This window comes from Symbiobacterium terraclitae (genome assembly GCF_017874315.1).
In the GTDB taxonomy this organism is placed as follows: domain Bacteria; phylum Bacillota; class Sulfobacillia; order Symbiobacteriales; family Symbiobacteriaceae; genus Symbiobacterium; species Symbiobacterium terraclitae.
In genome coordinates, this window is the sequence record NZ_JAGGLG010000004.1 from 113,049 (window position 1) to 167,644 (window position 54,596).

Below are 54,596 nucleotides of genomic sequence, written 5' to 3' on the forward strand. Positions count from 1 at the left end.
CCTTTCCGGTGGCGCTGCCGCCGTTCGGGCTATGGGCCGCGTTCTTCATCGCCGCCCTGCAGGTCGTGGTCATCGGCGGGCTCGGCCCCGTCTGGGCCTGGACTGCGGTCCGGGCCGCCCGGTTCGCCCGCCACCGCTGGCCGCCCAGGGAGGTGGGCGACCCCGAGATCAACGCCGACAAGGTGGTCCGCCTCAGGGCAATCCGCCGGGCGGACCGGCACCGCCGCAAGCCGGCCGATCGCCGCTGACCGGCAGGTCAGCCCACGGCGCCATCGACCGGCGATCCGGCACAGACCTCGTCACCACGCCCCCAACCAGCGCCGGCCCCGGAGACCCGGGGGCCGGCGCTCCGCGTCTCCCGGCCGGCCCGCGGTGCCCTCCGCCCAGACCCGGAACCCGTCCGACCAGAGCGTCACCGTGCCGTGCTGGTCGGTCCGCCACACCTCGGCGCCTGCCGCCCGCAGCCGCTCCAGCACCTCGCCGTGCGGGTGGCCGAAGGGGTTCCCCCGCCCGGCGGAGACCACCGCCACCCGGGGGGAGACGGCGCGCAGGAAGCGCTCGGTCGTCGAGAAGCGGGAGCCGTGGTGGGCGACCTTGAGCACATCGGCCGACAGGTCGTACCCCCGGTCCACCAACCGCGCCTCGGCATCTGCTTCCAGGTCGCAGGCCAGAAGGGCGGCAACACGGCGGTAGACGACCCGGACGGCCACGCAGTTCGCGTTGTCGTCGGACCTGCTGCCCGAGAGGGGCACCTCCGGCGGACCGAGCACCTGCAGCCACACGCCCTCCCCCAGCGGGAGCACGTCGCCCTCGCGCGCCTGACGGACCGGAACGCCCAGCTCCGCCGCGGCCGCCAGCGCCCTGGCGTAGGACGGCTCCGGGGCCGCGGCCGTGCTCACCCGCACCTGGCCCACGGGGACGCGGCGGAGCACGGCCTCCGCCCCGCCCACGTGGTCGACGTCCGGGTGCGTGAGTACGAGATACTCCAGCCGCCGTACCCCGGCCCGCCGCAGGTAAGGCACCACGACCTCGGCGCCCGCGTCGAACCCGCTGCCCGAACGCCCCTCGTACGCCACCCCTGCGTCCACCAGGGCGGCCGTTCCGTCCGGCCCCCGCACCAGAATGGCGTCGCCCTGCCCGACGTCCAGGAAGACCAGCTGGAGCCGGTCCGGGGGACCGGCCAGCGCCAGCCGCCAGGAGAGGCCGGCGCCCAGCGCCGCCAGCAGGGTGAGCGCGCCCGCCGCACAGACACCGGCGGGTGCCGCGCGGAGGCGCCGCCAGAGGGCCTCCAGCCGCCCGGTCAGGGCCCGGCGCAGCGCCGGCGACGCGGCCAGCAGCACCGCGCCGTACCAGAGCAGCACGCCGCCCGGCGGCAGGTGGCCAACGGCGACCTGGGCCAGCGGCAGGCTGCCGAGCGCCTTCACCCCGTAGACGAGCACGGCGAGGGCCCACCGGCCCACCAGCCCCAGCAGCCAGACCGCCGGCGGCAGGACCAGCCCCGCGGTCACGGCAGCCAGGCCGAAGGGGACCAGCAGGCCCACGAAGGGCACCACCAGCAGGTTGGCCAGCGGGGCCACAGGGGATATGACCCCGAAGGCGTGAAGGCTCAGGGGCTCCACCAGGGCCTGCGCAGCGAGGGTGACCGAGAGCCCTTCGGCCAGCAGGCGGGCGGGGCCCTCGGGCAACCCCCGCGCCAGGCGGAGCGCCAGCCAGCGCTGGATCGGCCCCGCGAGCAACAGAATGCCCAGCGTCGCGGCCACCGAGAGCTGGAAGCCCAGGTCGAAGAGGAGCCCGGGCAGCAGCACCAGGAGCAGCGCCGCGGCCGCGCCGAGGGTGTTGAGCGCATCCCGCTCGCGCCCGAGCACGTCGCCGGCCAGGACGAGGATGGCCATCAGGCCGGCGCGCAGCACGGACGGACTGGCGCCGGTGAGGAAGACGAAGAAGAGAACGGCGGGGATGACGAGCGCCGACGCCGCGGCCCGCCCCAGCCCGGCCCGCCGGAGCAGCCAGAGCAGCGGCACGACGAGCAGGGCGACGTTGCCGCCGCTCACCGCCAGCAGGTGGAAGACGCCGGTGGCCCGGAAGGCCGCCGAGACGTCGTCGGGCAGGTCGGACCGGCTGCCGAAGAGGAGGCCGGCCATCAGCGCCGCCTCCCGCTCGGGCAGCGCTTGACGCAGCACGCCCTCCAGGCGCAGCCGGACCGCCACCGCCGCGCGCCGGAAGGGATCCAGCGCCCCGGGGCCGAGGCGCTCAGGCGGGCCGCTCTCCATCACCAGGTAGACGGACTGACGGGCCAGGTAGGCCGCCTCATCGAAGCCGCCGGGGTGCCGCGGCCCCAGCGGCGGCGCGAGGCGGCCCGAGACGGCGATCCGCTCGCCAAAGGCGGGCTGCTGCCCATACCGCTGGGTGATGCGCACCCGCCCCCGGGCGGGGTGCCCGCCCACAGCCTCGGCCGCCACGACGTAGGCCGCGCCGCCGGACGGGCGCAGTTCGGGCTCGCTCACCACCGTGCCCACCAGGCTTACCTGCTGCCCCTCCCACGCGGACAGGTTGCCCCTGCCGGCGGTCTGGACGTACGCGCAACGCAGGGCACCGAACGCGGCAAGGGCAGCCAGCAGCAGTGCCGCGCTGCGGCGCCCGGCCAGCAACCCTCCCACCAGCGGGGCGAGCGCAGCGAGGCAGAGCGCGGGATGCGGGCGGAGCCATCCCGCCGCTGTGATGCCCACCGCGAGAGCCGCCGCGACCCACACCGCGGGACGAGACTGCACGGCCAGCCCCCCTTAACCAGTTTTTGTAAGTCTTCGCCACCTCTTCCAGGTTCCCTTCCGTCGGGCGGCGGTCCTACTCCCGCAGCAGGAGGGGCGGGTCCCGGGATCCCCCTCCGGTTGCGTGCCCGAATGAGGCGTTTGGTCCATGGTCGGGCAGCGGGCGCCACGGTAGAATGAAGCTGAAAGCAGTAGCTCGCCGGTCTTTGTTCGATATTTCACGAACTATGGTGGCGTGCTGCAGCAGCCGCACTGAAGCGCCGCACTCAACCGGTGCACCGGCGAGAGGAGGGGATGACATGCTCTTTCAGGTAACCCCCGAAACCCACGCCCTGATCTGCCTTCTCATCATGGCGGTCGCCTTCATCATCGCGCAGTACATCGGCCTGCCCGATCCGTCTCCCGCGCCGCGGCCGCAGCGTCGGCCGGAGCCGCGGCGGCGGGCGCGCAGCCGGGCCTGCCTCCGGGTCATCCACACGCACTAGCAGACGGTACCCCCGACAGTCAGCCACCCGACATAAATGGGTGGCTATTTATTTTTCGCGTTTGCGGCTCCACATTGAAGGAACATGCCCCCGGGGGTCGAATGAACATGGCTGGCGTGTGGTCTCTGCCCGCAGCCCGCGTGAGCAGAGAGAACACGCCCAAAATCTTGGAGAGAAAGGCGTGAGATCGCCACGAACAACATGGTTGAGTTTCGGGGCGTGTCGAAGACCTTCGATTCGACCGAAGCCCTCAACGACCTTAACCTGACGATTCGTCCGGGCGAGTTCCTTACGCTTCTCGGTCCCAGCGGCTGCGGGAAGACGACGACCCTCAGGCTGCTGGCGGGCTTCGAAGAGCCCACCTCCGGCGAGATCTGGCTGGCGGGCAGACCGGTACAGGGACTCCCGGCTTACAAAAGACCTGTTAACACGGTCTTTCAGCACTACGCGCTCTTTCCGCACATGACCGTGTTCGATAATGTTGCGTTCGGCCTGCGCATGCAGCGCCTTCCCGCGGCCGAGATCCGCCGGCGCGTCGCACAGGCGCTGGAGCTGGTGCGGCTGGGGGACCTCGGCAACCGCCGGCCCCAGGAGCTCTCCGGGGGTCAGCAGCAGCGGGTCGCCCTCGCGCGCGCCCTGGTGATGGAGCCGAAGGTGCTGCTGCTGGACGAGCCGCTCGGGGCCCTGGACCTGCAGCTCCGGCGGGCGATGCAGGTCGAGCTGCGCCAGCTCCAGCGCCGCCTCGGGGCCACCTTCCTCTACGTGACCCACGACCAGGAGGAGGCGCTGGCCATGTCCGACCGCATCGCCGTGATGCGGGGCGGCCGGGTGGAGCAGGTGGGGACGCCGGAGGAGGTCTACCTCCGCCCGGCCACCAGGTTCGTCGCCCAGTTCCTGGGCGAGGCCAACCTGCTGGAGGGCGAGGGTGCCGCCTCCGGCCGGCTTCGCTGGGGCGACTACCACCTGGCCGTGGACCGTCACCTGCAGCCCGGGCGCACGACCGTGGCGCTCCGACCTGAGCAGGTGCGGGTGCGCTGGCCGGGGTCGGCAGCCCCGGTCGGCCCTGCGGAGAACCGGCTGCACGGCATCGTGGCGGAGCGGCTCTTCGTCGGCACGGGAACGCGGCTCGTGGTGGAGGTGGCAGGACGGCGGCTCGCGGCGCTGCTGCCGGCGGGACCTGGTCCCGACCTCGGCGATCAGGTCGAACTCTGCTTCAGCGCCGAGCACTGCGTGGTGGTGGCGCCATGACCAGGCGGGGCGGATGGGCCGCGCTGGCCCCGACGGTGCTCTGGCTGACGGCCCTCGTGGCCGCGCCGCTGGCGCTCATGCTGATCTACAGCCTCGCCGCACGGATCGCGCCCGATTCCCCGTGGCCCCAGGGTATCACGCTTCAGCACTACGCACGCCTGGTCGACCCGCTCTACCTGCGTATCTTCATCCGCTCCATCCTCCAGGCGGCCCTGGCCACGTTCTTCTCGCTCCTGCTTGGGTACCCGCTGGCCTACTACATCGCCCGGAGCCCGCTGCAGAAGCGGGGCAGGCTGCTGCTCCTGGTCGTGATCCCCTTCTGGACGAACTTCCTGGTGCGCACCTACGCGCTCATGGTGCTGATGCGGGCGCAGGGCGTCATCAACTCCATCCTCACCGCCACCGGGCTCATCCGTGAACCCCTCTCCCTCCTCTACAACGAGGCGGCGGTGCAGGTGGGCCTGGTCTACACCCTGCTGCCCCTCCTCATCCTGCCGCTCTACGCCAACCTGGAGAAGCTGGACGAGCGGCTGCTCTCCGCAGCCCAGGACCTCGGGGCGAGCCCGTTCGCCGCGTTCTGGCACGTCACCTGGCCGCTGTCGCGCCCCGGCGTCCTCGTGGGCTGCATGATGGTCTTCATCTCCGCCTTCGGCATGTACCTCGTCCCCGACCTGATGGGCGGCGCCCGATCGGTCATGGTGGGCAACCTCATCCAGAACCAGTTCCTGCAGGCCCGTAACTGGCCCTTCGGCGCGGCGGTCGCCCTGGCCCTCACCGGGGTCGTCCTGGTGGTCGCGCTGCTGGTGCAGCGGGCCGGGCGGCTGGACGGCGGGGAGGTGAAGCGGTGAAGGGGAAGCGCGACTGGCTGAAGCTCCACGCATGGCTGGTCTACGGGTTTCTCTACCTGCCGATCTTCATCCTCATCGTCCTCTCCTTTAACAGCTCCCGCACGAGCGCCGTCTGGAAGGGCTTCACGCTGGACTGGTACGTGCGGCTCTTCCACAACCGCCTCCTCTGGGAGGCGGTGCAGAACAGCCTGATCATCGCCACCGCCACGGCGCTCATCTCCACCGCGCTGGGCACGGCCGCCGCCCTCTCCCTGCACCGGCGGCAGATCCGCGGCCGGCTCTGGGTGGAGGGGCTTCTCTACCTCCCCCTGGTACTCCCCGACATCGTGCTGGGCGTGGGGGCGCTCGTGCTCTTCACCGCCCTGGGCATCGGGCTCGGGCTGGGCACGATGCTGGCCGCCCATGTGGGCACGTCGATCTCCTACGTCGTTCTGGTGCTGCGGGCCCGGCTGGCCGACATGGACCAGCGCCTGGAGGAGGCCGCCTGCGACCTGGGCGCCACGCCGTGGCAGACGCTCTGGCACGTCACGCTGCCCCTGCTGGCGCCGGGCATCCTGGCCTCCGTGCTGCTCTCGTTCACGCTGTCTCTGGACGACTTCATCCTCTCCTTCTTCACCGCAGGCCCCGGGTCGACCACCCTGCCTCTGCGCGTGTACGGGATGATGAAGACCGGCCTGACACCCGAGGTCAACGCCCTGTCCACCGTGCTTGTGCTGGTGACGGGCATCGCGACCACCCTGTACCTGCGGCTGACACAGAACCGGATCTAACGTCAAAGTGGGAGGATGAGTGGAATGCGCAAGCGTGTGGGGCTTGCGGTCGCCGCTCTGATGCTGGTGACCGCAGCGCTGTCGGGGTGCTCCTCCGGAGGAGGCACCAGCATGGCCTCGGACCTGCCGAAGCCGGAGCGGGATCCGAGCGTGGACATGAGCCGGCTTTCGTCCGAGTTGAACGTCTTCACCTGGACCGAGTACCTGCCCCAGTCGGTGATCAGCGAGTTCGAGGATCTCTACGGCGTGCGGGTCAACTACGATGCGTACTCCAGCAACGAGGAGATGCACGCCAAGCTGAAGGCCGGAGCCTCGGGCTACGACATCATCATCCCCGAGATCTACATGGTGAAGGTCCTGCGGCGCGAGGGGCTGCTCGAGGAGATCGACCACGCCAACGTGCCGAACCTCAAGAACATCGATCCGCGCTTCCGGGGGCTCGAGCACGATCCGAACAACGACTACTCGGTGCCCTATGTGTGGGGGACGACGGGTATCGTCGTCAACAAGGAGCGCATCAGCCCCGACCAGATCCAGTCGTGGGATGACCTGTGGAACCCGGACTTCGCCGGCAAGCTGGTCGTGCCCGACGACGCCCGGGAGATGGTGGGCATCGCCCTCCGCACGATGGGCCACGGGCTGAACACCACCGACCCGGCGGCCCTCGAGGCGGCCAAGGAGAAGCTGAAGGCGCTGAAGCCCAACGTACGGGCCTTCAACAGCGACAGCCCCAAGGACCTTCTGCTGGGCGGCGAGGTCTGGGGCGGCGTGGTCTGGAGCGGCGAGGCGGCCCTGGTGATGCGGGAGAAAGAGGACTTCCAGTGGATCATCCCGCCCGAGGGTGTGACCATCTGGATCGACCACGTGGCGATCCCCAAGGACGCGCCGCACAAGTACACCGCCGAGGTCTTCATCAACTTCCTGCTCGACCCGCTGGTCAGCGCCCGCATCTCCGCGGAGTACCCCTACGGCAACCCCAACAAGGCGGCCATGCCGTACATCCCCGCGGAGGACCTCGCCAACACGGCCATCAACCCGCCGGCCGAGTGGCTGAAGAAGGCCGAGTCGCTGGACGACCTGGGCGACGAGATGAACCAGCTGTACGACCAGATCTGGACTGAAGTCAAGGGATAGCGCCCGACGGGGAGCGGATAGCCGCTCCCCGTCCTGCATTGCTGCCCCCAGGGGCCGTTTCCGGCCCTGCGACGAACGCCCAGGGCCGAAGGATGCGTCCTTCAAGTGGCAGGATCACGCCGGACGTGGTCCGAATGTAATTTAGATTGTTCAGTACTAGCGAGGAGGTCACGAAATGTCAACCCAGACACCGGCTGCGCCGGACGCCGTCCTGAAGCCCCGGGACCTGGGCCAGATCCTGGACCAGAACTTCAAGGTCTTCGGCCGGTCGTGGCGCTCGCTGCTGCCGGTGGGACTGATCGCCGCCATCCCGGGACTGCTGATGTCGATCCTCATGCTCTGGCTCTCCCCCGACCTCGCGGCGGGCTCCTTCGACAACCCCCTGATCCGCATGCTGGCTGCGGCCGAATGGGGGGACTACTCCGGCCTGATCGCGCTGGGCTGGGGGGTGGCGGTCTTCGTCATCGTGCTGCTGCTCCTCTTCCCGCTCTACCAGGGCGCGCTGATCGACGTGTCGGCGCGTGCCGTGCTCCACATGGAGCCGGTCCCCCTGAGCGAGTCGTTCCGGGTCGGGGCGGTCCGGTACTGGCCCATGCTGGGCGCCTACGTGCTCCTGGCCCTGCTCTGGATCGGCGCGATCCCCGCGCTGATCCTGGCCGGCCTGGTGGTGCTCTCCTGGATCACGCTGCCGCTGGGCCTGGTGGCGCTGGCGACGTTTACCGTCTTCACCGGTCACGCGGTGATCATCGAACAGCTGGGCCCTGCGGGCGCCCTCAAGCGGTCGTTCTCGCTGGTCAAGACGCGCTTCTGGCCGCTGCTCGGCACCGGCATCGTCTACTACCTGCTGAGCACGGTCGTTTCGTATATCGTGGCCTTTCCCTTCAGCTTCGTCGCGGGCATCGCGGCGGCGGCCACCGAGTCTTTCGTTCCCTTCGCGCTGACCAGCCTGATGGAGGGACTGGTAGGCGCCATCATCACCCCCTTCATGGCGGTCGGCCTCACGCTGGTCTACTTCGACACCCGGATCCGGACAGAGGGTTACGACCTGGAGGTCATGGCCGCGCAGCAGGCGGTGGCGGCCGATCCCGCCGAGTTCCGGCCATGAGGCGCGCCCTCGCCCTCCTCCTGCTCCTCCTCTCGCTCCCGGCAGCGCCGATCGCGGCGGCGGCAGTCCCGGCCACGGCATACCTGGAGCAGCTGCAGGCCGCCGAGGGGCTGCTCGGCGAGGCCGAGGCGTCGCTGGCCCGGGGGGACGAGGCCGCTGCCCGGATGGCGGTGCGCTCCGCCGGCCAACGGCTGACGGGCATCGATCAGGTGGTCAGCCCGGCCGGGGAGGTCCGGGCTGACCTCTCCGACCTGCAGGAGGCGCTGCGGGAGGCCGCGGCCGATCCCACGGCGCTGGGTAGCGCCAGGGAGGTGCTGGAGGCGCACCTGCGCGCGGCCGAGGAGCTCGTTGCAGCAGACGCAGTGGAGGCGCCGGGCGCCCGCGCCAGCCTGGACCGCGCCCTCGCCCAGGTCGCAAGCCAGTCGCTGCTGCAGCGGGCGCGCAACTGGTTCCTCAGACTGTTCCTGCGCGGGATCGACCGGGCCGAGCCCGCGTCCTTCCCGGTCTGGGCCTACTGGGTCGGCGGGGCAGTCGGCGCCCTCGCGCTCACCTGGGCGGGCATCGGCCTCTACCGTGCGCTCACCGGCCACGGCGCGGGCCGCGAGGGGGTGTGGGTCGGTGGGAGAGGGACCGCTTCCGCACGGCCGCCGCAGCCCGCCGAGCTGCTGCAGCAGGCGCAGGCCGCAGCCGGGCGGGGCGAGTACCTGGAGGGGATCCGGCTCGCCCACCTCGCCCTGCTGCTCCACCTCGACCACCTGGACCTCATCAGCTACCGGCCGGCCCAGACCAACCGGGAGCACGAACTGCAGCTCCGGAGCCGCGGACCCTCCCTGCTGCCGGCGCTGCGGCGCCTGCACGACCTGGTGGAGGAGTGCCTCTACGCCGGACACCCGGCGCGTGCTGCCGAGTACGGGCAGGCCGAGTCCCTGGTGATGCAGCTATGGCGAGAGGGGGATGCCGCATCAAGAAGCCAGGACGCGACGCCTGGCCGGTCATCGCCGGCCTCATCGCACTGATCTTCGTGGGCACGCTGCTGGGCGGCGGCAGCCAGGCCCGCTCGGCCATGGCTCCCGCCGGCTCCACCTACTCGCGGAGCCCTGACGGGCTTTCCGCCATCTACGCCGTCTTCGCCGACCAGCGCGCAGCCCTGCGCTGGAAACTGCCGCTGGACCGGTTGGACGACGACGTGGACCGGCTGGTGATCTGGAACGTGGAAGGCCTGAGGCCCGAAGAGGTGGAGGCGCTGGAGCGGTGGGTGGCGCGGGGACACGCTGCCCTGGTGGGGGGAGATCTGACCAACCCGCCGGCACCCTGGCCGGGCACGATCGACCCCGGAGTCCCCGGCAGCGCCCGGCCCGCAGCCGCCCACCCCGCCACCGCCGGCATCCGGGAGGTCTCGGTGGGGGGCGCCCACTTCCGGGGCGGGTCCGCGGATCAGCTGGTCCACCTGAAGGATGCGGGCGGGCGGCCGGTGCTGGTCTCCTGGCGGGTCGGGGAGGGCCGCCTCTTCTGGTCGGCCGACACCGCCTGGCTGAGCAACGCCCGCATCGGCGAGGCCCAGAACCTGGAGCTGGCGCTGCAGACCCTGATGCCCCGGGGCGGTGGCCAGGTGGCGTTCGACGAGTACCACCACGGCTACACCTCACCCACCCACTGGTGGCAGCTTCTGCGGGAGTCGCTGAGGGCCTTCGCACTGCTTATGGCCGCAGCCCTGACGCTCTTCTTCTGGTCCTTCGGCGTCCGCTTCGGCTCGCCGCTGCCCGCGCCCGTCCGGCCGCCCCGGGCGGCGGTGGAGTACGTACACTCCATGAGCCAGCTCTACCGGCGGGCAGGCGCCGGGGAGGTGGTGCTGCGGGCCCTCTACCGCTCGCTCCGGGCCCACCTCGGCCGGCTGACGGGCGGCGTGGCGGACCTCTCCCACGCCGAGATCGCGCGCCGGGCGGCCCCCCGCTGCGGGGCCGCCGAGGCGGAGATCGAGCGGCTGCTGAACCGGACGGCGGATTCGAACCTGAAACCCTCCGAGGCCGAGCTGATCGCCCTGGCCCGGGACGTGGAGAACCTGCAAAGGAGAATCGACCATGCCGGACACCGCGACCGTTGAGACCCTGCGGCGCATTGAGACCGAGCTGCGCAAGGTGATCGTCGGCCAGGAGCAGGTGATCGAGCAGATCCTGGTGGCCCTGCTCGCAGGGGGGCACGTGCTGATCGAGGGCGTCCCGGGCCTGGCCAAGACCCTGATGGTGCGCAGCCTCGCCCAGGTGCTGGGTATCGGCTTCAGGCGCATCCAGTTCACGCCCGACCTCATGCCCGCCGACGTGATCGGCACCACCGTCTTCAACCCGAAGGACCTGACCTTCGAGGTGAAGCGGGGCCCCGTCTTCACCAACCTGCTGCTGGCCGACGAGATCAACCGCACGCCGCCCAAGACGCAGTCCGCCCTGCTGGAGGCGATGGAGGAGCAGCAGGTGACCCTGGACGGGCAGCCCCACCCCCTGCCCCGGCCGTTCATGGTCATCGCCACGCAGAACCCCATCGAGTACGAGGGCACCTACCCGCTGCCCGAGGCGCAGCTGGACCGCTTCCTGATGAAGGTTCGCATCGACTACCCCGCTCAGGACGAGGAGCGGGCCATTCTGGAGAACCACTACCGGGGCTTCCGGGCGCAGGAGCTGGAGCAGGCGGGCATCGCGCAGGTGCTGGACGCAGAGGGGCTCCTCAACCTGCGCACCGCGCACCGCCGGGTCACGGTGGAGGCCGGCGTGCTGGACTACATCAACGCCGTCGTGCGGGCGACCCGCGAGTGGTCAAGCCTGTCGGTGGGCGCCAGCCCCCGGGGCGCGGTGGCCCTGCTCGTCAGCTCTCAGTCGCTGGCCCTGCTGCGGGGGCGTGACTACGTGGTGCCCGACGACGTGAAGGAGATGGCGCGGCCCGTCCTGCGCCACCGGGTCATCCTCCGGCCCGAGGCCGAGGTCGAGGGGGTGCAGGCCGACCAGGTGCTGGAGCAGATCCTCCAGTCCCTGCCGGTCCCGCGCTGATGGCAGCCCGGCGGGTCATACGCCGGTTCAGCCCGACGCCCCTCCTGCCCCTCCTCCTCGCCCTGACGGCGCTCCCCTCCCTGTTCCCGGGGATGCTCTGGCTCAGCCTGGTGCTGGCCGGCCTGCTGGCGGCGGCGGCGCTGGCCGACCTGGCCGCCTCGCGCCACCAGATCGAGGCGGAGCGCCGGGTCGACGGGCCGCTCTCGCTGGGGGAGGCGGGCGCCATTGGCCTGGCCTTCCGCTGCCTGGGCGCGCCGGTGCAGCTGGAGGTGCGGGACGACCTGCCCATTCGCCTGGAGCCGGCGGCGAAGTGGCCGACCGTCAAGCTGCAGCCCGGGGCCTGGACCGAGGCGACCTACCGGGTGAGGCCGCGGCGGCGCGGCCGGTACGCCATCGGTCCGCTGCACGGGCGCTACCGCTCCCCGCTGGGCCTTTGGCGTCAGACCATCACCTGGCCGCTGACGGACGAGGCGCGGGTCTACCCCAACCTGCGGGCCGTCAGGCAGTTCGAGGTCTCCATGCGCAAAGGAAGGCAGCTGGAGGGGCTGAAACGGGCCCGGCTTCGGGGGACGGGCACCGAGTTTGAGTCGCTCAGGGAATACCAGGAGGGGGACGAGTTCCGGGCGATCAACTGGCCGGCCTCCGCCCGGCGCGGCGGCCTGGTGACCAACCTCTACCAGGCCGACCGCTCGCAGCCCATCATGCTGCTCATCGACGCGGGCCGGCTGATGATCCCGCAGATCAAGGGCCTCTCCCGGCTGGACCACGCCCTGAACGCGGCGCTCCTGCTGGCGACGGTGGCCGCGGAGCGCGGCGACCAGGTGGGCCTGATGCTGTTTGGCGGCAAGGTGAAGACCTTCGTGCCGCCCCGCAAGGGCAGGGGCCACGTGATGGCCATGCTGGAGGCCATTTACGACGTTGCACCGGAGCAGGTGGAGCCCGACTACGGCCGGATGTTCGGCTGGTTCCGGGCCAGGCACCGCAGGCGGTCACTGGTGGTGCTCTTCACCGACCTGATGGACCCGGAGATCAACCAGGGGCTCATCGCCCACCTCTCGGCCATGGCCTCCCGCCACCTGGTCCTGGTGGTCACGCTGACCGACCCGGCGGTGCTCTCCCTCAGCCGCTGCCTGCCCGCCGATTCCCGTCAGGCATACGAGAAAGCCACCGCGCTGGAGGTGCTGGCACAACGGGCCGAGACCCGGGCCAGGCTGCAGCGCAGTGGCGTGATGGTGATCGACGTGCCGCCGGAGTCCTTCTCGACGGCGGTGGTCAACCGGTACCTGCAGATCAAGGAGCAGGGTCGCCTGTAAGGCCGGCGGCCTCCTGCGCGCGGCCCTCGCCCGGCTGCTCTGGGCGCCGCCCGGGCAGCAGCCAGTAGGCGATGCCCAGGGCGAAGGTCACCGCGGCCACGCCGTACTTGCCCCATTCCGGGAGGCTCGCCATGGGGGTGATGAAGCCCTCGACGGCCGCGGCCACCAGGAAGAAGGGCAGCGAGCTCAGCACCAGGATGGCTGCCCGCCGGGCGCCGGCCGCGAAGGCGGCCCCCCGGGTGAGGTCGCCGGGGGCGACGAGGGGCCAGCCCAGGCAGAACCCCGCCGCACCGGTGAGGAAGATCGCCATCAGCTCCAGGGCGCCGTGGGGCAGGATCAGCGCCCAGAAGGAGAAGGAGAGCCCGGCCTGGTGGAAGTGCGCGGCCAGAGCGCCGACGATCAGCCCGTTATAGGCGAGCACCAGTGCGGTGCCGACGCCGAGGGTGACGCCCAGGCCGAACGCCAGCAGGCCCACTCGTACGTTGTTGACCAGGATGTACGACCCGATCAGGGCGCGGGCCTCCACCGGCCAGATCTCGCCGCCGCGCGGCGCGGCCTCGTAGAAGCGCAGTTCCGGCGGCACCAGGGCGTCGGCCAGATTGGGGTCGTAGAGAATCGCGAGAAAGCCCACCAGCCCGCCCAGCGCCATGAGCCCCGCGGCGAGGAGCAGCGGCCGCCAGGCGCCGCGCACGGTGGCGGGGACGGTGTGGGCGAACAGCCGCCACAGGGAGCGCAGCCGCTGCGGCTCCTCCGCGTAGATGATGCTGTGCGCCTGCGTGACCAGCTGGTTCAGGTGGGCCTCGACCTGGCTGCCCGGAAAGTACGTGCGGGCGTAGGCGAGGTCGGACGCGGCGTGCCGGTACAGCCGGCCCAGCCGCTCCACCTGCTCCAGCGGAAGCCGCCTTGCACCCTGCTTCTGTACGGCGGCCAGAATCCCGGCCAGCTCCTTCCAGGCGTCCTGCCTGCGGGCCACAAACTGGTCCTGGTTCACTGAGAGACAGCCCTCCCGAGGTGATCACATGGATCCGATCCGCATCGACACGCCAGAGAGCGTCGACCTGTCCCTGGAGCCGGCGGGCCTCGGCAGCCGCTTTCTGGCGGCCCTGATCGACGCCCTGGTCCAGTACGGCGTGATCTTCGCGCTGATGTTGGTGACGCTGCCGTCGTTCTCCATCGCGGCCATCTTCGAAGAGGCGACCGCCTTTGCGACGATCAACTTTGTACTGGCTATTCTGCTCGTGGCCGTCGCACTCCTGTTCTTTCTGTACAAGCTGCTCCTTGAGGCCCTGTGGAACGGCCAGACGCTCGGCAAACGCGCCGTGGGCATCCGCGTGGTTCAGGCCAACGGCATGCCGGTCACCTTCCTGCAGGTGGTCATCCGCAACCTGCTGCGGATCATCGACTACCTGCCCGGCTACTACCTGATCGGTTCGATCTGCGTGCTCGCCACCCGCCGGCGGCAGCGCCTGGGCGACCTGGCCGCGGGCACGGTGGTGGTGCGCGACCGCCCGGCGGAGCTCCCCGTGGTGCCTGACAGGCTCTCCCACACGCCGGTGACGGACCTGACCCGGCTGCGGGAGCACGTGCTGCGGCTCAGGGAGGAGGATCTGCTGCCCGCCAGGGGCTACTGGCAGCGCCGGCTGCAGCTGGACGGCCCTTCCCGGGCCCGGGTGGCGGCCAAGGTCGCGGAGGGGCTGGCGGCCCGGATGAGCTGGACGGACCCGCTGCCGCCGTACCCGGACGATTTCATCGAGGAGGTCCTCTACGTGCGGGCGCACTGACCGTCGTCGCCTGTTTCCTGGAGGGCGCTGTTGACAGGTCCTCTGCGTGCGGGCAACGAAGGTTGTCGCCGGGTTGCCCGATGACGCAGCTCGCAGGTCCTCAACGCGTGCACATTGACCTGCCGCGACAGGCTCAGGGAGAGGTATACTAAACTTTGAGGTGAAGTCAGTTGAAGCTTGGCTGCCATATCAGCATCAGCAAGGGGTTCCCCCAGGCGGTGGAGAACGCCCACAAGCTGGGCTGCGAGTCGTTCCAGTTCTTTACGAAGAACCCGCGGGCGTTCCAGGGCAAGGCCGCCGATCCCGAGGCCGCGGCCCGAGGCCGCGCCCTGATGGCGGAGTACGGGCTGGTAGCGGTAGCCCACGCGCCTTACATCACCAACCTCTCCACGCCGGACCCGGAGCTGCAGGCGATCTCGATTGCCTCGCTGAAGCAGGACCTGGAGAACGCCGAGGCCTTCGGCGCCGTCGGCTGCGTCTGCCACATGGGCAAGCACGTGGGCGAGGGCGAGGCGTACGGCATGTCCCGCATGGTGGAGACGATCAACCGCCTGCTGGAGGCGTACACCGGCCCCTGCCTGCTCCTCCTGGAGAACACGGCGGGGCAGGGATCCGAGCTGGGCACCCACCTGGAGCAGCTCATGGAGGTGCGCAGCCGGGTGGAGCAGCCGGAGCGCATCGCCTTCTGCTTCGACACCTGCCACGCCTTTGCGGCGGGCGTCTACCTGCCAGAGGAGTGGGAGGCGTTCGTGGCGCACGCCCGGGAGATCGGCTACTGGGAGTTGCTCAAGGCGGTGCACCTGAACGATTCCAAGTTCGAGCACGGCAGCCGCAAGGACCGGCACGCCAACCTGGGCAAGGGCTTCATCGGCGAGGCCGGCATCGCGGCGCTCCTGCGCTCCGGGGCGTTCGACGGGCTGCCGGTGGTACTGGAGACGCCGGTCAAGGACGAGGCCGAGTACGGCCCGGAGATTGCGTACGCCCGGTCGCTGCTGCAGCGGGACGCATGATGCTGCCGGGAGCCCCGTTATGCCTCCCGGCCGGCGGCCCTCCTGCCGGCACGCAGGTGACCGCTGTCGCAGGAGTATGACAACCCCCACGGGGCATCCGCCCCGCGGGGGTTGTCTCGTTCTGCGCGGGAGCCATCCTGGGTGGCATCTGCCACCAAGTGGGGTTTCTCCGGTAGGATTTCTACACTTTAAAGTCTAATAGTAGAGGCTACAACGTCCCCTGGAGGTGTCCCGCAATGTCCGCTCCGCAAGTGCTGCCCAGCCTCCCGCCGGAGACGTTCCCCGCGGGCAGCAGGGCCGCGCTGCCGATCGTCCTCGGCTACCTGCCCATCGGTTTCGCCTTCGGCGTGCTGGCAAAAACCGCCGGCTTCTCAGTCGCCGAGGTGGGGCTGATGTCGCTGCTCGTCTACGCCGGGTCCTCCCAGTTCATCGGCGCCGAGATGTTCGCCGCCGGTGCGGCCTTCCCAGCCATCGTCTCCACGACCTTCCTGGTCAACCTGCGGCACCTCCTGCTCAGCACCGCGCTGCTGCCCTCGTTCCGGCAGAACCGCCCGGCGGTCAACGCCCTCCTCTCCTACGGCATCACCGACGAGACCTTCGCCGTGAACGCCTCCCTGCTGCGGGGCCGGCCCATCGGGCCCGCCTTCGTCGCCGGGCTGCACGTGACGTCCCAGGCCAGCTGGATCGCCGCCTCGATGGCGGGTGCGCTGGCCGGCGGGATCGCGACCAACCAGGAGGCCCTGGGGCTCGACTTCGCGCTCTCGGCCATGTTCATCGGCCTGCTGGTGCCCCACCTGCGGGGCGAGGGCGCCGGCAGCCGCCAGATCGCGGCCCTGGTGGCGGCGGTCATCGCGGTGGCGATGGGTCTCCTGGGCGAGCCCAGCTGGGGCGTGATCGTCGCGACGGTCGTCGCCGCCACGGTGGGGGTGATGATCCGGTGATGACGGTGCGCACCGAGGTGCTGCTGCTGTTTATGGGTATGGCCCTGGTCACCTACCTGCCCCGCATGCTGCCCATCGTGGTCCTGAGCCGGTTCAAGATGCCGCCTCTCCTGCTCCGGTGGCTGGAGTTCATCCCGGCGGCGGTTCTCTCGGCCCTGCTGGCGCAGGGCCTGCTGCTGGACGGCCAGCGACTGGCGCCGCCGCCCGCCAACCCCGCCCTGCTGGCTGCGCTGCCTGCGTTTGCGGTGGCGATCTGGACGCGGAGCCTCATGGGGACAGTGGTCGTCGGAATCGCCGCCATGGCGCTGCTGCGGTATCTGGCGTGAGCAGTGCGTCGGCGGCTGTGGGAAGTGTAAAGCCGGTGCCGGCTGGCCGCTGACGTGGTCGCAGACTTCCCGCCTCACACCGCCCCGGGCTCAGTTGGTCAGGTACGGCCGCAGCTTCTCCAGCGTCTTCTGGCCGATGCCCGACACGTTGATCAGGTCGTCCACCCGCCGGAAGGGCCCGTGCTCGGTGCGATAGGCGATGATCGCCCGCGCCGTCGCCGGACCGATGCCGGGCACGCTCTCCAGCTCGGCCTGGGAGGCGGTGTTGATGTTGACCAGCGCCTGGCCGCCCGCACCGCTCCCCTCGAGCGTCGTCGCCACGGGCTGGTAGGTGGCCCCCTGCGCCCGAGGCGGCGGCGGGGCGGCGGGCTCCAGGTCGGCCTGCCGGTAGACGTAGATCTTGGCCCCGTCCACCAGCGGTGCGGCGAGGTTGAGCACGCCGGGCACCGCGTCGGGCAGGGGGCCGCCGGCCGCGACGATCGCATCGTGCACCCGGGAACCCTCGGGCAGCGTGTAGACGCCGGGCGCGTTGACCCCGCCCTCCACGTGGACGACCACTTGGCGCGCCGGCGGCCCAACGGGCGGCGCCTCCGCTCCACCCGGTGCGGACGCGCCGTCGGGAGCTGCAAGCGCCCCGCTCTCCAGCTCCGCGAGGAAGGCCGCGGCCTTCAGGGCGCGCTGATCCGCCTGGTACAAGGTGTATCCCCGCCAGGCGAGCCCGGCGACGCAGAGCGCGAGGAGCGCGGCGATCGCCATCCGCATCGCCGGTGTGAACTGGATGATCGAACCCATCCCCTTCACCCCCGGTCAGGCACTTCGCCGGACACCCATAATTTTCCTGCCAATGGCTTACAGGCCCCTGCCGGTCGCGCTGACCGGCGGGGGTCTGTTGAAGCGCTACGCTAATGCACCTCGCGGTCCTCGGGCAGCATCTCGTCTTCCGTGACGAGCAGGGCCTCCACCTTCGCCGCGCCGCGGATGTCGTGCATCGCCGTCTTGATGCGGCTCCGGTCCTCCCGGGTGCGCACGATGCCCTTCACGTGGAGCACGCCGTCGGCGCAGTAGACCTGGAACCTGCCCGGGTCGTAGCCCATCCGCTCCAGGAGGCGGAGGGCAGCCCGGGAGACGTCCGCGTCGTCCTCCTCCTTGCCGACGCCCACCTTCACCCGCTCCGACCGGACCTCCCGCACCCCGGGGACCGACTCTGCCAGCCGGGCGGCCTTCTCCACGTCGCCGTAGCTGTCCGCCTCGCCCATCAGGGTGACGACGCCCTTCTCCACCCGGGCCCCGATGCGGCGGTACTCGGGCACCTCGGCCAGCCTGGCCGTGACGGCACCCTCCAGGTCCCGGTCGTCCCGGTCGCCGAGGGTCTCCTCGTGGGCGACGGTGATGTCGTTCGCGACCCGTCGGACGCCGGGGATCTTCCGCACGATCTCCTCCGCGGCGGTCTTATGCGAGAGGGCGTCGACCACGCCCGTGAGCCGCACCTCGCCGTCCGCGGCCGACACCTTGACGTCGATGCCCGCCGAGTCGGTCTGGGCCAGAAGGGCGTCCTTGATCTCCTTCACCAGGTACTCATCGTGGTTGAACGTGCGCTCAGGCATTCGCATTCTCCTCCCCAGGGACGCTCCTCCGCTAGTCTGCCCGCCTGCCGTCGGCCCTATGGGCTCAGTCGCCGGAGAGGCCCGCCTGCTGCGGCAGGTTTGGCCGCCGCGTCACCACGAACCAGCCGAAGGCGAGGCAGCCCACGGCGAAGATCGTGTCGCCGACGACCCGCAGCCAGCGCAGCCGGTTCATCAGGTCGGACTGCATGAACTCGGCCGAGCGGGCGTACCACATGCCGTGCTCCACGCTGGCCCAGGTCTGCAGGAGCCCCAGCGGCAAGAGGCTCAGGAGCACCATCAGGGCGAGGCCGACGTTGATCCACCAGAAGGCGAAGCTGAGGAGACGGTCGTTCCAGCGCTGCCCCAACGTCATCCCCCGCAGGCAGAAGAGCGTGAGCGCCATGCCCAGCAGACCGTAAACGCCGAACAGCGCCGTGTGGCCGTGCACGGGGGTGGTGTTCAGTCCCTGCATGTAGTAGAGGGCGATGGGCGGGTTGATGAAGAAGCCGAAGAGCCCCGCACCCACCAGGTTCCAGAAGGCGACGGCCACGAAGAAGTAGATCGGCCAGCGGTACTCCCGCACCCAGGGCTTCGACCGGCTCAGGGTGAGGTTCTCGTAGCCCTCGAACCCGATCAGCACCAGGGGCACCACCTCCAGGGCGCTGAAGACCGCCCCCAGGGCCATCACGGCCATCGACGTGCCGGTGAAGTAGAGGTGGTGGAACGTGCCGATGATACCCCCGGAGAGGAAGATGATCGTCGAGAAGAGCACCGTCGCGGTGGCGGTGGTCGTGCGGAGGAGCCCGAGGCGGGTGAACAGGAAGGCGATGACAACGGTCGCGAAGACCTCGAAGAAGCCTTCCACCCACAGGTGCACGACCCACCAGCGCCAGTACTCGATCATGGCGTAGTTGGTCTGCCGCCCGTACATCAGCCCGGCCCCGTAGAAGAGCGCAATGGCAAAGGAGGACAGGACGAACAGGAAGAGCAGGTTCCGCTGCTCGCCCGGCTTCCGCAGGGCAGGCAGCAGCGCCCGCAGCATCAGGGCGAGCCAGAGGAAGAGGCCGACGAAGAGAAACCACTGCCAGAACCGGCCAAGGTCCACGTACTCGAGCCCCTGGTGGCCGAACCAAAAGTTGGCCTCCAGGGAGAGGCCCTGCTGGACCGCGACCGCCTGCCCGGCCAGGGACCCGCCGACGATGATGACGAGGCAGACCAGCAGGAAGAGCACGCCGGCCCGCTGCAGCGGCGGCTCGTACCCTGAGACTGCCGGGGCGATGAAGAGTCCGGTCGCCAGCCACGAGGTCGCGATCCAGAAGATGCCCAGCTGCGTGTGCCACGTGCGGGCCAGCGAGTAGGGGATCCACCGGTCCAGGGGGATGCCGTAGAAGCCAGAGCCCTCCACGCCGTAGTGGGCGGTGATGACGCCCATCAGGATCTGGACCATCACCAGGGCCGCGACGATCCAGAAGTACGGCAGGGTGACCTTCATGGACGGGGTGACCTTCAGCCCGGAAAGCAGCGGATCGCTCGCCGGCGGCTCGTAGAGCTCACCCTCCGACCGGTGGCGCTCCGCGGCGTAGTACCAGACCAGGGCGCCCACCCCGGCCAGCAGCAGCACGAAGCTGACCACCGACCAGACCACGGCCTCGCCGGTGGGCCGGTTGCCCACCAGCTGCTCCGGCGGCCAGTTGTTGGTGTAGGTGACGTCCGACCCGGGCCGGTTGGTGGAGGCCGCCCACGACGACCAGAAGAAGAAGGCGCTCATCTGCGCCCGCCGGGCCGGGTCGGGCACCGTGTTGGCCCTGATGGCGTAGGCCTCCCGCAGGTCGGCAAGGGAGGGGTCGGCGCCGAAGAGGCTGTCGTAGTGGGCCGCCACCGCCCGGATGGCCTCCGCCCTGAGCGGCGAGACCACCAGGTCGCCGGTGGCGGGGTCGTAGGAGTTGGTGCGCAGCTCCTGCATCAGCCGGGCGCGCAAGGCGGCCTGCGCCTCGGGGTCGAGGTCCTCGTAGGCGGTGCCATACGCCTCATCGGCCCAGGCGTCCAGGATCCAGACCGCCTCGCGGTGCAGCCAGTCGGCCGTCCAGTCAGGCGCGACATAGGCGCCGTGGCCCCAGACGCTGCCGACCTCCTGGCCGCCCATCGACTGCCACACGTTCTGGCCGTCCCGGATGTCGTCGCCCGTGAAGAGCACGGCGCCATCGGTGGTCACCACCCGCTCGGGGATCGGTGGGGCCTTCCAGTAGGTGTCCCAGCCGTAGTAGCCAAGCACGGCAAACGAGGCGGCGATGACCAGCGCCAGCGCCAACCAGAGCCGAGTGTAGCGCACAGAGATGCCCTCCCATGCCAGATGCCGGAGTCGGTGTCCGGCCCTAGCATGCCCTGCGTGCATCCGGCCCGATTCGCCGGCCCCGTCACCCGCGCCGCCGGAAAGGATGGTTCAACCTGAAGCCGCCGTTGACGGGCGCAGCCGCTGCCCCTAGGATAAGAACTGTCACACTTCTGGCGACAAGGAGGCGTTGCGAGGTGCTGTACTTCAACCTCCCCCGGTTCTTCGACAAACGCTCACAATGAACTGAGCTGCGCGCGCGATCCCCTCCATACGCACGGGCCAGGTTCGTTTGTGAGCAGGTAGGATGCTATCCACCCGATCACAACCAACCGAAAGGGGCCTGTTTTTTATGTCTCTGAAAGGGGCGCTCCGCTTCCTCTGGACCTACCTGAAGCCCATGGGCGCCCGCCTCATCCTCCTCGTCTCGCTGATGATCGCGGCCACCGGCCTCCGACTCCTCTTCCCCCAGCTGCTCCGGTCGCTGGTCGACCGGACCCTGGCGGGGGCGCCGCTCCCCGCCCTCCTCCTCCCCGCCGGGCTCTTCCTGGCCGGGGCGCTGCTCATCCAGGCGCTCAGGATCACCGCCACCATGCTTTCGGAGCGCATCGCCTGGGGCGCCACCAACGCCCTCCGCCTGGACCTGGCCCGGCACGTGCTGGGCCTGGACATCGCCTTCCACAAGGAGCACACGCCGGGCGAGCTCATCGAGCGGATCGACGGCGACGTGACCACCCTGGCCGGCTTCTTCTCCCAGTTCGTCGCCCAGGTGGGCACCTCGCTGCTCCTCATCCTCGGCGTGCTCCTGTTCCTCTTCACCGAGGGCTGGCTGCCCGGCCTCGTGGGCCTGGGCTCCTTCGCCCTGAACGCGACGGCCGTGCTCAGCGTCTCCTCGATCACGGTCAAGGCCTGGTCTGGAATCCGGGCCTCCGCCACAGAGATGATGTCCTTCGTGGAGGAGCGGATCGCCGGGCGCGAGGAGGTGAAGGCGCTGGGCGCCGACGGCTACGTCGTGCGCGGGCTCGTCGCGATGTCAGCCAAGCACTGGCGGCTCCGCCGGCGCGCCCGCTTCCTGGAGTCGACAGCCTCCGGCGTCACCATCGGCGCGTGGGCGCTCAGCCTGTTCGCCATGTTGCTGCTCGCATTCTACCTCTACCGCGCCGGGTCCGTCACCCTGGGCACCGCCATGATGCTCTTCTTCTACGTCGACCTGCTCAACGAGCCCATCGCCACCATCCGGGAGCAGATGGACGAGATGCAGCGGGCCCGGGCGGCCCTGGGACGCCTCGTGCGGCTGAAGGCGGTTGAGCCCGCCATCACCGACGGCGCCGGGGCAGCCCTGCCCGACGGCCCCCTCTCCGTCACCCTGGACCGGGTCTCCTTCCAGTACGAGGAGGGGCGCCCGGTGCTGAGGGGCCTCTCCTTCCACCTGGAGCCCGGGCGGACGCTGGGCATCCTTGGGCGCACGGGCAGCGGCAAGTCGAGCCTGATCCGGCTGCTCTGCCGCTTCTACGACCCGCAGGAGGGCTGCGTCCGGCTCGGGGGCGTCGACATCCGGCAGGTGCCGCTGGACGCCTTGCGCAGCCGCATCGGCCTCATCACCCAGGAGGTGGGCCTCTTCGGCGGCACCCTGCGGGAGAACCTCGCGCTCTTCAACCCGGCCATCACCGACGAGCGCATCTGGGCGGCGGTGGCGGACCTCGGCCTGACCGAGTGGTTCGGGCGCTTCGAGGAGGGGCTCGACAGCCGCATCGGCCCGGCGGGCGGCGGCCTCTCGGCGGGCGAGGCGCAGCTGCTCGCGCTGGTGCGCCTCTCGCTCCGCGACCCGGGGCTGATCATCCTGGACGAGTTCACCGCCCGCATCGACCCCGTCACGGAAGCCCTGCTGCAGACGGCGGTGGACCGGCTGCTGGCCGGCCGAACTGCCATCATCATCGCCCACCGGCTCACGACGGTGGAGCGGGCCGACTACATTCTCGTGCTGGAGCAGGGCTCGGTCGTGGAGTGGGGCCCCCGGAGCCTGCTCGCCCGGGATCCGCACTCCCACTACAGCCAGCTGCGCTTTGTCGGCCGGGAGGAGGTGCTGGCCTGATGAGCGGATTCACCTTTGTGCGGCGGCTCTACGGCATGATGCTGCCGGCCGCCCTGCTGACGGCTTTCGGCTTCGGACTGGGGTCAGCGCTTGCCGCCCTGGCGGCGGTGATGACCTCCCGCTTCTTCGACGCCCTGCCCGGAACGACCCGCGAGCCGGTGCTCTACGCCGTCGCCTTCCTGGTGGCCGGCGTGGGTGAACAGCTCACCGCCTTCATCTGGCAGGTGGGCGTCACGCTCATGGACCGGTTCACCACCACCCTGCTCCGGGTCAACATGCTTCTGGGCATCTACCGGCGGCCGGGGGCCCTTCCCCTCCCCGTCACCCCGGGTGAAGCGATCACCCGGTTCCGCGACGACGTGCAGGAGTCCAGCTTCCAGATGAACCGGTTCCCCTTCGCCCTGGTGCACGTGGGCGCCGCGCTGGGCATCTTCGCCTACCTGTTCACCATCCAGCCGCTGCTGGCCGCCCTGGGCGCCGCCGGGATCGCCGGCATCTTCCTGGCCATGCGGCGGATCCACCAGAACATCGTCATCTACCGCGACCAAGTGATGGATCGGACCGAGGCCGTGACGGGCTACCTCGGCGAGATCCTGAGCGCCGTTGCGGTGCTGCAGGTGGCCGGCGCCGTGCCCGACGCCCTGCGCCGGTTCCAGGCAGTAAACCGCGACCGGGAGGACGCGAGCCTGAAGGAGCGGCTCCAGTGGGGCCTGCTCTTTGCCCTGTCGGAGAACGGCTTCTACGTTGGCCTCGGCCTGGTGATCCTCGCCGCCGCGCCCCTGCTGGCCACCGGGCAGTTCAGCCCGGGCCAGTTCGCCCTCTTCCAGTTGCTCCTCCAGCAGGTGGGCTGGCGGATGTGGGGCCTGTCGGAGTCGGTGGCCCAGCTCCAGGCGATGGGGGTCTACCAGGCCCGTATGGCCGAGCTGGCCGGCGGCGACGAGGAGCTGCTGACCCGGAGGAGGCTGGAGTTCACGGAGGAGCTGCGGCCCGACCCTGCCCCCGTGCTGCGCCCGGAGGACCGGCTGGAGCGGCTCACCGTGACCGGCCTGACCTATCGCCACCCGGAGACTGGGCGGGGAGTCGAGGACGTCTCCTTCACCATCCCCCGGGGCTCCTTCACGGTGATCACCGGCAAGATCGGCGCGGGGAAGACGACGCTGGTGCGTACGCTGCTGGGCCTGCTGCCGGCCGAGGCCGGCGAGGTGCGCTGGAACGGGAGGCCCGTCACGGATCCGATGGCCTTCTTCACCCCGCCTCGCATCGCCTATACGCCGCAGGTGCCCCGGATCTTCTCGGGCACGCTCCGGGCGAACATCCTGATGGGCCTGGAGGAGTCGGCCATCGACCTGAACGAGGCGGTGGAGGCGGCCGTGCTGGAGCCGGACCTGGCGCAGTTCCCCCAGGGGCTGGAGACCGAGGTGGGCTCCCGGGGCCTGAAGCTCTCCGGCGGCCAGGTGCAGCGCACCGCCGCGGCCCGGATGTTCGCCCGGCGGCCCGAACTGCTGGTGCTGGACGACATCTCCTCCGCCCTGGACAACGAGACGGAGGCGCTGCTCTGGCGCAGGCTCTTCGCGCAGGAGGGCGCAACGGTGCTCTGCGTCTCCAACCGGCGGGCGGCGCTGGAGCAGGCCGACCAGATCCTCCTGCTGGAGGAGGGCCGGCTGGTCGCCGCCGGCCCGCTGGCCGAACTGCTGCGCACCTCGCCGGCGATGCGGGAGCTGTGGGCGGCCGTGGCGCCCGAGTCCGCCGCGGTCGAGATGGTGGTGTAGCAGACGGGCTCTGAGGATGCAGAAGGGGCTGTGCTGTAGGCAGCGTAATCTGCCAGCAGCACAGCCCCTTGGACTTCGATCTGTGTCATGCGGACGCTCGGACGCCGGCGCAGACCACACCCGGCCAGCGAGGAGTCAAGCCCGCGTCAGCGAGCCGCTTGCCGTGCTGGAGCACGAGCACCTGAGTCGTGGCCGCAGGCAGGGCGAGCGAAGGCGCGTTGCTGGCGCCGGTTCAAAGCTCCGCAGGAGGCCGGCGCGAGCGCAGCGGAGCGAACACGCCGACGAGGAGAGCCTGCACCAGAGAGCCGCCTTGTTGTGCTGGAACACGAGCGCCCGAGCCGTGGACTCGGGCAGGGCGGGCGCAGGCGCGTTGCTGGCGCCGGTTCAAAGCTCCGCAGGAGGCCGGCGCGAGCGCAGCGGAGCGAACACGCCCGGCCGACGAGGAGCATTACCGCCAGTGCGCGCCAGCGGCGCCGAGCCGTCCTGCCCGAGGCACAAGCAGTCGTGCTCTACTCGCCCGCGACCAGCTCGTTCTCGAGCCGCCCCAGCCCGTCGATCTCAACGGTTACCCGGTCGCCGGGCTTCAGCCAGACCTTCTCCGGCAGGCCCATGATGACCCCCTCCGGCGTGCCGGTGGCGATGATGTCGCCGGGCTCCAGCGTCAGGTACTGGCTGGCGTAGGCGACGAGCTCGGCCACCGGAAAGATCATGCTGCGGGTGTTCGAACTCTGCCGCAGTTCGCCGTTGAGCCAGAGCCGGATGCCGAGGTTCTGCGGGTCGGGCACCTCGTCCCGGGTCACCAGGTAGGGCCCGATGGGCAGGAACCCGTCCAGCGTCTTGCCCAGCAGCCACTGGCTGGTGCGCATCTGCAGGTCGCGGGCGCTCAGGTCGTTGCCGTTGCAGTAGCCCAGCACGTAGTCGAGGGCTTCGCCGGCCGCCACGCGCCGCGCGCGGCGGCCGATCACCACCACGAGCTCGGCCTCGTAGTCGTACTGCTCAGCGGCGGCCGGCAGGCGGACCGGCTCGCCCGGCCCGGCGATGGCGTTGCCAAACTTGGAGAAGAGCACCGGATGCGCAGGCGCCGCCATGTTGATCTCCGCCGAGTGCGCCCGGTAGTTGAGGCCGACGCAGATGATCTTCCCCGGCCGGGGCACGGGCGGCCCCAAAACGAGCGTCGACTCGACCAGGAACAGGTCCGCGTGCTCCCGTGCGCGGTCCGCCAACCGTGCGAGCGGCTCCAGGGCGTCGAGCCCGGCGGCGAGGAACTGGTCCACGCCGTGCGGCACCTCCTCGCACCCGAGGCGTTGGCAAGCGGCGCCCACGTCCAGGATGCCCCGGGCGGTCCTGACACCCAGCGCCAGCCCGCCCGACGTCCGGTAGGTGACGAGGATCACGGTCGATCACTCCCCGTCAAAGGGGTTCTGGGTTACCAACTGCCGGCGGGGATTCGCCAGACGCCGGCGTGTTCGCTAACCCAGAGGTTGCCCGCCCGGTCGATCGCTACGGACTGGATGTTGGGCGCCCCGGGGGGGTGGCCGATGGATGCCCAGCTCTGGCCGCCGTCGTGGGTCACGAGCACCTGGATGCCCTGGTCCGTCTCCAGCAGGGCAACCCGGTGCTGCGGGTCGCCCGGGTGGAAGACGATCTCCCGCACCCGGTCTCCCTCCTGGAAGAAGGGCAGCGGCTCCCAGGTCTGCCCGCCGTCCCGGGTCACAAACCGGCCGGCGATGAGCTCGTCGGGCGCAGAGGCACCCCAGCTCAGGCGGAATGGCGGACCGGCCTCCGCGGGCGGCTGCGCGGCCAGCGGCTGCCACGTGGCGCCGTCGTCGGTCGAGGTCAGGCAGAACCTGCCGTCGGACCAGTCGCAGGCGTAGAGCGTGCCGGGGACGGCCGGGTTGGCGACGATGCTGGTGATGTGCCAGGGGGGAGCGCCCTCCGCCGACACCAGGGTCCGGAGGTCATCCGAGTAGTAGAGGTGGCTGCCGCCCAGGCCGTCGGTGTTGCCCATGACCCGGCCGGAGGGAAGGAACATGAGATTCCCCATCAGGGTCCGCAGGGTGGCCTCGCGTGCGATGTGGTGCCAGGTGGCCCCGTCGTCCCGCGTCACCCAGATGCCGTCCATCCGCTGGTACCCGTAGTGGCCGGACTCGGTCGGGTGGTGGAAGAACCCGGACCACCACCCCTCCACCGCGATGCCGGGAACCGGCGCCCAGGTGGCGCCGCCGTCGGCGGTGCGGTAGATGCCCTGGCTGCCCTCGGCTGACAGGAGGGCGTAGACGAACCCTTCCCGCTCCGGATCCAGCCAGATGCGGCCGGCCGACTCAAACGCGCCGGTCAGGTTACCGCCCCAGTCGATGGCCTTCGGGGCGAGCCGCGGCAGCGCCTTCGCCGCCTGCGGGATGCGCTGCGGGATGATCACCCCGCCGGCGGTGGTGGCGAGGAAGAGCCGCCCGTCGACCACGAGGGCGTCCCGCACCTGCGCGTCCGGCCAGTAGCCGGTGACCTTGAACCACTGGCCGCCGCCCGTGGGCGAGTAGAGCACGCCCCGGTCGCCGGTGAGCAGGAAGACCTCGCGCCCCACGCCGGGCACGAGCCGCATGTCAGGCCACTTCTCCGGGTTGACGGGCCAGGGGTCGGCGGCCTTCTGCCAGGTCTGCCCGCCGTCCTGGCTCACCATGACCGCCCCCTGCAGCAGGGCCCAGGCCCACGACGGATCGTCGGGGCTGGAGACCACCTGGTAGGCGCCGGGATAGGTCGCACCAGCCGGGTTCTGATCGGCCGCGACCAGCTCGGCCAGCCACTCGCCGTCGCCCTTCACGTCCAGCGGCTCCCAGGTGGCGCCCCGGTCGCTGCTTTGCCAGGCCGACGGGGAGGAGTCGCCGACGATCAGGTAGAGCCGCCCCTCCTCGTCCTGGCCGAGGCCGGTGAAGAGGGTGCCGGCCGGCCCGAAGGGCTCCACCTGGCTGTAGGGCGGCGGGGTGATCTCCACCTCCCGGGTGGCCGAGACCCACTCCACCCGCAGGCCCATGGCCCGGAACAGCTCCAGCGGGGCGTACATCTTCCCGTCCTTGACGTAGGGCGCAACGGGCAGGGCGAAGATCTGGTCGCCCACGGTAACCTGCTTCTCGCCGGGACGGAAGACGACGGGTTCGGTCAGGTATCCGCCCCAGACGGTCTTGGAGCCGTCCTCCGGCGACCAGTTGACCCAGAATCCCAGCGCCTCCAGCACCCTGCGCGAGTGCAGCACGGCGTAGTCGCCCACCATCTCCCCGAGCTCCCCGCCCGGGTAGTAGTTGCCGGCGATCCACACGGCGCTGATGGGCGGCGCCGACGCCCGGACCGGGGCGGTGCTGCCCATGAGCAGGGCGAGGGCCAGAAACAGCAGCCAGACGCGCGCGATCCGCATCGGTAATTCCCCCTTACCACCAGTTGGACGGGGGCATTCCATGCGAAGTTTCGTGGTACGAGCTATTGCGCTACCCGCGGGGTGACTCGCCGAAGCAGAAGTGGTGCGGCGGGTTCTCGTAGAGTACCGTCCGGATCTGCGCCACGTCGACACCCAGGATCTCGGCCGCCGTCCTGGCCAGCCCCACCATCAGGGCGCGCTTCAGCTCCAGTGAACGGCCGGCCATGAGTTCGACGCGGATCATGGGCAGGGCCCCGGCGACCTCGCCGTCGCCCCGGTAGATGTCCTCCGGGGAGAAGGCGCGGGTGAAGACGCGCACGTTTTCCGGCGGTGCGCCGATCGTGTCGACAACGGTCTGGGCAACGCGCTGCTGCAGCCGGCGGCGGACCTCCGGCTCCACACCTGCAAGGTGGTCCACGGTGACGAACGGCATCGGGAACTCGCTCCTTTCTCGCTGCGGACTCAGACCGGAGGATACCCTCCTGCAGTCGGAAGGTTACAGGGGAGGCCTCCGCCCCGTGCGGAGTCCTCCCCCATGAGATTCGACTGGCGTCAGGCGGCCACCTCCTCGTCGCCCCTGCGGATCAGCGCATACAGCAGGCCCCCGAGGCCGTAGACCACGGCGACGACGCTGCAGGCGAAGCGGATGAAGGGCAGCTCCGTCAGTGCGGTGGTGACGAGGGCTCCGGCCAGGAAGATCAGGGCCCAATGCTGGCCGCCCAGCCACCGCCAGCGGTCGGCCACCAGCCTGCCCACCGTCCACGAGAGCAGCACCTGCCCGGCGTAGATCGCCACCGGGTAGAGCAGGAGCGCGAGCAGCCCCAGCGGTGCACCGACGACCGTCGTCATCAGCAGGACCGCGACGGCGGGGACCGCCACGAGGGCGGCCAAGCCCAACAGCGGCGACTGCCAGGGGTGCCGCACGACGGCCCGGGGGAAGCGGGTGCGCATACCCGGCAGCAGGGCCAGCAGGATGAGGCCCACCACCAGGAAACCGGCGAACCGGACCGCCTGCCGGACCCCGGGGACCGCGGTGGCGGCCCTGCTGCTGCGGCTCTCCCGGGGGACGAACTTCACGGCGCCCGCCTGGGCCCCGGACTCGATGACGGCCTCCTGCTCGCTGTGGTACGTGACGGCCCCCTCGATGGCGGCGTTCCGGCCCAGGGTCAGGCGGCCGGCCCAGGCCTCCACGTCGCCGGACACCGTATTGCTGAGCCGCAGGTCCTGGGCGAAGGCCAGCACGCCGCGGCCGACGCTGCCCTTCGCGCGGAGCCCGTTGCCGAAGCCGATCCAGCTGCCACCCACCGCCGCGTCCCGGTCGATTTCGGTGTCCTGGCCGAAGCTCACGAGGCTGCCCTCCACCTGCCCTTTCACCTGCAGGCCCTGGGCCACGGCGTAGACGGATCCGCCCACCCGGCCGTTCACGTAGACCGCCTGGCCCATGGCCACCAGGTTGCCCTCGATGGTGCCGGCGACGTTGACGACCTGGGCAAAGGCGATGACGTCCCCCTTCACCGTGCCCTCGATGGAGACGACGACGCCGGTGAGGATCAGGTCGTCGTCCACGGTCTCGCCGGCGGCGACGGTGATCCGGTCGCCGTCCCGCCGGTCGAGCGCGAGGGCGGCGGGGACCAGGCCGAGAACGAGCAGAACGCCCACAAGCAGAACAGTGGCAACTCTACGCATACCGCTTTTCCTCCCCTTTCGTGAGCACGTACCCGAGTCCGATTGCGGCGCCGGCGACGAACAGGGGCCAGAGGGCGGCCAGCAGCCCGCCCTCTCCCAGCCAGAGCACCAGGCGCAGCGCCGCCGGACCGGCCGTGCGGACGAGGGCGATGAAGCTCCCGATGCCCGGCTCCGGCAGAAGATCCAGGAGATGGGTCCACAGGCTTCCGCCCAGGTAGCCGGCCAGGCTGAGGAGCGCGGCGACCAGCACCAGCACGGGGGTGGACCGGGGGGAGCAGGCGATCTGCGCCATCACGGGCTCCACCAGGTCCACGGACTCGACCCACGCCGCCTCGGCGGGATCGAGGCCCAGCGCGCCGGCCAGCGCTGCGTCCTCCGCCGCCAGCTCCGCCAGCGCCTGCGCGCACTCGCCGCAGCCGGCCAGATGGGCCTCCACGTCCCGCCGCTCAGCGGGGTCGAGGGCTCCGCTCAGGTACAGGTGAAGCCGCTCCGTCTCAGGGTGCATGGTGCACCGTCACCTCCCGCTCGCTCAGGATCCGCCTGAGCATCTGCTTCGCACGGTGCAGATGGGTGGCGATGGTGCCGGTGGGCAGGCCCGACCGCTCGGCCATCTGCTGGTAGCTGAGCCCCTCGAAGTAGTACTGGATGACTGCGGTCCGGTACGGCGGGGGCAGCGCCGTCACCGCCCTGCGCACCGCCTCCCGGTCCTCGGCCAGCTCCACCAGCGCGGGGGCGTCCGGTCCGGGAGCCGCCGCCCGCTCCAGCGCCGACTCATCGCCGGACTCCGGCTGGCGGCCTCGGCGACGAAGGAGTGCGATGCACTCGTTGGCGGCGATCTTCATGAGCCAGGGGCGGAAGGGCTGGGCGGGGTCGTACGTCTCCAGCCGGCGGTAGGCCTGGAGGAAGGCCTGCTGGGCGGCGTCGGCAGCGTCCTCGCGGCTTCCGGTCATGCGGAGGCAGAGGGCCAGGACGGCAGCCTGGTGCTCCCGGACCAGGTGCCCAAAGGCCTCCCGGTCGCCGCCGCGACACCGGCGGACGGCCTCTCGCTCCTCCAATCGCCTCGCCTCCCTTCCGCGCTACGCCTCCCCGCTGCGCATTCGGGCCCGGAAGACCGCCACGGCTGCGGCGAATGCGACGGCCCCGTAGCCCAGCACCCACCAGAGGTGCGGCAGGGCGGAGGTCACGTCGCCGGCCAGCGCAGCCCGGGTCAGGTCCACCGCGTGGGCGAACGGCAGTGCGTAGCTGATCGTCTTCAGCGTACCGCCCAGCATGTCCAAAGGGAACCAGGTTCCGCCCAGCAGCGTGGCCGCGTTCACCAGGATGGAGCTGAAGGGGGCCACCTGCTTCTCGCTGAACAGCGCCCCCATGAGGAGCCCCACCCCGGTGAACATGGCGCCCACCGGAACCAGGACGGCCAGCGCCACCAGCACGCCGGCGTTCACCGGCAGCCCGAGGAGAAACGCCACGGCGAAGCAGACGGCGCTCTGCGCGACGGCCAGCGGCAGGATGGGCGCCGCGTAGCCGAGGATGTAGTCGGCCGCGGTGAGGGGCGAGGCGAAGAGCCGCATGAGGAGGGAACTGCTCCGGTCCCGGGCGATGAGCATGCCGGCGAACAGCGCGATGAACGAGAGGCTGAAGACGGCCATGCCCGGCGCGAACAGCTCGATCCGGAAAGCCTCGTTGGGCACGCTCTTCTGCAGGGTCGAGATCAGGAGCAGCAGCGCCAGCGGGAAGCCCACCCCGAACAGCAGCGTCAGCGGGTCCCGCACCAGTTCCTTGTTGTTCCGAGCGGCGAAGGCCATGGCCCGCATCAGCTCACCCCCTCTCCCGTAAGTGCCAGGAACGCCTCTTCCAGGCTCTCCGTCCCGGTCTGCGCCTTCAGCTCGGCCACCGTGCCCAGGGCCTGCAGCCGCCCGCCGTGCATGATGCCGATCCGGTCGGCCAGCGCCTCGGCCTCCTCGAGGTAGTGCGTGGTGAGGATGATGGTGATCCTGCCCTTCAGCGCCCGCACGACGCTCCAGAGGTCCCGCCGGGCCCGCACGTCGAGCCCCAGCGTGGGCTCGTCCAGGAAGAGGATGTCCGGGTTGGAGATCAGCGCCATGGCGATGCTGAGCCGGCGCTGCATGCCGCCGGAGAGCGTTCTGGCCCTGTCGCCCGCCCGCTCCGCCAGCCCGAAGGCCTGCAGCATCTCCTCCGCCCGGGCGCGGGCAGCCCGGGAGTCGGCGCCATAAACCTGCGCCATCAGGACGAGGTTCTCGCGCACGGTGAGGTTGGGCGCAACGGCGGTCTCCTGAGGCGACACGTTCAGCTTCTGCTTGACGGCCGCGGGGATGGCGACGATGCTGTCGCCCAGCAGCACGGCGTCCCCGCTGGTCGGGCGCAGCAGACAGCAGAGCATCTTGATGGTCGTCGTCTTGCCCGCGCCGTTCTGCCCCAGCAGGGCGAAGAGCTCGCCCTTGCAGATGGTCAGGTTGAGGCCGTCGACCGCCGTCCGGTTGCCGAATCGCCTGGTGAGGTGGTGAACTGCGATTGCGGTCATGTATCCTCCTCCTCTGTGGGCACTTTCATCGGGTAGTACGCGCGCGGGCAGCCGTTTCTTTCACCCCTCGCCCATTTTGGGAAGAAAATCAGGAACGCCCCCTGCGACCGAAGTCGCAAGGGGCGCTTCGCGCTGGAGTGCGAACCGCTGAGACCCGGCCCCAGGCAGGGCGTGCGCCAGTTCGGGGCGCCAGCGGCGCCGAGCCGCCCTGCCCTCGAGTCGTCACCTGCCGCCCATCAGCTCCACCAGCTCAGCGGAACGGGCGGGGCGGTCGCCGATGACCACCGCGTCCTCCACCCACTCGCAGTGCAGCGGAGAGATCTCGGGCCAGCAGCGGTAGGCGCGCTCGATGGTCAGGGTGCTTCCATCCGGGTACGAGAGGACGATCATGGGCTTCCCTCTCGGAGGGGTGACCGGCAGCGGCCCCAGGTCGGCGTCGTCCAGCCACTCCACCTGGTCCAGCAGCGCCGTGATCTCCGCGATGGCGGCGCGGCCCTCCGGCGTGTCGCCGGAGAGCGTCAGGTCCTCCGCATCCGGGCTGTACTTGCTGTAGACGATGCGCACAGACTGCACCGCCGGCGTCTCCTGCTGGTCTCGGGTACGGGCACGGGCCCGGGCCAGCTCGACCTGCTCCGAAACGTAAGCCTTGTACCGCTCATTGTCGAGCCGCGCCTGCTGCAGGTACTCCTCCGGCGGCGGCTCCCCCACCAACAGCTCATACGCCAGCCGGCGCGTCTCGACCAGGTCCGCGGTGAAGTAGAAGACGCCGTTGAGCCACAGCTCCTCGGCCTTCAGCGTCTCCGCCTCGATGGGGCTGTTCAGCGCGTCCCGCCCCGCCGCGGCCAGGCGCACCATCTCGCCCACGGTCAGGTCCGTGCTCACCGCGCTGTACATCGCCGCGATCAGCTCCGGCGCCCGGGCGAGGATGGCGGGGCTGGCGGCCTTCTTGATGACCGCCCGGATGACCTCCTGCTGCCGCCGCATCCGCCCCAGGTCGCCCTCCTCGTCCGCCCGGAAGCGGGCGTACTCCAGCGCGGTGCGGCCATCCATGAGCTGCGGGCCGGGCTGGATGTCGATGACGAAGCCCTCGGGGCCGAAGCGGGTGTCGTCGGGGTCCACGAAGTAGAGCCGCTTCGGCGGGTTCAGCTCGATGCCGCCCAGGGCGTCGATGGTCTTCATGAATCCCTCGAGCGAGAAGGCGATCCAGTGGTCCAGGGAGAGGTCCAGCAGCCGCTCCACGGTCGCCACCGCCAGGTCGGGACCGCCGAAGCTGTGCGCGTGGTTGATCTTGTCGTAGCCGTAACCCGGGATCTCCACCATCAGGTCCCGGGGAATGGAGAGCATGGCGACGCGCCGCTGACGGGGGTCGTAGGAGGCCACGATGACCGTGTCGGACCTGCCGTACTCCCCCTCCCAGGCCTCCACGCCGAGCACCAGGAAGGTCTGGCGGTCGCCCGGCACCTCATCGGGTTCAGCGGGTGGGGTCGGGGCTTCCCGGCTGCCCGGCATGGCCTGCTGCACCTGTGCCGTGATGCCGGAGGCCGGAGGCGGTGCCGCGCGGTCGGACCTGTCCAGCGGGCGTGAGCCCCAGACGGCGGCCAGCGCCGCCGCCAGCGCCACGGCGAGTCCGCAGGCCGCGATGAGCCAGGGGCGCCACCTTCTCCAGGCCCACTTCACCCGGAACCACCGTCCTTTCCCGTCAGTCGGGCCGACCGTGCAGGTGCAGGCACATCTCGCACATCCGGGAGACGTGGCCCATCAGGTCGTCCTCGTACTCGCGGACGTACGCGAAACCCAGCGCCTCGTAGGCCCGCCGCCCGATCTGGTTCTCCGCCTCCACCTGCACGAAGAGCCGGGCGACATCCCCTCCCTCCTGCAGGGACTCCACGCAGGCCTTTAGCAGCTGCCGCCCGATGCCTTTCCGCTGGTGCTCCGGCAGCACGTAGAACCGCCAGAGTTCCGCATCGCCGGCCTGTTCCCGCCGCCCCGCCTGCGCGAAGCCGACCACCCGGCCATCCTCGCTCTCCGCGACGAAGAAAGCACCGGCGGGGTTGGCCGCGGCCCGGGCCAGCCGGTCCTCGGCGTACCAGAGCGGCAGGACCGCACGCTGGATCTCATCAGGAATGATGCCGCGATAGGTCTCAGCCCATGTAATGCGAGCCACCCCGTTGATGGCCGCCGCATCCTCGGGCACCGCACGGCGCACGCGGAAACGCATACTGCCTCTCCTCCTTTTTGTGTAAGACGGTTCAGCAGATTCTGGGGTTGCGGTGACGGCAGGCCGCCTGCCATCGCCGTTTCGCTGTCAGAGATATCGAGTCGGGGGTCCTTCCCCGCCTTCCTGTATTGCCTATAATCTGAGTTGTCCCACAAACCCGAGAAGGGAGAGGATCGAATGCGCAGGACCGCGCTCCGGTTGGTAGCTGTCTGCACGCTCCTGTTCGCCCTGTCCCGGATGGCCCCTGTCTCCGTCGCGGACGCCAAGATGTCCGCCACGCCCGAGGCCCCGCACGTGCCCGGCACCGTGCTGGTGAAGTTCCGGGCGGACGCGACCTCCGTCAAGCAGGAGGAGTTCCTGAAGGCGTACGGCCTCGAGGTCGCGGGGAAGGTGTACGGCGACGACGTCTACATCCTGAAGACGAAGGAGCAGAAGATCGCCGCCCTGGCCGAGACGCTCAGCAAGCACCCGGCCGTCGAGTACGCGGAGCCCGACTACATCGCCACCATCGACTGGACCCCCAACGACCAGTACTGGTCGCAGCAGTGGGGCCCCCAGAAGGTGTCCGCGCCCCAGGCCTGGGACGTCACCCGGGGCTCCTCCTCAATCATGATCGCGGTGGTGGACACCGGCGTGGACCTGGACCACCCGGACCTCCGCAACAAGGTGCGCACCGACATCGACTATGACTTCGTCAACAACGACAGCACCGCCCAGGACGACAACGGGCACGGCACCCACGTGGCCGGCATCGCCGCTGCCTCCACCAACAACACCACCGGCGTCGCCGGCATGTGCCCCAACTGCAGCATCCTGCCGGTGAAGGTCCTCAACGCCGCCGGCAGCGGCAGCTACAGCGCCATCGCCAGCGGCATCCGGTACGCCGCCGACAAGGGGGCCAAGGTGATCAACCTCTCGCTGGGCGGCTCCGCCGGCTCCTCCACCCTGGAGTCCGCCGTCAACTACGCCAACTCGAAGGGCTCGCTGCTGATCTGCGCCGCCGGCAACTCCAACACGTCCGCGCCCTCCTACCCGGCCTACTACAGCCCGTGCGTCGCGGTGGCGGCCACCGACCAGAGCGACCGGAAGGCCTCCTTCTCCAACTACGGCTCCTGGGTCGACACCTCCGCCCCGGGCGTCTCCATCTACGCCACCTACTACAACGACCGGTACGCCTCGCTGAGCGGCACCTCCATGGCCGCGCCGCACGCGGCCGGTCTGGCCGGCCTCCTCTTCTCGCAGGGGCGCAGCCAGAGCGCCGTCCGGACCCGCCTCACGTCGTCGTCCTACACCGATCCGGTGGGCTCCTCCAACATCCCGCGCCGCATCAACGCCTACAAGGCGGTCTCCAACTAGGCAAAAAGCCGGGCCGATCCCTGCAGGGATCGGCCCTCTCTCTACTTTACGCGGTTCTCATCAAATACGTTGTCCGTGTCGGCTGGCGGCAGCGCCTGGATGTCGGGGTTGTTCCCCTTCAGCTCGTTCCGCCGGATGGCGTTCTCTACCGCCAGCGGCTCGAGCCGGATACCCGCGGCGCCGTTCTCCTTGACCTCATTCTCATCGACCACGTTTCCGGTCGCCTCGGCGACCATTTCCATCCCGTGCTGGCCGTTCTCCTCCACCGCATTGCGGAGGAACCGGAAGGCCCCCACTGCCGCCAGGAACAGGCCCGGTCCGTAGTTGCACCGGACCTCGTTCTCCAGCACCACGGAGAAGGCGCCGAAGATCAGTTCGCCGCCGGCCCGCTGGTTTCGCACCATGGCGTTGGCGTACAGCAGGTCCCCTTCCCCGAGGAACCCCGCGCCGTTCCCGGTGAGGCTGTTGCCGGTGAGGACGACGGCGTTGGTGTTCACCCCGGCGAGGCCGGCGCTGTTTCCCCGTGAACGGTTTCCCATCGCCACATGCCTGAACCCGATGAGGTTCACCCCTTCGCCCCCGTTGTCGAAGAACTCGCCGTTCAGGACGTAGGCGTTCTGACCCGACGCGACGAGGCCTTCCCTGCCGTTGCCGCCGGCGGCGACGCCCAGGAAGAGGTTGCGGAGGGCCCGGTTGCCGGCAGAGATGCCCACCGACGTGCAGTTGCTGACGGTCACGTCGCGGATGACGTTGTCGCTGGTAGAGATCATGATCCCCTCGGCAAACCCCGTCACCGTGAAGCCGGCGATGGTGACGCCGCCGGAGCCCTCGATCAGGAAGCCGACCCCGCTGCCCGGCCCCTGCAGGATCGTGCTCCCCGGCCCAGCCCCGACGATCGCCAGCCGGTCCTTGCCGGCCTCGATGCGCACCGCCTCCGCATACACGCCCCCCGCCACGCGGATCGTGTCGCCTGGCGCGGCCCTCGCAACGGCCTCCCCGACGGTCCGAAAATCCGCCGGCACGCGGAGTACCGCCACGTCCGCTCCCCTCCCTTCGCGCGCCCCGGACTCAGTCGTCGCACGCGCAGAGCCCGTCAGGGACGCTGGTCTTGCATCGGTTCTCGTCGATGACGTTGTTCGTGTCCCCCGGCGGCCTGGTGGCGATGTCGGGGTTGTTGCGCTTCAACTGGTTGCGCCGCACGGCATTGCCGGTCGCGGTGCTGCCGGCGTCAATACCTGCACCGGCATTGTCCTTGACCACGTTGTCGTCCACGACGGAGCGCTCCGTGCCCACCACAATGCCGATCGTGCCGTTGTTCTCCACCTGGTTCTCCACCGCACGGAGGCCCTCGCTGATACTCAGGCGGTACCCCTGCCCCTGACTGCAGCTCACCTCGTTGCCCAACAGCAGTGCGTTGGTGACGGTGAGGATCGTGACGCTGTTCTCGCTGCTGCGGCTCAGGGCGTTGCGATAGACCAGGCCGCCGGTGGCGCCGGTCATCCCGAGCGCGCGCTGGTTGCCCACGAACCGGTTGCCGATCAGGACGCTGTTGTCGCCGAAGGTTGAAAGGCCGGTGTTGTTGCCCGTTGCAACGTTGCCGATGGCGACATTGTTCGGCCCGAGGAAGTCGATGCCGTCGTCGGTGTTGTTGTGAAACTCGCTGTTGATCACGTAGTTGCTTGAGCTCCTGATAACAATACCGTCCACGCGGTTGCTGTTGGACGCGATCTCGAAGAACAGGTTGCGGGTCCCGCCCTGGGGCACGTCGATGCCGGACGCCGCGCTGCCGGTCACCGTCACGTTCCGGATCACGTTGTCGCTGGTCTCGACCCGGATGCCCACCTCGAACCCGGTGACGGTGAAGCCCGCGATGGTCACCGACGAAGACCCGCTGATCGTGAAGCCAACCCCGGTGCCGTCCCCCTCGAGGATGGTGTCGCCCGCCCCGGAGCCGATGATGGCCAGGCGGGCCTTCTCCTCGCCGATCGTCACGGACTCCCTGTAGATGCCCCCCGCCACGCGGATCGTGTCGCCGGGGGCCGATTGGTTCACGGCCTCCTGAATGCTCCGAAAGTCGGCAGGCACGCGGCGCACGGTCACGCCCACATCCCTCCTTCAACAACAGAGCCTGGGCGGCTGGCTGCGCTTGCACCGGTTCTCGTCGAAGACGTTGCGCACATCGGCCGGCGGCTCGGCCTCCAGGTCCGGGCGGTTCCTGTTCAGCTCGTTCCGCCGGACGGCGTTGCCCGCCGCGCCACCGGCCAGCCGGATGCCCGCGGCGTCGTTCTCCTTGATCTCGTTGTCGTCGAAGAGGCTGAGCGACAGGCTGCCCGCCAGGTCGATCCCCTGGGCGCCGTTGTTCTCCACCTCGTTGCGGATGACCTTGAAGCCTCCACCCCCGTCGAAGCGGAGCCCCTGCCCCTGGTTGCAGTTCACCTCGTTGGCCAGCACCACGCCGCCGGCGGCGTTCACGAACTCGCCGCCGACCGTCCTGTTCCGGGAGATGAAGTTGCCCACGACCAGGCTCCCGCCGCCCGATACGGCGCGCATCCCCCGGCCGTTGCCCACAAAGCGGTTGCCCACCGCGAGGGTGTTGTTGCCAACGGTGTCAAGTCCGCTGCTGCCGTTGCCCGAAGCCTGGGTGGACACGACGAGGTTGCCCGAGGCGTTGATGTCGATGCCGTCGTCGCCGTTGCCCACGAACTCGCAGTCGATCACGTAGTTGACCACACCGGAGATCTCGATGCCGTCGGCGCCGTTGTTGGTGGCGGCCACGCGGAGGAACAGGTTCCGGGCCCCGGTCGGCGACACGAAGATGCCGTCGCCCCCGCAGCCGGTGACGGTCACGTCCCGGATGATGTTGTCGTCGGTATCCACCTGGATGCCCGTCGCAAAGCCGGTCACCGTGAGGCCGGCGATGGTCACGTGCCCGGAGCCGCTGATCGTGAGCCCGACCCCGGTGCCATCCCCCTGGAGGATGACGTTCTCCTGCCCGGATCCGATGATGGCCAGGCGGTCCCTATCAGCTGGGATCGTCACCGACTCCCCGTATACGCCCCCCGCCACCCGGATGGTGTCTCCGGGAGCGGACTGGTTGACAGCGTCCTGAATGGACGTGAACTCGGCAGGTACGTGGCGTACGGCCATGTCCCTATCCCTCCCTCAACAGCAGAATCCCGGCGGCTGGCTGGTCTCGCAGTCGTTCTCGTCGAGGACGTTGCCCGCGTCGGCCGGCGCCTCGTTCAGGAGGTCGGGGTTGTTTTCCTCGAGCTCGTTCCGCCGCACCACGTCGTCCCGCGCCGTGAGGGTGAGTCGGATGCCCCCGAGGCCGTTCCCCTTCACCTCGTTGTCATCCACCACGAGCGCCGTGGTGTTGCTGGACAGCTCGAACCCCTCGGTGCCGTTCTCCTCCGCCTTGTTGAGGATCACCCGGATCCGCGTGGCGCCGTTGAAGTGGATGCCCTCCTCGCCGTGGCAGCTGAACTCGTTGGCCAGCACCAGTGAGTCGGCGGCATCCTGGAAGAGCGCGCCGAGCTCGCTGTTCCGGCTCATGACGTTGCCGAAGACCAGGAGCCCTGCAGCGTCGGTGGATAGGCCCCACCGGTTGCCGACCAGGCGGTTGTTCACAGCGAGGTTCCTGTTGCCTTCCATGGTGATGCCGGCCGGGTTTTCTCCCCTGAAGTGGCCCGACGCACGGTTTTCGCTGGCGAGGTTGCCCTCCCCGTTGATGTCGATGCCGTCGTCGCCGTTGCTCTCGAACTCGCTGCCGATCACCCAGTTGGCCGCCCCGTTGATCTCGATGCCCTCTCCGCCGTTGTTGCGGGAGAGGACACGGATGAAGAGGTTCCGGGATGCATCTGGGAGGACGTCAAAACCCTCGTCGATGCAGTCGGCGGCAACCATGTCCCGGATCACGTTGTCGCTCGTGGCAACCTGAATGCCATTAAGGAAGCCGATCACCGTGAAGCCCGCAAGGGTCACGCGTGCCGAGCCGGTGATGGCAAACCCGGCCTCTTCCCCCTCGCCCTGCAGGATGACGTTGTCCGGCCCCGAGCCGATGACGGCCAGGCCGTCCCTGCCCGGGCCGATCGTCACGGTTCCGGTATAGACGCCCCCGGTAACACGGACCGTGTCGCCGGGGCCGGACGCGGCGACGGCCTCCTGGATCGTCCGATAGTCGGCAGGCACACGGCGCACGGCCACGGCCCCATCCCTCCCTCAGCAGCAGGGCCCGGTCGGCCGGCTGGTCTTGCAGTCGTTCTCGTCGAAGACGTTCGCGCCGGCCGGCGCCAGGTCCTCAATGTCCGGGCTGTTCCGCTTCAGCTTGTTGCGCCGGACCACGTTCCGGGCTGTGGCGCTGCCCGGGCGGATGCCCGCCAGGCCGTTCTCCTTGACCTCGTTGTCGTCCACCACCGCCTCGGAGGCGCCGGCCGAGAGTTCGATCCCGTCGTGGCCGTTGCTCTCCACCTTGTTGCGGATGACCCGGAACCCCGTGCCCCCGTTGAAGAACAGGCCCTCCTCCTGGTTGCAGGTCACCTCGTTCGCCAGGATGAGCGAGTTGTCGCTGTCCTGGAGCAGGATGCCCACCGTCTGGTTCCGGCTGACGAAGTTGTCGTAGATCAGGTGCTGCCCTGCGGTGGAGGCGATGCCGATCCGGTTGCCCACGACGCGGTTGCCGGCGATCAGCGCCGTGTCGCCCTGCACCTCGATGCCGCGGTCCCTGTTGCCGGAGATCAGGTTGTGGAGGGCCACGTTGGTCGGCCCGTTGAGGTCGAGGCCGTCGTCGCCGTTCTCCCTGAGTTCGCTCCGGATGACGTAGTTGCCCCCGCCGTTGATCTCGATGCCGTCCCCGCCGTTCTGGCTGGCGGTGACGCGGTAGAAGAGGCTCCGGAAGGAGGTCTCCGCGACCCCCGCGCCCTGCCGGGCGTTGCCGGTGAGGACCACGTCACGGATCACGTTGTCGTTGCTGGACACCTCGATGCCGAACTCGAAGCCGGTCACCGTGAAGCCTGCGATCGTCACGGTGCCCGAGCCGCCGATCAGGAACCCGGGCCCGATGCCGTTTCCCTGGAGGATGGCGTCGCCCGCCCCGGGGCCGATAATCGCCAGGCGGTCCCTGCCCTCGCGGATCGTCACCGCCTCCGCATACACGCCGCCCGCCACGCGGACGGTGTCACCGGGCCTGGCCGCGTTCACGGCTTCCTGGATGGTCCGATAGTCAGCGGGCACGCGGATTACGGCCATGTCCGCATCCCCCCCCTTGCCGCGGCGCCGATCAGTCGTCGCACCGGCAAAGGCCGCGCGGTTCGCTGGTGTCGCACTCGTTCTCGTCGAAGAGGCTGTTTTCACCGGCCGGCGGCTGCGCCGCGATGTCGGGATTGTTCCGCTTGAGCTTGTTGCGCCGGATGATGTGGCGTGCCGTATCGCTGAGGAGGCGGATGCCCGCCATGGCGTTCTCCTCGATCTCGTTGTCGTCGATCACGAAGGCCGTTGCGCCGCCGGTCAGCTCGATGCCGTCGGTGCCGTTGTTCTCCACCGTGTTGCCGATCACGGCGATGCCGGACGCCGCCAGGGCCTGCATCCCGGGCCCCAGGTTGCAGCTGACCTCGTTGGCCAGCACCAGCGATTCGGTGGCGTCCAGGAAGAGGATCCCGACCCTGCTGTTCCGGCTGATGAAGTTGTCGAATATGAGATTCCCTGCCGAGCGAATAACGATACCCTCTACGTTTCCCACAAACTGATTATCGAGGGCGAGGCAGTTGGCCCCCTGCAGAATGAGGCCGCTGTCGTTACCCGACGCCCGGTTGTGCAGCGCGAGGTTGAATGGCCCGTCGAAGTCGATGCCGTCGTCACCGTTGTCGTGGAACTGGCTGTCGATCACGTAGTTGTTGGCGCCGAAAATCTGAATGCCGTCCCCGCCGCTGCCCCGCACGGTCACACGCAGGAAGAGGTTGCGGGCGGCACCCTGGGACACGACGATGCCGTCGACCCCGCTGCCGGTGACCGTCACGTCCCGGATGGTGTTGTCGCTGGTGCCGACCTCCATGCCGGTGACGAAGCCGGCCACGGTGAGGCCCGTGACGGTCACCATGGTGGATCCGGTGATGGTGAGGCCGGCGCCGTCGCCCGGTCCCTCGATGATCACGTTCTCCGCCCCGGAACCGATGATGGCCAGGCGGTCCCTGCCCGGGCCGATCGTGACCGGCCCGGCGTAGATGCCCCCCGCCACGCGGATCGTGTCGCCGGGGCCGGATTCCTCGACCGCGGCCTGAATGGTCCGAAACTGAGCCGGTACATGCCGCACGGTCACGGAGCCATCCCTCCCCAGGACCTGGCATTTGAGGGCAGGTTATCCTATGCGCGGGTCAGAGATTATGTCAACTTGCGCCGCAAAAAAAGAGCCGACCCCTTCCGGGATCGGCCCTCGGCTCCTGTCAGTTACCCCTTCACCACGATGTTGACCAGCTTGCCGGGTACCGGGATGACCTTCACGATCTCCTTCCCGGCCACCAGCGCCTGCACCTTCTCGGAGGCCCGGGCCGCCGCTTCCATCTCGGCGGCGCTGATGCCGGCGGGCACCTCCATACGGTCGCGCACCCGGCCGTTGATCTGCACCACAATCTCGACCGTCTCGGCCCGGGCGACCTCCTCGTCGTAGGTCGGCCACGACTCCAGGTGGATGGACCGGGTGTGGCCCAGCTTCGCCCACAGCTCGTCGGCCAGGTGCGGGCAGAACGGGGCGATGATCAGCACCGCCTTCTGGATGGCCTCCGCCAGCACCAGGGCGCTGGTGTTCCAGTCCTCCGACTGCAGCTTCTCCCGGTAGGCGTAGATGGCGTTGGTCATCTCCATCAGGCCGGAGACGGCGGTGTTGAAGGCGAAGCGCTCGTGCAGGTCGGTGGTGATGCGCTTCACCGTGGCGTGGATCACCCGGCGCATCGCCCGGTCCTCGGCGCTCAGGTTCGGCGCCGCCTTGGCCAGCCCTTCGGCAATCTCCTTCTCGGAGAGCGCGCCCATCAGCGAGTCCGGGTCGGCCGGGTTGACCGGCAGGAGGCTTCGGGCGTGCTGGTAGGCGGGCAGCGCCGAGGTGACCATGCGATAGAACCGGTTGACGAACCGGTAGGCGCCCTCGATGCCGGCGTCGGACCAGTCCAGGTCACGCTCGGCCGGCGCGGCGAACATGATGAACAGGCGGCAGGCGTCGGCGCCGTACTTGGCCATCATCTCCTCCGGGGAGACGGTGTTGCCCTTGGACTTGGACATCTTGCTGCCGTCCTTCAGCACCATGCCCTGGGTCAGCAGCCGGGCGAAGGGCTCGTCGACCTTCACCAGGCCCATGTCCCGCAGGACCTTGGTGAAGAAGCGCGCGTAGAGCAGGTGGAGCACGGCGTGCTCAATGCCGCCCACGTACTGGTCCACCGGCATCCAGTAGTCCACGTCCTCCGTGTTCCAGGGCTTCTCGGCGTTGCTGGCGTCGGTGTAGCGCAGGAAGTACCAGGAGGAGCAGACGAAGGTGTCCATCGTGTCGGTCTCCCGCTTGGCGGGGCCGCCGCAGCACGGGCAGGTGGTGTTGACGAAGCCGGCGTGCCGGGCCAGCGGCGAGGCGCCCTGGCCGGTGAAGTCCAGGTCGTCGGGCAGCCGGACGGGCAGGTCGGACTCGGGCACGGGCACCGTGCCGCACTTCTCGCAGTAGACGATGGGGATCGGGGCGCCCCAGGCCCGCTGCCGGCTGATCAGCCAGTCGCGCAGCCGGTAGGTGACCGTCTTCTCGCCAAAGCCCTTCTCGGCCGCATACTCGGCCACCTTGGCGATGCCCTCCAGGTTCGGCGTGCCGTCGAAGGGGCCCGAGTTGACCATGATGCCGGGGTCGACGTAGGCCTCGGTCATCTCCTCGGCCCTCAGGCTCCGCTCGGGGTTCTGGATGACGACCTTGATCGGCAGCCCGTACTTCTGCGCGAACTCGAAGTCGCGCTGGTCGTGGGCCGGCACGCCCATCACCGCGCCGGTGCCGTACTCCATCAGGACGTAGTTGGCGATCCAGAGCTGCGCCTTCTCGCCGTTGAACGGGTTGATGACGTCCAGCCCGGTGTAGAGGCCCTCCTTCTCCGCCTCCGTGGAGGTGCGGGCGATCTCGTTCAGGGACTTCATCTTCTCCTGGAACGCCCGGATGGCCGCCACCCGGTCGGCGCCGACCAGGCCGGAGGTGCAGATCTTCTCCACGATCGGGTGCTCCGGGGCGACGACCATGAAGGTGACGCCGTAGATCGTGTCGGGCCGGGTGGTGAAGATGGGGATCTTGTCGCCCGTCGCCTCCAGCGTGAACTCGACCCGCGCACCCTCCGAGCGGCCGATCCAGTTCTGCTGCATGATGCGCACCTGGTCGGGCCAGCCGCCCTCCAGCTGCTTCAGGTCGGCCAGCAGTTCGTCGGCGTACTGGGTGATCCGGAAGAACCACTGGGAGAGGTCCTTCTTGGTTACCACGGAGTCGCAGCGCCAGCAGCGGCCGTCCTCCACCTGCTCGTTGGCCAGCACCGTCTGGCAGGAGGGGCACCAGTTGACAGGGGCGGTCTTCTTGTAGGCCAGGCCCTTCTTGTAGAACTGCAGGAAGAGCCACTGCGTCCACTTGTAGTAGTCCTCTCGGTAGGTGTAGACGGCCCGGGACCAGTCATAGGAGTAGCCCAGCTGCTTCAGCTGCTCCGTCATCTCGGCGATGTTCTGCCTCGTCCAGACCGCCGGGTTGGCGCCGTGCTGGATGGCAGCGTTCTCCGCCGGCATGCCGAAGGAGTCGAAGCCGATGGGGTGGAGCACGTTATAGCCCTTCATGCGCCGGTAGCGGGCGATGACGTCCACGATGGTGTAGTTGCGCACGTGGCCCATGTGCAGCTTGCCCGAGGGGTACGGGAACATCGCCAGGGCGTAGTACTTGGGCCTGGACGGGTCGCGCTCTACCTTGTAGATGCCCTCCTGCTCCCACCGCTGCTGCCAGCGCGGCTCGGCTTCACGAAAGTTGAAGCGGTCTTCTGCCATAACTCGGTTGGACCTCCTCTGCCCTGAAAGGGAGTGCAAAAAGATGACAAGGCTCTCGTCCCCAAGGGACGAGAGCCGTTGCTCCCGCGGTACCACCCTCATTGGCCTGACGCAGCAGGCCCTGCTCTTCCGGCTGTAACGGGCCGTTCCCGGAATGGGCTGTCCCGCCGGGCACCCGCCCGGGGGTTCACCCACACAGCTCAGGGGCGAGATTCGTCACCCACGCGCTGCCGCCTCGCACCGGACCGGCGGCTCTCTGGAAGCGGTGTGCGGACGACCGGCTCCCCGTCATCGCCCTATCCAATCGTGATTGCGAATTATACCTGATTATGCCGCGGCGACCTGAGAAAGTCAAGAGCGTAGCCATACCTCAAAGCGTCGCCGGAACCGGTCTGCCCGGTTCCGGCGACACTGCGCAAACATCGTGTCTCAATGCTTCTTCTTCTCGGCCCGCATCGCCGTCGTGATGAAGAAGGCAAGTCCTCCCCACAGCAGGACGGCACCGAAGATGAGCATGGCGATGGAACCCGGCAGAAGTCCGGTCTGCGGCATGGCTACACGACCTCCTTGTTGATCCCGTCAAGCTGCTGCGAGCGCCACTGCATGAGGAGCGACGAGCCGAACATGGCGATGGCCACGGTCCAGCCGAAGAAGACCAGGGCGGTGCCCGGGTAGCCGCCGTAGGGCTGCGTGAACTCGCTGACGAGGCTGGAGATGATGTTGTAGCCCAGCAGCACGGGGGTGACGTACTTCACCAGCACGTCCCACCACATGCCGACGCGGATGTCGGAGGTGAGGTTGACGTGCTCGCGGATCTTGGCGGAACCCATGAAGTAGCCCAGCACGATGGCCTCTACCAGGCCCAGCACGGCGATGCCGTAGCTGCCCACGAAGTGGTCGACGATGTCGAGGATGTGCACGCCGGCGCCGGTGGCGAAGAGGGAGCTGAAGCAGAAGCCGATGATGGAGAACCAGCCCAGCAGCTTCTTCCGGTCCACGCCGAACCGGTCGATGACGGCCGAGGCGAACGCCTCCATCATCGAGATAGACGAGGAGATGCCGGCCAGCAGCAGGGCGGCGAAGAACAGGACGCCGAAGAGCGACTGGAGCCAGGTGGGGCCGGGCAGCATTGAAATGGCCTTGGGGAATGCGATGAAGGCGACGCCGGGGCCGGCCACCGCCATCTCCTCAAACGGCACGCCCGCCTTGAGCGCGGCGTAGCCGAGGGTGGAGAAGACCGCAAAGCCTGCCATCAGGTCGAAGGACGAGTTGGAGAAGACGGTGATGAAGGCGTTGTTGGCAAGGTCGGAGTCCTTGGGCAGGTAGCTGGCATAGGCGATCATCACGCCCACGGCCAGGGTGGTGGAGAAGAAGACCTGGCTGTAAGCGGCCACCCAGACGCTGGGGTCCATGATCTTGCTGAAGTCGGGGTTGAGGAAGTAGTTGAGGCCGTAGGTGGCGCCCGGCAGGGTGATGCCGCGGATGACGAAGACGACCATGGCGACGATGAGGAAGGGCGTCATGAACTTACACGCCTTCTCGATGCCGCCCGAAACGCCCCGTGAGGAGATGAAGTAGTTCGCCAGCCAGACCAGCGTCACGGCGGCGAGGATGCCCCAGCGCATGCCGCCCAGGTCAAGCGGGCCGGAAGAGATGCCCAGGAAGTCCCGGCCGAAGAAGGTTCCCGGATCGTCGCCCCAGGCCTGGGTGAAGCTGAAGAGCAGGTAGCGGATCGACCAGGAGATGATGGTGCTGTAGAAGGTTACGACGATGACGGGTACGGTGATCTGCCACCAGCCGATCCACTCGAACCGCCGGTTCAGGTTCTTGAACGCGGTGATGGCGGCCCCGCGCATCTTGTGCCCGAAGCCGAACTCCAGGATCATCAGCGGGACGCCAGCCGTCAGGAGCGCCACGAAGTAGGGAAGCAGGAACGCACCGCCGCCGTTCTGGTACGCCATGAACGGGAACCGCCAGAAGTTCCCCAACCCCACGGCAGCACCGATCGTGGCGAAGATGAAGCCGGACCTGGATTTCCACTGATCGCGCTGTTGATCCATGTGATGCAGCCTCCTCTGTTCCAACGAGGTGGGATCATACGGCCCCGACTTGTGCGGGAAGCCGGGGCCGCAAACTCAGCAGCCGGTGCGCGGAACACGGAACTAGACCAGGTCGAAGTGCGCCGTAAAGTGGCGCAGCACCTTGGGCTCCTTGGTGAACCTGACGCCCCGGATCTCCTCGCGGCGCTTGTAGGCGTTGATGACGGCCTCCGCGACGTCCTCCATGTGCTGGTTCGTGTAGACGCGCCGCGGAATCGCGAGCCGGGTGAACTCGAACGGGCTGCGGACGTTCTCGCCGGTCTCGGGGTCCCGCCCCAGCATCAGGGAGCCGACCTCGACGGCGCGCACGCCGCCCTCGATGTAGAGCGCCAGGGTGAGGGCGTGGCCGGGGAACTGATCCCACGGGATATGCGGCAGGAACTTGGCTGCGTCGATGAAGACAGCGTGCCCGCCCACGGGCCACTGGATCGGAACGCCGGCGCTGCGCAGCAGCTCGCCCAGGTACTGGACCTGACCCACCCGGTACGCCAGGTAGTCGGGATCCAGCGCCTCCCTGAGGCCCACCGCCATGGCCTCCAGATCGCGTCCGGCCAGGCCGCCGTAGGTCAGGAAGCCTTCGAAGGGCACCACCGCAGCGCCGACCCTGGTGAACAGATCCTCGTCCCGGAACGCCAGCAGGCCGCCGATGTTGACCAGGGCGTCCTTCTTGGCGCTCATCATCAGGCCGTCGCCGTAGGAGAACATCTCCCGGGCGATGTCGATGGGCGCCTTATCCGCGTAGCCCTCTTCCCGCATCCGGATGAAGTGGCAGTTCTCGGCGTAGCGGGCCACGTCGAACAGGACCAGCAGGCCGTGCTTCTTGGCGATCTGGTAGGTCTCGCGGATGTTGGCCATGGAGACGGGCTGGCCGCCGGCGGAGTTGTTGGTCACCGTCATGACGATGCAGGCGATGTTCTCCGCGCCGTGCTCTGCGATGAACCGCTCCAGCTTGGCGGTGTCCATGTTGCCCTTGAACGGGTGGAACTCATCCGTGGGGTAGTCCATCAGCAGGTCCACAGGGCGGCCGCCGGCCAGCTGCACGTGGCCCCGCGTGGTGTCGAAGAACATGTTGGAGAGCACGTACATGCCGGGGCGGATGAGCTGCGAGAAGGCGCTCTTCTCGGCGCCGCGGCCCTGGTGGGTCGGGATGACGTACTCGTACCCGGTGATGTCCGTGACCGTCTCCTTCAGCTTGTAGTAGCTGCTGGCGCCGGCGTACGACTCATCGCCCAGCATCATGGCGGACCACTGGAACTGGCTCATCGCGCCGGTGCCGGAGTCGGTCAGCAGGTCGATGTACACATCAGAGGAACGCAGGAAGAACGGGTTGTAATGTGCGGCCTTGAGCGCCGCCTCCCGCTCTTCCCGCGGGATCAGCCGAATCGGTTCCACCATTTTGATCTTGAAGGGCTCGCCCTTGGGCACGTGAACTCCTCCTTTGACAGTGTGGACCTGTACCCACCCATAGGATGGAGCCAGCGCCGCGGCAATATGAGGAGCGAGCCCTTCATGCGCCCTGCCAACCCCGGCCAGCCCGGCAAACCGTGTCGCAGACTAGACCAGGTCGAAGTGCGCCGTGAAGTGGCGCAGCACCTTGGGCTCCTTGGTGAACCTGACGCCCCGGATCTCCTCGCGGCGCTTGTAGGCGTTGATGACGGCCTCGGCGACGTCCTCCATGTGCTGGTTCGTGTAGACGCGCCGCGGAATCGCGAGCCGGGTGAACTCAAACGGGCTGCGGACGTTCTCGCCGGTCTCGGGATCGCGGCCCATCATCAGGGAACCGACCTCGACGGCGCGCACGCCGCCCTCGAGGTAGAGCGCCGCGGTCAGAGCGTGGCCGGGGAACTGATCCCACGGGATGTGCGGCAGGAACTTGGCTGCGTCGATGAAGACCGCATGCCCGCCCACGGGCCACTGGATCGGAACGCCGGCGCTGCGCAGCAGCTCGCCCAGGTACTGGACCTGCCCCACCCGGTACGCCAGGTAGTCGGGATCCAGCGCCTCCCGCAGGCCCACCGCCATGGCCTCCAGGTCGCGGCCGGCCAGGCCGCCGTAGGTCAGGAAGCCCTCGAACGGCACGACGGCGCCGCCCACCTTGTTGTACAGCTCCTCGTCCCGGAAGGCCAGCAGGCCGCCGATGTTGACCAGGGCGTCCTTCTTGGCGCTCATCATCAGGCCGTCGCCGTAGGAGAACATCTCCCGCGCGATGTCGATGGGCAGCTTGTCGGCGTAGCCCTCTTCCCGCATCCGGATGAAGTGGCAGTTCTCGGCGTAGCGGGCCACGTCGAACAGGACCAGCAGGCCGTACTTCTTGGCGATCCGGTAGGTCTCGCGGATGTTGGCCATGGAGACGGGCTGGCCGCCGGCGGAGTTGTTGGTCACCGTCATGATGATACAGGCGATGTTCTCCGCGCCGTGCTCGTTGATGAACTGCTCCAGCTTGACGGTGTCCATGTTGCCCTTGAACGGGTGGAACTCATCCGTGGGGTAGTCCATCAGCAGGTCCACAGGGCGGGCGCCGGCCAGCTGCGCGTGACCGCGGGTGGTGTCGAAGAACATGTTGGAGACCACGTACATGCCCTTCCGGGTGATCAGCTGGGAGAAGGCGCTCTTCTCGGCGCCGCGGCCCTGGTGGGTCGGGATGACGTACTCGTACCCGGTGATGTCCGTGACCGTCTCCTTCAGCTTGTAGTAGCTGCTGGCGCCGGCGTAGGCCTCGTCGCCCAGCATCATGGCGGACCACTGGAACTGGCTCATCGCGCCGGTGCCGGAGTCGGTCAGCAGGTCGATGTACACATCAGAGGAACGCAGGAAGAACGGGTTGTAATGTGCGGCCTTGAGCGCCGCCTCCCGCTCCTCCCGGGAAATGAGGCGAATCGGTTCCACCATCTTGATCTTGAAGGGCTCGCCCTTCGGCATGGCTGACTCCTCCTTCTGACGCAGGTCTTCGTGTACGCCTTGCCTCGTACGCCTTCAGTACGATGCAAGTACCGTGCCAACGACAGACGAAGGGCCGGAAGCCTGCTTCCGGCCCTTCTCGTCTCATATTGAACCACGGGGTGTCTCGTAGTGTATCAAACCGAGACACTTAGGTGTCAGTCAAGCCCGTACTTGGCCAGCTTCCGGTAGAGGGTCGCCCGGCCGATGCCCAGGTGGCGGGCCAGCGCGGCCTTGGAGTCGAAGGCCCGCACGCCGGCCTCCAGCAGCATCCGCTCCGCCTCCGCCAACGACGGGAACCCGCCGGAACCCGGGGCTGCGGCAGCCGCCGGCGCCTGCGCGGCGCCCGCAGTTCCGCCCGAGCCCAGCACGTCCGGCGGCAGGTCCGTCACGTCGATCGCGTCGCCCTCCGCCAGCACCACCGACTGCTCCACCACGTTCTCCAGCTCCCGGATGTTGCCGGGGAACGGGTAGGCCAGCAGTGCGCGCAGCGCGGCCGGCGTGAAGGTGGCCCGGGGCCTGCCCAGCCGCTCGCAGATCCGCTGCATCGCGTTCTCCAGGAAGAGCGCCAGGTCCTCGCGCCGCTCCCGCAGGGGCGGCAGCACCAGGTGGATCACCCGCAGCCGGTAGTAGAGGTCCTCCCGGAACGCCTTCTCCCGCACCAGCTGCGCCAGGTTCCGGTTGGTGGCGGAGATGATGCGCACGTTCACCCGGTGAACCTGCGTGCCGCCGACCCGCCGGATCTCCCCGCTCTGCAGGGCCCTGAGCAGCTTGGCCTGCAACCCCAGCTCCAGGTCGCCGATCTCGTCCAGGAAGAGCGTGCCGCCGTCGGCCAGCTCGAACAGGCCCGGCCGCCCGCCCCTGCGGGAACCGGTGAAGGCGCCCTCCTCGTAGCCGAAGAGTTCGCTCTCCAGCAGCGAGGCCGGGATCGCCGCGCAGTTGACGGCGATCAGCGGCTGCCCCCGGCGCTGGCTCCGGTTGTGGATCAGCCTGGCGACGACCTCCTTGCCGGTGCCGCTCTCGCCCTCGATCAGCACGGGCGAGTCCACCGCGGCGGCCTTCTTCGCCATCAGGTACATCCGCTGCGCCACGGGGCTCTGCCCGATGATGATCCCGTCCTCGGCCAGCGGCGGGCCCGACAGATTGGCCTTCAGCAGGTCGATGGTGTTGCGCGCCTCCGCCAGCTCCTGGGAGAGGGCCAGCACCTCGGTGATGTCCCGGAAGACGGAGACGACGCCCACCAGGCGGCCGTGGTCGAACACGGGGACGATGTTGGAGACCACCACGTGGTCGAAGACGCGGGTCCGCACGCCGATCAGCGGCTGGCCCGTCTCGAGCACCTCGAGGATGTGCGAGTCGGGCACGATGTGGCGGACGTGGCGGCCGATGATCTCCTCCTTCGTGAGCCCGGTGATGCGGGTGTTGGCCTCGTTGGCGTACACGACGACGCCGCTGTCATCCACGGCGACGACCCCGTCGTGCAGGCTGTCGAGGAGCTGCATGGCGCTGCGCATGATGAAGCTCTCCACGTGCTCGCCTCCCGCGCGGCCCTCTGGTGGCCATGGGCCGCTTCGGGGCCACCACTTCATCCCGCGCGGGCCAAATTCCTGCTCAGGGAGCGGGCTCCTCGTCCCACTCGAGCGGCGCAATCTCTTCCAGCAGCCGCTGCCCCTGCGACCGCCCGTCCCCCGGTGCCGTGAGCCAGTCGAGGAGCGAGCGCGGCTGGCAGGTGACGGTGGGCGGCTCGTTGGCCACGTCGGCGGGGATGTACTTCGGGTTGTTGGGATCGGTGGGGTGCCGGACCAGCGGCTCCGGACGCCGGATGAAAACCCGCTCGACCGGCGTTCCGGCGCACCCGCTCTGCCACAACTGCCACTGCGTGTAGGCCGGGCGGCCGTCCTTGCCGGGCACCGTGACCTGCACCACCTTCAGCTTCACCAGCATGTTTCCGGCGGACTTCGGCTCGGTGCCGCGCAGGAACAGGTCCTGCGCCACCTGCTCCGGCGGGCAGTTACCGTCGGGCAGCATGCCGGTGAGCCGGCAGATGGTCACGCTCACCACGTTGGCCGGGCGGGGCCAGTCGGCCGGCTGCACGGTGACCGCCTGGGTCATGATGCGGTTCCAGATCTGCACCGGCACGTAGGCGCCCGTCCAGGGCAGGTGGTTGTCCGGGTTGTCGTAGCCGTTCCAGACCGCCGTCACCAACTCGGGCGTGAAGCCGATGAACCAGGCGTCGCGGTTATCCTCCGTCGTCCCCGTCTTGCCTGCGGCCGGCCAGCCCCGGAAGCCGCCGGTGAAGCCGTAGGCGGTGCCGCGGCGGATGACGTCCTTCATCATGTCGATCATCAGGTAGGCGGCGCCCTCGCTGACCACCTGCTGCCGCGCCGGCCTGGCCTCGAAGAGCACCTCGCCCGTGGGGTCGACGATGCGGGTGATCACCACCGGGTCGACCTTCATCCCCATGTTGGCGATCACGCTGTACGCGGCGGTCAGGTCGAGCACGGACACCCCCTTGGAGATGCCCCCCAGCGCCAGCGCCAGGTTCTCGTCCTCGGGGAGGATCGTGCTCAGCCCCATCCGGCGGGCCAGGTCCGCGGCCTTCCACGGGCCGCCTGCGTACTGCATCGCCCGCACCGCCATCGGGTTGACCGACTGCTCCACGCCATAGCGGGCGGGCTTGAGCCCCTGGTAGCGGAAGTCGTAGTTCTGCGGCCAGACGGTGGCGCCGTCATTGGAGAGCCGCACCGGCGCGTCGTCGAGGATGGTGGCGGGTGAGAGCCCCGCCTCCAGGGCGGGCAGGTAGGCGACGATCGGCTTAATGGCCGACCCCGGCTGGCGCAGGGCGTCCGTCGCCCGGTTGAACTCCAGCATGCCCTGCCGGGTCCGGCCGCCCACCAGCGCCAGCACCTCGCCCGTGCGGGGGTTCATCAGCACCGCCGCCGCCTCCGGCTTGGGTCCCCCTTCGGGGATGCCGTAGGCCTGATCCGCCGCGGCCATCTGCTCCACCACCGCCTGCTCGGCCAGCGCCTGCAGCTTCGGGTCGAGGGTGGTGTAGACCTTCAGGCCCGCGCGCGCCACCGACTGCGGATCCTTCAGCCTGATGCCGTAGCGGGCGGCCAGCCCCGGCTGGGCGTCGGTGAGGATGTTGATGACGTAATCAATGAATGCGTTGCCCTTCTGCGCCGCCGAGTCCGGGGAGTAGGTGTTGGCCAGCGTGGGCCGGAAGGCGCGCGCCTCGTCGTACTGGGCCTGCGTGATCATGCCCTCCCGGAACATGGCATCCAGCACCACATCCCGCCGCCTTAGCGATGCCTCCATGTCCTCGTACGGGTCATAGAGCGACGGCCCGTTGACCATTCCGGCCAGCTGGGCCGCCTCTGCGAGGTTGAGCTGGCCGACCTCCTTGCCGAAGAAGGTCTGGGCCGCCGCCTGGATGCCGTAGGCCCCCCGGCCGAAGTAGATGTGGTTCAGGTACATCTCGAGGATCTGGTCCTTGGCGAAGCGGCGCTCCAGCTGGATCGCGATCCAGGCCTCCTGGATCTTGCGCCTGAGCGTCACCTCCTGCGTCAGCCACCCGCTGCGGGCCAACTGCTGGGTGATGGTGGAGCCGCCCTCCACACGCCCGCCGGGCAGCTTGAGCAGGTAGAGGCCGGTGCGCCAGGCGGCCCGGGCGAGCCCCCGGAGGTCGATGCCGTGGTGCTTGCGGAACCGGGGGTCCTCCACGGCGATGAAGGCGTTCCGGACCAGCTCCGGGACCTGGCTGATCTTCACCGGCGTGCGGTTCTCGCCGCTGTGCAGCCGGTAGACCTCGTTGCCCTCCCGGTCGTAGATGACCGTGGTGGTCGCCCAGCTGATCTCGTCCAGTTTGGGAGCGGCGGCGACGGCCCGCGCGACGAAGGTTCCGCCGGCCGCGCCCGCGCCCAGGAAGAGCACCAGGAGCGCGATCCAGAAGTAGCGCCACCAGCGCCGGGCCCGGCTCGTTCTGTCCTGGCCCATGGCACATCGCCCCCTCGGTCAGGTCTGCGCGTAGTGTGTACAGAAAAAGGGACGGCCTCTCGCCGTCCCTGAAATCGCCATGTTTGCAGTGCGCTATCCCGCAGCCGGCGTCCTGACCGCAACCTCCACCGCATCGCCCCAGAGCCGCTCCAGGTTGTAGAAGGCCCGCTCGTCCTCCTGCATCACGTGGATGACCAGGTCGCCGAAGTCAAGCAGCACCCACTTGCCGTTCCGGTAGCCCTCCACGTGGTCGATCTTCAGCCCCCGCTCGGTGAGCTGCTTCTCCACGTGGTCGGCGATGGCCCGCACGTGCGTCCCGCTCGTGCCGGAGCAGATCACGAAGTAGTCGGTTACCCCGCTGATCCCGCGGATGTCGAGAATGCGGACCTCACGGGCCTTCTTCTCGTCGGCAGCGAAAGCGGCCCACTGGGCCATCTCGGCGGATTCAGTCAATCCGGCATTCTCCTTTCGTAGCAATTATCTACCGTTTACTTCACCGTATTCGCCCCTCACCCGCTGGTTCCTCCCCTGCGGGCAGGATCACCCGCACCGCGTCGCCCTTCGCTGCGCCCGCGGTCACCATCTCCGCGGGGTAGCCCTGGGCTAGGAGCCTGTCTGAGTAAGCCAGTTCTGTAGGAGCAAAAGGGTTCGGTGTCCAATGTCTTCAGCATGAGCAAGAAGACGTATCGACCGTATGAGCCCAATCAGCTGTTGCTGCTGCCCCCTGCCCTGCAGGACTGGCTTCCGCATGACCATTTCGCTTACTTCCTGAGTGAT

General features: G+C 69.2%; 47 protein-coding genes (1 of these 47 only partly in view). 18 read left to right on the forward strand and 29 right to left on the reverse strand.

All coding sequences use genetic code 11. The features are described 5' to 3' along the window. Positions 1-248 carry the end of a hypothetical protein gene (locus J2Z79_RS03830; RefSeq protein WP_209465536.1) on the forward strand. The gene continues 1,372 nt to the left of window position 1, outside the view, so 248 of the gene's 1,620 nt are visible here — the last part of the coding sequence; the start codon falls outside the window, past its left edge; its stop codon occupies positions 246-248. Between the two features lie 51 nt (positions 249-299). Here J2Z79_RS03830 and J2Z79_RS03835 read toward each other — a convergent pair whose 3' ends face one another. Then, on the reverse strand, positions 300-2,768 hold the full coding sequence (locus tag J2Z79_RS03835) for a DNA internalization-related competence protein ComEC/Rec2 (protein ID WP_209465537.1): 2,469 nt from the start codon (positions 2,766-2,768) through the stop codon (positions 300-302). A gap of 296 nt (positions 2,769-3,064) precedes the next feature. Between J2Z79_RS03835 and J2Z79_RS03840 the strand changes: the two genes are divergently transcribed. The 10 genes from J2Z79_RS03840 to J2Z79_RS03885 all read left to right on the forward strand — a co-directional run bounded on the left by J2Z79_RS03840 (position 3,065) and on the right by J2Z79_RS03885 (position 12,703). After that, positions 3,065-3,250 (forward strand): hypothetical protein, encoded by a 186-nt coding sequence (locus J2Z79_RS03840; RefSeq protein ID WP_209465538.1) that lies wholly within the window; start codon positions 3,065-3,067, stop codon positions 3,248-3,250. 219 nt (positions 3,251-3,469) lie between these two features. Next, positions 3,470-4,498, forward strand: a complete 1,029-nt coding sequence (locus tag J2Z79_RS03845; protein ID WP_374711479.1) for an ABC transporter ATP-binding protein — start codon at positions 3,470-3,472, stop codon at positions 4,496-4,498. Further along, positions 4,495-5,346: an ABC transporter permease gene (locus J2Z79_RS03850; protein ID WP_245302053.1), complete on the forward strand. Its 852-nt coding sequence runs from the start codon at positions 4,495-4,497 to the stop codon at positions 5,344-5,346. Before J2Z79_RS03845 ends, J2Z79_RS03850 begins: the two co-directional genes overlap by 4 nt. After that, positions 5,343-6,116, forward strand: coding sequence for an ABC transporter permease (locus tag J2Z79_RS03855; RefSeq protein WP_209465540.1), 774 nt, complete (start codon positions 5,343-5,345; stop codon positions 6,114-6,116). Before J2Z79_RS03850 ends, J2Z79_RS03855 begins: the two co-directional genes overlap by 4 nt. A 24-nt stretch (positions 6,117-6,140) precedes the next feature. Then, on the forward strand, positions 6,141-7,250 hold the full coding sequence (locus tag J2Z79_RS03860) for a polyamine ABC transporter substrate-binding protein (protein WP_209465541.1): 1,110 nt from the start codon (positions 6,141-6,143) through the stop codon (positions 7,248-7,250). A gap of 175 nt (positions 7,251-7,425) precedes the next feature. Continuing rightward, positions 7,426-8,355, forward strand: coding sequence for a DUF7847 domain-containing protein (locus J2Z79_RS03865; RefSeq protein ID WP_209465542.1), 930 nt, complete (start codon positions 7,426-7,428; stop codon positions 8,353-8,355). Continuing rightward, on the forward strand, positions 8,352-9,371 hold the full coding sequence (locus J2Z79_RS03870) for a DUF4129 domain-containing protein (RefSeq protein WP_209465543.1): 1,020 nt from the start codon (positions 8,352-8,354) through the stop codon (positions 9,369-9,371). Before J2Z79_RS03865 ends, J2Z79_RS03870 begins: the two co-directional genes overlap by 4 nt. Further along, the gene (locus tag J2Z79_RS03875) at positions 9,296-10,456 is read left to right on the forward strand and encodes a DUF4350 domain-containing protein (protein WP_209465544.1); all 1,161 of its coding nucleotides are present in this window, start codon (positions 9,296-9,298) and stop codon (positions 10,454-10,456) included. The genes J2Z79_RS03870 and J2Z79_RS03875 overlap by 76 nt, the downstream gene beginning before the upstream one ends. Next, positions 10,434-11,390, forward strand: a complete 957-nt coding sequence (locus tag J2Z79_RS03880) for an AAA family ATPase (protein WP_209465545.1) — start codon at positions 10,434-10,436, stop codon at positions 11,388-11,390. Before J2Z79_RS03875 ends, J2Z79_RS03880 begins: the two co-directional genes overlap by 23 nt. After that, positions 11,390-12,703 (forward strand): DUF58 domain-containing protein, encoded by a 1,314-nt coding sequence (locus tag J2Z79_RS03885; protein WP_209465546.1) that lies wholly within the window; start codon positions 11,390-11,392, stop codon positions 12,701-12,703. The genes J2Z79_RS03880 and J2Z79_RS03885 overlap by 1 nt, the downstream gene beginning before the upstream one ends. On the opposite strand, the gene J2Z79_RS03890 is transcribed toward J2Z79_RS03885, so the two are convergent. Continuing rightward, positions 12,681-13,694: a stage II sporulation protein M gene (locus tag J2Z79_RS03890; RefSeq protein WP_209465547.1), complete on the reverse strand. Its 1,014-nt coding sequence runs from the start codon at positions 13,692-13,694 to the stop codon at positions 12,681-12,683. The genes J2Z79_RS03885 and J2Z79_RS03890 overlap by 23 nt on opposite strands. Before the next feature lie 28 nt (positions 13,695-13,722). On the opposite strand from J2Z79_RS03890, the gene J2Z79_RS03895 reads away from it, so the two are divergent. The 4 genes from J2Z79_RS03895 to J2Z79_RS03910 all read left to right on the forward strand — a co-directional run bounded on the left by J2Z79_RS03895 (position 13,723) and on the right by J2Z79_RS03910 (position 16,761). Beyond that, the gene (locus J2Z79_RS03895; RefSeq protein WP_209465548.1) at positions 13,723-14,484 is read left to right on the forward strand and encodes an RDD family protein; all 762 of its coding nucleotides are present in this window, start codon (positions 13,723-13,725) and stop codon (positions 14,482-14,484) included. Between the two features lie 170 nt (positions 14,485-14,654). Further along, the gene (locus J2Z79_RS03900; protein WP_209465549.1) at positions 14,655-15,494 is read left to right on the forward strand and encodes a deoxyribonuclease IV; all 840 of its coding nucleotides are present in this window, start codon (positions 14,655-14,657) and stop codon (positions 15,492-15,494) included. Between the two features lie 236 nt (positions 15,495-15,730). After that, positions 15,731-16,435 (forward strand): AzlC family ABC transporter permease, encoded by a 705-nt coding sequence (locus tag J2Z79_RS03905; protein ID WP_209465550.1) that lies wholly within the window; start codon positions 15,731-15,733, stop codon positions 16,433-16,435. Next, a complete protein-coding gene (locus tag J2Z79_RS03910) occupies positions 16,435-16,761 on the forward strand; it encodes an AzlD domain-containing protein (RefSeq protein ID WP_209465586.1) in 327 nt (108 codons plus the stop codon). The genes J2Z79_RS03905 and J2Z79_RS03910 overlap by 1 nt, the downstream gene beginning before the upstream one ends. A 90-nt stretch (positions 16,762-16,851) precedes the next feature. Here the strand turns inward: J2Z79_RS03910 and J2Z79_RS03915 are convergent, their stop codons facing one another. The 3 genes from J2Z79_RS03915 to J2Z79_RS19090 form a co-directional block, all read right to left on the reverse strand. Continuing rightward, positions 16,852-17,553, reverse strand: coding sequence for a helix-hairpin-helix domain-containing protein (locus J2Z79_RS03915; RefSeq protein WP_209465551.1), 702 nt, complete (start codon positions 17,551-17,553; stop codon positions 16,852-16,854). A gap of 110 nt (positions 17,554-17,663) precedes the next feature. After that, on the reverse strand, positions 17,664-18,365 hold the full coding sequence (locus J2Z79_RS03920) for a BON domain-containing protein (protein ID WP_209465552.1): 702 nt from the start codon (positions 18,363-18,365) through the stop codon (positions 17,664-17,666). Between the two features lie 64 nt (positions 18,366-18,429). Next, on the reverse strand, positions 18,430-20,694 hold the full coding sequence (locus tag J2Z79_RS19090) for a nitric-oxide reductase large subunit (protein ID WP_209465553.1): 2,265 nt from the start codon (positions 20,692-20,694) through the stop codon (positions 18,430-18,432). 352 nt (positions 20,695-21,046) lie between these two features. Between J2Z79_RS19090 and J2Z79_RS03930 the strand changes: the two genes are divergently transcribed. Continuing rightward, positions 21,047-22,786 (forward strand): ABC transporter ATP-binding protein, encoded by a 1,740-nt coding sequence (locus J2Z79_RS03930; RefSeq protein WP_209465554.1) that lies wholly within the window; start codon positions 21,047-21,049, stop codon positions 22,784-22,786. Next, complete coding sequence (locus J2Z79_RS03935; RefSeq protein ID WP_209465555.1) at positions 22,786-24,555, forward strand: ABC transporter ATP-binding protein; 1,770 nt, start codon at positions 22,786-22,788, stop codon at positions 24,553-24,555. The genes J2Z79_RS03930 and J2Z79_RS03935 overlap by 1 nt, the downstream gene beginning before the upstream one ends. A 509-nt stretch (positions 24,556-25,064) precedes the next feature. On the opposite strand, the gene J2Z79_RS03940 is transcribed toward J2Z79_RS03935, so the two are convergent. The 10 genes from J2Z79_RS03940 to J2Z79_RS03985 all read right to left on the reverse strand — a co-directional run bounded on the left by J2Z79_RS03940 (position 25,065) and on the right by J2Z79_RS03985 (position 34,404). Beyond that, positions 25,065-25,949, reverse strand: coding sequence for a fumarylacetoacetate hydrolase family protein (locus tag J2Z79_RS03940; protein WP_209465556.1), 885 nt, complete (start codon positions 25,947-25,949; stop codon positions 25,065-25,067). A 32-nt stretch (positions 25,950-25,981) separates the two neighbouring features. Then, complete coding sequence (locus tag J2Z79_RS03945) at positions 25,982-27,961, reverse strand: copper amine oxidase N-terminal domain-containing protein (RefSeq protein WP_209465557.1); 1,980 nt, start codon at positions 27,959-27,961, stop codon at positions 25,982-25,984. 70 nt (positions 27,962-28,031) lie between these two features. Further along, positions 28,032-28,394: a tautomerase family protein gene (locus J2Z79_RS03950; RefSeq protein ID WP_209465558.1), complete on the reverse strand. Its 363-nt coding sequence runs from the start codon at positions 28,392-28,394 to the stop codon at positions 28,032-28,034. Positions 28,395-28,513: 119 nt separating this feature from the next. Continuing rightward, a complete protein-coding gene (locus tag J2Z79_RS03955) occupies positions 28,514-29,647 on the reverse strand; it encodes a DUF8173 domain-containing protein (RefSeq protein WP_209465559.1) in 1,134 nt (377 codons plus the stop codon). Beyond that, positions 29,640-30,152: a zf-HC2 domain-containing protein gene (locus tag J2Z79_RS18795; protein WP_209465560.1), complete on the reverse strand. Its 513-nt coding sequence runs from the start codon at positions 30,150-30,152 to the stop codon at positions 29,640-29,642. The genes J2Z79_RS03955 and J2Z79_RS18795 overlap by 8 nt, the downstream gene beginning before the upstream one ends. Further along, a complete protein-coding gene (locus J2Z79_RS03965; protein WP_209465561.1) occupies positions 30,142-30,702 on the reverse strand; it encodes an RNA polymerase sigma factor in 561 nt (186 codons plus the stop codon). The genes J2Z79_RS18795 and J2Z79_RS03965 overlap by 11 nt, the downstream gene beginning before the upstream one ends. 21 nt (positions 30,703-30,723) lie before the next feature. After that, the gene (locus J2Z79_RS03970; RefSeq protein ID WP_209465562.1) at positions 30,724-31,458 is read right to left on the reverse strand and encodes an ABC transporter permease; all 735 of its coding nucleotides are present in this window, start codon (positions 31,456-31,458) and stop codon (positions 30,724-30,726) included. After that, a complete protein-coding gene (locus J2Z79_RS03975) occupies positions 31,458-32,186 on the reverse strand; it encodes an ABC transporter ATP-binding protein (protein ID WP_209465563.1) in 729 nt (242 codons plus the stop codon). The genes J2Z79_RS03970 and J2Z79_RS03975 overlap by 1 nt, the downstream gene beginning before the upstream one ends. Positions 32,187-32,408: 222 nt before the next feature. Next, positions 32,409-33,863, reverse strand: a complete 1,455-nt coding sequence (locus J2Z79_RS03980; RefSeq protein ID WP_209465564.1) for an LCP family protein — start codon at positions 33,861-33,863, stop codon at positions 32,409-32,411. Between the two features lie 22 nt (positions 33,864-33,885). Then, complete coding sequence (locus J2Z79_RS03985) at positions 33,886-34,404, reverse strand: GNAT family N-acetyltransferase (protein WP_209465565.1); 519 nt, start codon at positions 34,402-34,404, stop codon at positions 33,886-33,888. Between the two features lie 177 nt (positions 34,405-34,581). On the opposite strand from J2Z79_RS03985, the gene J2Z79_RS03990 reads away from it, so the two are divergent. Continuing rightward, positions 34,582-35,760 carry a S8 family peptidase gene (locus J2Z79_RS03990; RefSeq protein ID WP_209465566.1) on the forward strand — a complete coding sequence of 393 codons (1,179 nt, stop codon included), beginning with the start codon at positions 34,582-34,584 and terminating at the stop codon, positions 35,758-35,760. Between the two features lie 41 nt (positions 35,761-35,801). Here J2Z79_RS03990 and J2Z79_RS03995 read toward each other — a convergent pair whose 3' ends face one another. From J2Z79_RS03995 to rsfS, 14 genes are all read right to left on the reverse strand, one after another. Continuing rightward, positions 35,802-36,797 (reverse strand): right-handed parallel beta-helix repeat-containing protein, encoded by a 996-nt coding sequence (locus tag J2Z79_RS03995; RefSeq protein WP_209465567.1) that lies wholly within the window; start codon positions 36,795-36,797, stop codon positions 35,802-35,804. Between the two features lie 31 nt (positions 36,798-36,828). Next, positions 36,829-37,812 carry a right-handed parallel beta-helix repeat-containing protein gene (locus tag J2Z79_RS04000; RefSeq protein ID WP_209465568.1) on the reverse strand — a complete coding sequence of 328 codons (984 nt, stop codon included), beginning with the start codon at positions 37,810-37,812 and terminating at the stop codon, positions 36,829-36,831. 63 nt (positions 37,813-37,875) lie between these two features. After that, a complete protein-coding gene (locus J2Z79_RS04005) occupies positions 37,876-38,907 on the reverse strand; it encodes a right-handed parallel beta-helix repeat-containing protein (protein WP_209465569.1) in 1,032 nt (343 codons plus the stop codon). A 15-nt stretch (positions 38,908-38,922) separates the two neighbouring features. Continuing rightward, positions 38,923-39,963 (reverse strand): right-handed parallel beta-helix repeat-containing protein, encoded by a 1,041-nt coding sequence (locus J2Z79_RS04010; protein ID WP_209465570.1) that lies wholly within the window; start codon positions 39,961-39,963, stop codon positions 38,923-38,925. A 15-nt stretch (positions 39,964-39,978) separates the two neighbouring features. Further along, the gene (locus J2Z79_RS04015) at positions 39,979-41,004 is read right to left on the reverse strand and encodes a right-handed parallel beta-helix repeat-containing protein (protein ID WP_209465571.1); all 1,026 of its coding nucleotides are present in this window, start codon (positions 41,002-41,004) and stop codon (positions 39,979-39,981) included. A 31-nt stretch (positions 41,005-41,035) separates the two neighbouring features. Next, positions 41,036-42,070 (reverse strand): right-handed parallel beta-helix repeat-containing protein, encoded by a 1,035-nt coding sequence (locus J2Z79_RS04020; RefSeq protein WP_209465572.1) that lies wholly within the window; start codon positions 42,068-42,070, stop codon positions 41,036-41,038. A 128-nt stretch (positions 42,071-42,198) separates the two neighbouring features. Next, positions 42,199-44,787, reverse strand: a complete 2,589-nt coding sequence (gene leuS, locus J2Z79_RS04025; protein WP_209465573.1) for a leucine--tRNA ligase — start codon at positions 44,785-44,787, stop codon at positions 42,199-42,201. Between the two features lie 429 nt (positions 44,788-45,216). Next, a complete protein-coding gene (locus J2Z79_RS04030; protein ID WP_209465574.1) occupies positions 45,217-45,339 on the reverse strand; it encodes a MetS family NSS transporter small subunit in 123 nt (40 codons plus the stop codon). 2 nt (positions 45,340-45,341) lie between these two features. Beyond that, positions 45,342-46,847, reverse strand: a complete 1,506-nt coding sequence (locus J2Z79_RS04035; RefSeq protein ID WP_209465575.1) for a sodium-dependent transporter — start codon at positions 46,845-46,847, stop codon at positions 45,342-45,344. 102 nt (positions 46,848-46,949) lie between these two features. Next, positions 46,950-48,311, reverse strand: coding sequence for a tryptophanase (locus J2Z79_RS04040; RefSeq protein WP_209465576.1), 1,362 nt, complete (start codon positions 48,309-48,311; stop codon positions 46,950-46,952). Between the two features lie 129 nt (positions 48,312-48,440). Beyond that, positions 48,441-49,805 carry a tryptophanase gene (locus tag J2Z79_RS04045; RefSeq protein ID WP_209465577.1) on the reverse strand — a complete coding sequence of 455 codons (1,365 nt, stop codon included), beginning with the start codon at positions 49,803-49,805 and terminating at the stop codon, positions 48,441-48,443. A gap of 176 nt (positions 49,806-49,981) precedes the next feature. Beyond that, positions 49,982-51,352 (reverse strand): sigma-54 interaction domain-containing protein, encoded by a 1,371-nt coding sequence (locus J2Z79_RS04050; RefSeq protein ID WP_342589408.1) that lies wholly within the window; start codon positions 51,350-51,352, stop codon positions 49,982-49,984. 82 nt (positions 51,353-51,434) lie between these two features. Then, positions 51,435-53,819 carry a transglycosylase domain-containing protein gene (locus tag J2Z79_RS04055; RefSeq protein ID WP_209465579.1) on the reverse strand — a complete coding sequence of 795 codons (2,385 nt, stop codon included), beginning with the start codon at positions 53,817-53,819 and terminating at the stop codon, positions 51,435-51,437. A 93-nt stretch (positions 53,820-53,912) separates the two neighbouring features. Beyond that, positions 53,913-54,254 carry a ribosome silencing factor gene (gene rsfS, locus J2Z79_RS04060; RefSeq protein WP_209465587.1) on the reverse strand — a complete coding sequence of 114 codons (342 nt, stop codon included), beginning with the start codon at positions 54,252-54,254 and terminating at the stop codon, positions 53,913-53,915. Positions 54,255-54,596: the final 342 nt, after the last annotated feature.

What these genes read in the sequence shown, in the direction of transcription:
- J2Z79_RS03840 (WP_209465538.1), top strand. Translation starts at nt 3,065, where the DNA reads ATGCTCTTTCAGGTAACCCCCGAAACCCACGCCCTGATCTGCCTTCTC.
- J2Z79_RS03850 (WP_245302053.1), top strand. Translation starts at nt 4,495, where the DNA reads ATGACCAGGCGGGGCGGATGGGCCGCGCTGGCCCCGACGGTGCTCTGG.
- J2Z79_RS03860 (WP_209465541.1), top strand. Translation starts at nt 6,141, where the DNA reads ATGCGCAAGCGTGTGGGGCTTGCGGTCGCCGCTCTGATGCTGGTGACC.
- J2Z79_RS03865 (WP_209465542.1), top strand. Translation starts at nt 7,426, where the DNA reads ATGTCAACCCAGACACCGGCTGCGCCGGACGCCGTCCTGAAGCCCCGG.
- J2Z79_RS03870 (WP_209465543.1), top strand. Translation starts at nt 8,352, where the DNA reads ATGAGGCGCGCCCTCGCCCTCCTCCTGCTCCTCCTCTCGCTCCCGGCA.
- J2Z79_RS03875 (WP_209465544.1), top strand. Translation starts at nt 9,296, where the DNA reads ATGGCGAGAGGGGGATGCCGCATCAAGAAGCCAGGACGCGACGCCTGG.
- J2Z79_RS03880 (WP_209465545.1), top strand. Translation starts at nt 10,434, where the DNA reads ATGCCGGACACCGCGACCGTTGAGACCCTGCGGCGCATTGAGACCGAG.
- J2Z79_RS03885 (WP_209465546.1), top strand. Translation starts at nt 11,390, where the DNA reads ATGGCAGCCCGGCGGGTCATACGCCGGTTCAGCCCGACGCCCCTCCTG.
- J2Z79_RS03895 (WP_209465548.1), top strand. Translation starts at nt 13,723, where the DNA reads ATGGATCCGATCCGCATCGACACGCCAGAGAGCGTCGACCTGTCCCTG.
- J2Z79_RS03905 (WP_209465550.1), top strand. Translation starts at nt 15,731, where the DNA reads ATGTCCGCTCCGCAAGTGCTGCCCAGCCTCCCGCCGGAGACGTTCCCC.
- J2Z79_RS03910 (WP_209465586.1), top strand. Translation starts at nt 16,435, where the DNA reads ATGACGGTGCGCACCGAGGTGCTGCTGCTGTTTATGGGTATGGCCCTG.
- J2Z79_RS03915 (WP_209465551.1), bottom strand. Translation starts at nt 17,553, where the DNA reads ATGGGTTCGATCATCCAGTTCACACCGGCGATGCGGATGGCGATCGCC.
- J2Z79_RS03920 (WP_209465552.1), bottom strand. Translation starts at nt 18,365, where the DNA reads ATGCCTGAGCGCACGTTCAACCACGATGAGTACCTGGTGAAGGAGATC.
- J2Z79_RS03930 (WP_209465554.1), top strand. Translation starts at nt 21,047, where the DNA reads ATGTCTCTGAAAGGGGCGCTCCGCTTCCTCTGGACCTACCTGAAGCCC.
- J2Z79_RS03935 (WP_209465555.1), top strand. Translation starts at nt 22,786, where the DNA reads ATGAGCGGATTCACCTTTGTGCGGCGGCTCTACGGCATGATGCTGCCG.
- J2Z79_RS03945 (WP_209465557.1), bottom strand. Translation starts at nt 27,961, where the DNA reads ATGCGGATCGCGCGCGTCTGGCTGCTGTTTCTGGCCCTCGCCCTGCTC.
- J2Z79_RS03950 (WP_209465558.1), bottom strand. Translation starts at nt 28,394, where the DNA reads ATGCCGTTCGTCACCGTGGACCACCTTGCAGGTGTGGAGCCGGAGGTC.
- J2Z79_RS03955 (WP_209465559.1), bottom strand. Translation starts at nt 29,647, where the DNA reads ATGCGTAGAGTTGCCACTGTTCTGCTTGTGGGCGTTCTGCTCGTTCTC.
- J2Z79_RS18795 (WP_209465560.1), bottom strand. Translation starts at nt 30,152, where the DNA reads ATGCACCCTGAGACGGAGCGGCTTCACCTGTACCTGAGCGGAGCCCTC.
- J2Z79_RS03970 (WP_209465562.1), bottom strand. Translation starts at nt 31,458, where the DNA reads ATGCGGGCCATGGCCTTCGCCGCTCGGAACAACAAGGAACTGGTGCGG.
- J2Z79_RS03975 (WP_209465563.1), bottom strand. Translation starts at nt 32,186, where the DNA reads ATGACCGCAATCGCAGTTCACCACCTCACCAGGCGATTCGGCAACCGG.
- J2Z79_RS03985 (WP_209465565.1), bottom strand. Translation starts at nt 34,404, where the DNA reads ATGCGTTTCCGCGTGCGCCGTGCGGTGCCCGAGGATGCGGCGGCCATC.
- J2Z79_RS03990 (WP_209465566.1), top strand. Translation starts at nt 34,582, where the DNA reads ATGCGCAGGACCGCGCTCCGGTTGGTAGCTGTCTGCACGCTCCTGTTC.
- J2Z79_RS04005 (WP_209465569.1), bottom strand. Translation starts at nt 38,907, where the DNA reads ATGGCCGTACGCCACGTACCTGCCGAGTTCACGTCCATTCAGGACGCT.
- J2Z79_RS04015 (WP_209465571.1), bottom strand. Translation starts at nt 41,004, where the DNA reads ATGGCCGTAATCCGCGTGCCCGCTGACTATCGGACCATCCAGGAAGCC.
- leuS (WP_209465573.1), bottom strand. Translation starts at nt 44,787, where the DNA reads ATGGCAGAAGACCGCTTCAACTTTCGTGAAGCCGAGCCGCGCTGGCAG.
- J2Z79_RS04030 (WP_209465574.1), bottom strand. Translation starts at nt 45,339, where the DNA reads ATGCCGCAGACCGGACTTCTGCCGGGTTCCATCGCCATGCTCATCTTC.
- J2Z79_RS04035 (WP_209465575.1), bottom strand. Translation starts at nt 46,847, where the DNA reads ATGGATCAACAGCGCGATCAGTGGAAATCCAGGTCCGGCTTCATCTTC.
- J2Z79_RS04045 (WP_209465577.1), bottom strand. Translation starts at nt 49,805, where the DNA reads ATGCCGAAGGGCGAGCCCTTCAAGATCAAGATGGTGGAACCGATTCGC.
- J2Z79_RS04055 (WP_209465579.1), bottom strand. Translation starts at nt 53,819, where the DNA reads ATGGGCCAGGACAGAACGAGCCGGGCCCGGCGCTGGTGGCGCTACTTC.
- rsfS (WP_209465587.1), bottom strand. Translation starts at nt 54,254, where the DNA reads ATGGCCCAGTGGGCCGCTTTCGCTGCCGACGAGAAGAAGGCCCGTGAG.